Below are 55,074 nucleotides of genomic sequence, written 5' to 3' on the forward strand. Positions count from 1 at the left end.
CCGGCCGTGCGGATCGCCGGGGTGATCCTCAACCGGGTGGGCTCCGACCGGCACGAGGCGGTGTTGCGCCAGGCCTGTGAACATGCCGGCGTGACGGTGCTCGGTGCCATTCCGCGAGCCGATGAACTATCCGTCCCGTCAAGGCATCTCGGTCTCATCACCGCCGTCGAGCACGGCCGGCAGGCGCGCGACGCGGTGGCTGCGATGACCGCCCTGGTGGGCCGCCACGTCGACCTGTCGACCATCGTCGCCGCCTCGGCTGCCCACGTGACCGCCGAGCCGTGGAGTCCGGTGGCTGAATCGGTGACCAATGTCACGGTGGCGCTGGCCGCGGGTAAGGCGTTCAGCTTCAGCTATGCCGAGCACGCCGAGCTTTTGCGCGGGGCGGGCGCACACGTCGCCGAGTTCGACCCGCTGTCCGAACCCCTGCCCGCCGGCGCCGACGCGCTGGTGCTGCCCGGCGGGTTCCCCGAACAGTTCACCACCGAACTGTCGGCCAACGATCTTGTCCGCCAGCAGATCAGGGACCTGGCCACCCGCGGTGCCCCCGTGCACGCCGAGTGCGCCGGCCTGACCTATCTGGTCGATGATCTCGACGGGGCACCGATGTGCGGTGTGCTGGCCGGTTCGGCACGGTTCACCGAGCGCCTCACGCTGGGCTACCGCGACGCGGTCGCGGTAGCCGATTCCTGCATGCATGCGGCAGGCGATCGCGTCACCGGTCATGAATTCCACCGGACCGCAGTGGAATTCGGCGACGATCTGCCACCGGCCTGGGCCTTTGCCGGCCCCGGGCAGGCGGCTCGGCGGGACGGCGCGGTGCAGCGCGGCGTGCACGCGGGGTACCTGCATACCCACCCCGCGGCACACCCCGAGGCCATCACCCGCTTCGTGACCACAGCAGCAACCTCTAAGCTCGGCGGGTGATCCGCACGCGAGGAGGAATGTGACTTCAGAGAATGCCTACCTCGTCGGCCTGCGCCTGTCGGGCAAGAAGGTCGTCGTTGTCGGCGGCGGAACCGTCGCGCAACGTCGGCTGCCCCTGCTGATCGCCCACGGCGCCGACGTACACGTGATCGCGCGGGCGGCCAGCCCCGCGGTGGAGGCGCTGTCGCACGACGAACCGGGGATCACCCTGCAGCTGCGCGACTTCCGCGCCGGGGATCTCGACGGTGCCTGGTATGTGCTCGCGGCCACCGACGACTCCGAGGTCAACGCCGCCATCGCCGCCGAAGCCGATGAGCGGCGCATCTTCTGCGTTCGCGCCGATGTCGCCCGCGACGGATCCGCGGTGACCCCGGCGACATTCGACTCCGACGGCCTCTCGGTGGGCGTCCTCGCCGGCGGCGAGCACCGCCGTTCGGCAGCCATCCGCACCGCCATCCACGAAGCCCTGCAGCGTGGCCTACTCGCCGCGGACTCCGGTGGGGAGCCGGGGGAGGCGCCCACGGGGGTGGCCCTCGTCGGCGGCGGTCCGGGTGATCCAGAGCTGATCACCGTGCGGGGACGGCGCCTGCTGGCCCGCGCAGACGTCGTGGTCGCCGACCGGTTGGCCCCCCAGGAGTTGCTGGCCGAACTCGGGCCCCATGTCGAGGTGATCGACGCGGCCAAGATCCCCTACGGGCGGGCGATGGCGCAGGAGGCGATCAACCAGGTTCTGGTGGACCGGGCCCGTGCCGGAAAGTTCGTCGTCCGTCTCAAGGGAGGCGATCCGTTCGTCTTCGCCCGCGGCTACGAAGAGGTCCTCGCGTGCACCGAGGCCGGCATCCCGGTCACCGTGGTTCCGGGTGTGACAAGTGCCATATCGGTACCCGCATTGGCCGGGGTTCCGGTCACCCACCGAGGCATGACCCACGAGTTCGTGGTCGTAAGCGGTCATGTTGCGCCCGGCCACCCCGAATCGTTAGTGAATTGGGATGCGCTGGCGGCGATGACCGGCACGATCGTGCTGCTGATGGCCGTCGAACGCATCGAGCTGTTCACCAAGGCGCTCTTGGATGGCGGCCGACCTGCGGATACGCCGGTCCTGGTGGTGCAGCACGGCACCACTGTCGCCCAGCGCACCCTGCGGGCCACGCTCGGCGACGCGCCCGAGAGGATTCGTGCGGACGGCATTCGACCTCCGGCGATCATCGTGATCGGACCTGTGGCTGCCTTCGGCGGTTAAAGGATTCTTAAGATTCCGGTAAGGTGACCCGTTATGACGGCTCTCAACGACGCCGAGCGCGAGGGTCTTGCGGCCCGGCTCCCGTCCTGGTTCCCGTCCTGGGGCTTCCTTTCCGCGGTCATCGCGATCGGCGGCATGCAGCTGCTGGCCACGATGGACAGCACGGTCGCGATCGTCGCGCTGCCCAAGATCCAGGACGAGCTCGGCCTGTCCGACGCTGGACGTAGCTGGGTCATCACGGCCTATGTGCTGACCTTCGGCGGGCTGATGCTGCTCGGTGGACGGCTCGGCGACACCATCGGCCGCAAGCGCACCTTCATCGTCGGTGTCGCGTTGTTCACCATCGCCTCGATCCTGTGCGGTATCGCCTGGAACGAAGCGACGCTGGTGATCGCGCGACTGCTGCAGGGTGTCGGCGCGGCGATCGCCTCGCCCACGGGGCTCGCGCTCATCGCCACCACGTTCCCGAAGGGGCCGGCCCGCAACGCGGCCACCGCCGTGTTCGGCGCCATGACCGCGATCGGTTCTGTGATGGGTCTGGTCGTCGGCGGTGCCCTGACCGAGGTGTCGTGGCGGTGGGCCTTCCTGGTCAACGTCCCGATCGGGCTGATGATGCTCTATCTGGCCCGCACCGCACTGCGCGAGACCAACCGTGAGCGGATGAAGCTCGACGCCGCCGGCGCCCTGCTGGCGACCCTGGCCTGCACGGCCGCGGTGTTCGCCTTCACCCAGGGACCCGAGAGTGGCTGGTTGGCGCCGATCACCCTGGCCTCCGGGGGAGCCGCGGCGGTCTTCGGTATCGCGTTTCTGATCGCCGAACGCAGCGCCGAGAACCCGGTGGTGCCGTTCGACCTGTTCCACGAGCGCAACCGGGTCGCCACGTTCGCGGCCGTCTTCCTGGCCGGCGGTGTGCTGTTCACCCTCACCGTGCTGATCGGCCTGTACGTGCAGGACATCCTGGGCTACAGCGCCCTGCGCGCCGGTATCGGCTTCATCCCGTTCGTGATCGGTATGGGAATCGGCCTCGGGGCGTCCTCGCAGATCGTGCGGTTCTTCCAGCCGCGCATCGTGGTCATCGCCGGCGGCATCCTGGTGCTCGGCGCCATGCTCTACGGGTCGACGTTGCATGCCGGCATCCCGTACTTTCCGAACCTGGTGCTGCCCATCACCATCGGCGGTATCGGCATCGGGATGATCGTGGTGCCGCTGACTCTGTCGGCCATCGCCGGTGTCGGCTTCGATCAGATCGGCCCGGCCTCGGCCATCGCGCTGATGCTGCAGAGCCTGGGCGGCCCGCTGGTGCTGGCCATCATCCAGGCCGTCATCACCTCGCGCACCCTTTATCTGGGTGGGATCACCGGACCGGTCAAGAACATGGACGGCCCGCAACTGGCCGCACTGGACGCGGGTTACACGTACGGGCTGCTGTGGGTGGCCGCGGTCGCGGTTCTGGTCGGCATTGCGGCGTTGTTCATCGGCTACACCTCCGAACAGGTGGCCCAAGCCCAAGAGGTGAAGGACGCCATCGATTCCGGAGAGCTCGAGCTCGACTGACGGCTTGCCAGGTCGATGCCGATGAACCGCCGGGAGATCTCCGAGGCCGTCGGCCCGCTGGGCTGGCGTCTGGTGCTGGGAGCCATCTACACCGAGGTGCTGGTGCCGTCGATGGCCGACGCGGCGGCCGCGGCCACTCGCGCGGTGCACGCGGCCGGCGCGGATGCGCCGCGACACCTTTCCATCGACATCCGATCCGATCGGGCAATGCTGCGCCTGCGCACGCGTGATGCAGGTGCGGTGACCGAGCGGGACCTGGAACTGGCTCGCGCGGTGTCCCAGACCCTCGCCGTACACGGTTTCGAGCTGACCGCCGGAACCGGAGCGATCCAGGCGGTCGAGGTCGCCATCGACGCCCTCGACATCGGTGCGGTTCGCCCGTTCTGGAAGGCGGTCACGGGCTATATCGATGAACCCTCGGCCGAGCCAGGCTCCTCGGATCTGAACGCCGGGCTCGTCGATCCCTTCGGCCGCGGCCCGGCGATCTGGTTTCAGCAGATGGATGCGCCTCGGCCGCAGAGAAATCGGATCCACCTCGACATCGACGTCACGCACGAGGCGGCGCAGGCTCGCGTCGCCGCGGCCCTGGCGGCCGGCGGCCGCTTGCTCAGCGACCGCCGCGCACCGGCCTTCTGGGTACTGGCCGACGCGGAGGGCAATGAGGTCTGCATCTGTACCTGGCAGGGCCGTGACTGACGACACGCCTTAAGGTTGTCGCCTGTGATCACCCGCATGTCCGAGCTGTTCCTGCGAACCCTGCGTGACGACCCCGCTGATGCCGAAGTCCCCAGCCACAAGCTGCTGATCCGGGCCGGCTATGTCCGTCCGGTCGGCCCCGGCATCTACAGCTGGCTGCCGCTGGGCCTGCGGGTCCTTCGCCGGATCGAGAACATCGTGCGGGAAGAGATGAACGCGATCGGCGGCCAGGAGATCCTGCTGCCCGCACTGCTGCCGCGTGGCCCGTACGAGACCACCAACAGGTGGACCGAATACGGCGACACCCTGTTCCGGCTGCAGGACCGGCGGGGCAACGACTATCTGCTCGGGCCGACGCACGAGGAGATCTTCACGCTGACCGTCAAGGGGGAGTACTCCTCCTACAAGGACTTCCCGGCGATCCTGTACCAGGTCCAGACCAAATACCGCGACGAGGCGCGACCGCGCGCAGGCATCCTGCGGGGCCGCGAGTTCGTTATGAAGGACTCGTACTCGTTCGACGTGGACGACGACGGCCTCAAGAACGCCTACCACGCCCACCGCGAGGCGTACCAGAAGATCTTCGGACGCCTGGGCGTGCGCTACGTGATCGTGTCGGCGGTCTCGGGTGCGATGGGCGGCAGCGCCTCGGAGGAGTTCCTGGCCGAGAGCGAGGTCGGCGAGGACACCTTTGTGCGCTGCCTGGACTCCGGGTACGCCGCCAACGTCGAAGCGGTGATCACCCGGGCGCCGGAGCCACTGCCCATCGACGGGCAGCCCGCGGCGCAGGTGCACGACACCCCGGACACCCCGACCATCGCGACGCTGGTCGACTGGGCCAATTCGGCTGACCTGGCCCAGTTCTCGGGTCGCGAGGTCACCGCCGCCGACACCCTGAAGAACGTCCTGCTCAAGACCCGCGAGCCCGGCGGCGATTGGGAGCTGCTGGCGGTCGGCGTGCCCGGCGACCGTGAGGTCGACGAGAAGCGCTTGGGCGCTGCGCTGGAACCGGCCGAGTTTGCTTTGCTCGACGACGCCGACTTCGCCAGGAACCCGTTCCTGGTCAAGGGTTACGTCGGACCGAAGGCGTTGTTGGACAACGAGGTTCGCTACCTTGTCGATCCGCGCGTGGTGGACGGCACGGCGTGGATCACCGGCGCCGATGCGCCCAACAAGCACGTGGTCGGCCTGGTCGCCGGTCGTGACTTCACTCCCGACGGCACGATCGAGGCCGCCGAGGTCCGCGACGGCGACCCGTCACCCGATGGCGCCGGCGTGCTGAGTTCGGCGCGCGGCATCGAGATCGGTCACATCTTCCAGCTGGGCCGCAAGTACGCCGATGCCTTCACCGCCGACGTGCTCGGCGAGGACGGCAAGCCGGTGCGCCTCACGATGGGTTCGTACGGCATCGGCGTGTCCCGCATGGTCGCGGTGATCGCCGAGCAGCAGCACGACGATCTGGGCCTGCGCTGGCCGAGCGCCGTCGCACCATTTGATGTGCACGTGGTCGTGGCGAACAAGGACGACGTCGCCCGGACCGGAGCGACCGAGCTCGTCGCCGCCCTGGACCGGCTCGGCCACGAGGTGTTGTTCGACGATCGCAAGGCCTCACCCGGCGTGAAGTTCAAAGATGCCGAACTGCTGGGCATGCCGTGGATCGTGGTCGTCGGCCGCGGTTTCTCCGATGGTGTGGTGGAGCTGCGTAACCGGTTCACCGGCGAGAACCGCGAGATCGCCGTGGATGATGCGGCAGCCGAGATCTCGGCGGTACTCACCGCCGGCTGAGCGTGACGGCTCGGAGGTAATGACGATGCCGGTGCGCTGACAGCCGGTCAGCGCACCGGAACGCTCGGGCTCACGCCAACTCGGGCACCCGCAGGTGGGCGAGGGCCAACTCGAACTCGCATTCGTTCAGTTCCTCGGCGCCGACTTCGCGGATCGACGAAGTCTTCAGCGCGCTGGCCTGCTCCTTGCTGCGTTCCATCGCTTCGCGGCTGTCGAACGACGCCGACGACACGCCCCGCCCGGATGCGCGGTCGACCATCAGGCTGGCGCTGCAGAACCCGTCGAGGTCCTCCATCGCGGGCAGCACGGAGGCCTTGTAGTGCTCGATGCCTCCGTCGATCTGGCCCGGCTCCAGCTTGGCCCATGTCGCCCGGACACACGCGCCCTCGTGGGTGCGATGGTCGCGGTGCAGGACGGCGATCTCCCACTCTTCGACGGTTGCGGTGCCCCCGAATGCTTCCACCGCCCCTTCCCTCAGCGGTGCTGCCCGCTCGGCGCTCGCGTGCATCGCATCTTCGGTCTCCCACGCGCTGGTGGCAATGCACCGGCCGGATTCGCGATCGACCAACAACGAGATTCCGACGCAGCCGTCCATCGCCTGCAGCGCGGGCATGACCTCGTCGCGAACATGCGCGATACCGGCATCGATCGACTCGGGTTGCGCCTGGACAGTGGTAGAGCGTGCGTACACGATCCACCCCCTTTGTTCGGGGCGGCGCCCCGGTGGCGCCACCGGTCCGACCTCTACCTTTCGCTCGGCGAGCGGACGTTGCAATGGGCACCGCGGGATCAATTACCGGGTGCAATCAAAGGGGATCCGGAGATCGCCTGCGAGGGTTATTCGCCCCCGCCGGGGAAGGCGACCGTCACCGGCCAGGCGTTCACGATCGCGCGCCACCTGGCGGCGGTGACGGCCGTCTGCGACAGCGCTGCCAGCGCGAAAGTGCGGTCCTCGGTGCTGGCGGCCTGTTCGAGCAGCGCCCGCCAGGCCACCGAGGAGTCCTCCTCCATGCGTATCGCGAGGTTGGCGGCATCGGTCGGATCGTTCACCGGTGCGGGCAACTGATAGCCGGCCGCGGGCAGCGGCGGGGTGACCGAGCGGGCTTCGAGCATGACCATGGCCGATTCGCGACGTGCCCGGTGTTCGGCCATCGCCGTGGCCACCAGGGCGTTGTCCTCGGCCGTCGAATGGGCCGATACCAGCCCGTAGCCGTAGATGGCCCCGTGCTCGACGGCGACGGCATCGAAGAGGGCGGCATCGGCGGCGGTGGTCGGACGGCTGGGCGAAGTGGTCGATCGTGGTCCGGGTGAGGTCACTGTGCACCTCCCAGCGCGACGGTGTAGGCGGCCGTACACGAGGCGGCGATGGATCCGAGTAGGCCGGCGCGGTAACCGGAGAGCGCGCGAGCCAGGCCCGCGGCGCTGTCCGCGGACTCCTTGAGCGCGTTGAGGACGTCGTCGACCCCGGGTGCGGACGTATCGCCCCCGGTACTCGGGCTGGCCTTGGCCGTGCTGCCGGTGGTGCCGGCAGCGGTGCTCGTGGGGGCGGCGCCCGTCATCCTGATCAACTCGTCGGACAACGCCTTGGCATGCGCGGTGCGGTCATTCGCCACGGCGTTCAGGGCCCGGGTCACCGCTGCCTGCGGAGACTGGGCGGCTGCCACATCGGCAGCCAGCGCACTGTCGGCACGCGCGCGGTCCCACTGCTCGGTCAGGTCGTCCACTTCGGGCTGAGGCGTCGTCGTACCGCAGGCGGCGGCGGTGGCGCCCAGCAGGGCAAGGGCCGCGGCCGAGAGCAGTACGCGCCGCCGGCTGATGTCTGCATGGGCGCTCGGCACGTGAACATCCTGCCATTGCTCGGGAACCGGCCTGACGCGGCGCCGAGCGGTCGGCCGGCGCCGGTGCGACCACATTCGCCACGCACCAGATTTCGATTGGCGGTTGCTGCGGCGCGCCTGGCGTATCGTGAATAGGCGATTCCAGGGCCGATCCAGGTGGCTGGCCCTGGGATTTGTGTCGGAGACAATTCAAGATGAGGAGCTCGCCGTGGCACCGGATCCAAAGTTGCGGTCTGCGGATTTGCCGTCGCAGACGCAGGTGATCGAGCTACTAGGTGGCGAGTTCGCGCGCGCCGGTTACGAAATCGACGATGTCGTGGTCGACGCATCGGCTCGTCCAGCCCGCATCACCGTGATCGCCGACGGCGACGATGGCCTCGATCTCGATTCCCTGGCTGCGCTGTCGCGGACGGCCGCGGAGCTGCTCGACCAGCTCGCGCAGGGCGACACGCCGTATGTGCTCGACGTCACCTCGCCGGGTGTGGACCGGCCGCTGACGCAGGCAAAGCATTTCCGGCGCGCCCGTGGGCGCAAGGCTGAGTTGACTCTGGCCGACGGCACGGTATTCACCGGCAGGCTCGGGGAAACCGACGGCACAGTGCTGAAAGTCGTGGTGCCAGAAGGGCGGGATCTGACCGTCCGCGAGCTCGCTCTTACTGATATCGCCAAAGCTGTTGTGCAAGTGGAGTTTTCACCTCCAAACCGACGTGAACTGGAACTGTCGGGAGAAACCGGAAAGGGGGCCGGGGAATGAACATCGACATGGCGGCGCTGCATGCCATCGAAGCGGACAAGGGCATCACCGTCGACGTGGTCGTCGAGACCATCAAATCGGCATTGCTCACCGCGTATCGACACACCGAAGGGCATGAGCCCGACGCGCGCATCGACATCGATCGCAAGACCGGTGTGGTCAAGGTGATGGCCCGTCAGACCGATGCCGACGGCAACGTCCTGCATGAATGGGATGACACGCCAGAGGGATTCGGCAGGATCGCGGCGACCACCGCCCGGCAGGTGATCTTGCAGCGGTTGCGCGATGCGGAGAACGAGAAGACCTACGGGGAGTTCGCGGCGCACGAGGGCGACATCGTCGCCGGGGTGATCCAGCGCGATGCCCGGGCCAATGCCCGCGGACTGGTCGTCGTACGGATGGGCAGCGAGACCAAGGGGTCCGAAGGGGTGATCCCCAGCGCCGAGCAGGTGCCGGGGGAGCGCTACGAACATGGCGACCGGCTGCGTTGCTACGTCGTCGGCGTCACCCGGGGGGCGCGTGAGCCGTTGATCACGCTGTCCCGCACTCATCCGAACCTGGTTCGCAAGCTGTTCTCCCTGGAAGTGCCCGAGATCGCCGACGGGTCCGTGGAGATCGTCGCGGTGGCCCGCGAGGCCGGGCACCGGTCCAAGATCGCGGTGGCCTCGCGGGTGCCCGGGCTGAACGCCAAGGGGGCGTGCATCGGCCCGATGGGCCAGCGGGTGCGCAATGTGATGAGCGAATTGTCTGGCGAGAAGATCGACATCATCGACTACGACGAGGACCCCGCGCGTTTCGTCGCCAACGCCCTGTCGCCTGCCAAGGTGGTGTCCGTGTCGGTGATCGACGAGGCCGCGAGGGCGGCGCGGGTGATCGTCCCGGACTTCCAGCTTTCCCTGGCGATCGGCAAGGAAGGGCAAAACGCCAGGTTGGCGGCCCGCCTCACCGGTTGGCGGATCGATATCCGCAGCGATGCGGCGCCGCAGCCAGACCATGACGTCCGGCCGGGGGCGGTACACGATTGACAGTAGTGACCGGCGTTTCGGACCACAGCCCTCGGGGCGGTAGACTCAGCCGTGATCCAGCGCGAGACTCCGGCTCTGACGCATCGAAGCACCTCCGACACCTCTGTCGGACCAGTGCGGACCTGCATCGGATGCCGGAAGCGAGAGTTGGCCGCCGAGTTGCTCCGAGTGGTCGCGGTAACCGACGGGAATGGGACGCGTTCCGTAACCGTTGATACCGCGGCAAGCCTGCCAGGACGTGGTGCGTGGCTGCATCCCGACCAGCAGTGCCTGCAGGTAGCAGTGAAGCGGCGAGCCTTCGTCCGAGCGTTGCGACTCACCGGTTCACCGGATACATCCGCGGTGATCGAGTACGTCGAGGAGATCTCGACGGGTTCGACGCCCCGGCAACAGAACAGGTAGCGAAGAACATGAGCACACCGTGAAGTCCCGATGACCATGCGTCATAGCTAAACCCGAGGCGCGGCGCCTACCACCGCTGTTGCCTCCAGACGAGGAGATGTAGTGGCAGCAGGTAAGGCCCGTGTACACGAGTTGGCAAAGGAACTCGGTGTCACCAGTAAGGACCTCTTAGCCAAGCTCAAGGAGCAAGGCGAGTTCGTCAAGTCGGCGTCCTCCACCGTGGAGGCGCCGGTCGCGCGTCGGCTGCGCGAATCGTTCGGCGCAAAGGCCGGCGGTAAGAAGCCCGAAGACAAGCCCCGTCCGCAGGGCGGAGCCGCGCCCGCGGCACCCAAGCCCGGTGCTCCCAGCCCGGCGACGGCGGCCAAGCCGGCTCCGGCCAAGCCCGCCGCGCCCGCGGCTCCGGCGGTCGAACCCCAGGCTCCGGCCGCTGAGGCCGCGCCGGTCACCCCGGCCCGGCCCGCAGCACCCAAGCCCGCCGCTCCGCAGCCCCCGGCTGCACCGAGTGCACCTGCCGCCGCGGCGCCCAGCGCCCCGGCAGCACCGGCTCCGGGTGCTACGCCCGGTCCGCGGCCCACTCCCGGAGCCACACCCGGCCCGCGTCCGGGCCCGGCTTCAGGCGCCCCGAAGCCTGCCCCGCGCGCTCCGCGCGTCGGCAACAACCCGTTCTCCTCGCAGCAGCCTGTCGAGCGGCCCATCCCGCGTCCGCAGCCGCGGCCCGGTGCCCCGCGTCCCGGCGGCGGCCCGCGTCCGTCGCCCGGCAACATGCCGCCGCGACCGGCAGGCGCCGGTGCTCCGGGTCGTGGTGGCCCACGCCCCGGCCCGCGTCCCGGCGGTGGCCCCCGTCCCGGCGGTGCCGGTCAGGGTGCTCGTCCCGGTGGTGCCGGCGGCGGCGGTAACTACCGCGGCGGTGGCGCCGGCGGCGGTGCCGGCGCAGGCGGAGCGGCTGCCGGTGGTTTCCGCGGTCGCCCCGGTGGTGGTGGCGGCGGTGGCCGTCCCGGCCAGCGCGGTGGCGCGGCCGGTGCGTTCGGTCGTCCCGGCGGTGCCCCCAAGCGTGGCCGTAAGTCGAAGCGGGCGAAACGCGCCGAATACGAGAACATGCAGGCGCCGGTCGTCGGTGGCGTGCGGTTGCCCAAGGGCAACGGCGAGACCATCCGGCTGGCCCGCGGCGCATCGCTGAGCGACTTCGCCGAGAAGATCGACGCCAACCCGGCCGCACTGGTCCAGGCGCTGTTCAACCTCGGTGAGATGGTCACGGCGACCCAGTCGGTCGGCGACGACACCCTGGAGCTGCTCGGCAGCGAGATGAACTTCAAGGTGCAGGTCGTCTCGCCCGAGGACGAGGACCGCGAACTCCTGCAGTCCTTCGATCTCACCTACGGCGAGGACGAGGGTGACGAGGAGGACCTCGAGTTCCGCCCGCCCGTGGTCACCGTCATGGGTCACGTCGACCACGGCAAGACCCGACTGCTGGACACGATCCGCAACGCCACTGTCCGCGAGGGCGAGGCCGGCGGCATCACCCAGCACATCGGCGCCTACCAGGTCGAGGTCGATCTGGACGGCAACGTCCGGCCGATCACCTTCATCGACACCCCGGGTCACGAGGCGTTCACCGCCATGCGTGCCCGTGGTGCCAAGGCGACCGACATCGCGATCCTCGTGGTCGCGGCCGACGACGGCGTCATGCCGCAGACGGTGGAGGCCATCAACCACGCGCAGGCCGCTGATGTGCCGATCGTGGTGGCGGTCAACAAGATCGACAAGGAAGGCGCCGACCCGGCCAAGATCCGGGCTCAGCTCACCGAGTACAACCTGGTGGCCGAGGAGTACGGCGGCGAGACCATGTTCGTCGACATCTCCGCCAAGCAGGGCACCAACATCGAGGCGCTGCTGGAGGCGGTCGTCCTGACCGCCGACGCATCCCTGGACCTGCGGGCCAACCCGGACATGGAGGCCCAGGGTGTGGCGATCGAGGCGCACCTGGACCGCGGTCGCGGTCCGGTGGCCACGGTGCTCATCCAGCGCGGCACCCTGCGTGTCGGCGACTCGGTGGTGGCCGGCGATGCCTATGGCCGCGTCCGCCGCATGGTCGACGAGCACGGCGACGACGTCGAAGAGGCGCTGCCCTCGCGTCCGGTCCAGGTCATCGGCTTCACGTCGGTGCCGGGTGCCGGTGACAACTTCCTGGTTGTCGACGAGGACCGCATCGCCCGCCAGATCGCCGACCGGCGCAGTGCGCGCAAGCGCAATGCCCTGGCCGCACGCAGCCGTAAGCGGATCAGCCTGGAAGACCTGGATTCGGCACTGAAGGAAACCAGCCAGCTGAACCTGATCCTCAAGGGCGACAACGCCGGTACGGTCGAAGCCCTCGAGGAAGCCTTGATGGGCATCGAGATCGACGACGAAGTGGAGCTGCGGGTCATCGACCGCGGTGTCGGTGGCGTCACCGAGACCAACGTCAACCTGGCATCGGCCTCGGACGCGATCATCATCGGGTTCAACGTCCGTGCCGAAGGCAAGGCGACCGAGCTGGCCAACCGCGAGGGTGTGGAGATCCGGTACTACTCGGTGATCTACCAGGCGATCGACGAGATCGAGAAGGCCCTCAAGGGCATGCTCAAGCCGGTGTACGAGGAGAAGGAGCTCGGCCGCGCCGAGATCCGGGCGATCTTCCGGTCGTCCAAGGTCGGCAACATCGCCGGCTGCCTGGTCACCTCGGGCATCATGCGCCGCAACGCCAAGGCCCGGCTGCTGCGTGACAACATGGTGGTCGCGCAGAACCTCACGGTGTCCTCGCTCAAGCGGGAGAAGGACGATGCCACCGAGGTCCGCGAAGGTTACGAGTGCGGTCTGACGCTGACCTACAACGACATCAAGGAAGGCGACGTCGTCGAGACGTACGAACTCGTCGAGAAGGTGCGTACATAACCGATGGCTGATCCCGCACGGGCCAAGCGGCTCGCCAAACGGATCTCCACCATCGTCGCCTCGGCGATCGAGTACGAGATCAAGGATCCGCGGCTGAACGGCGTGACGATCACCGATGCCAAGATGACCGGTGATCTGCACGACGCCACGCTGTACTACACCGTCATCGGGACCAGTCTCGATGAGGAACCGGATTATGCCGGTGTGGCGGCGGCGCTGGAGAGTGCCAAGGGTGTGTTGCGGACCAAGGTGGGCGCCGGGACCGGGGTGCGATTCACCCCGACCCTGGCGTTCGTCCGCGACACCGTGCCCGATTCGGCGCACCGGATGGAGGAGCTGCTGGCCCGGGCGCGGGCTGCCGACGAGGATTTGGCGAGAGTTCGAGAGGGCGCCAAGCACGCCGGTGATGAAGACCCGTACCGTGTGAGCGGGGCGGAGGACATGGACGGGCTTGCCGACGGGGCAGACACAGAGGATGCCGGTGACCGCGATCGAACGGATGACTGATACTGCTCATTCGGAGGCTCCCAACGGGGGCCTTTCCGGTCTGCGTGTCGACGCGCGTGCGGCAGCCGACCTCCTGTCGGATGCGGCGAGCGTCAGTGTCGTGTGCCACGTCTATCCCGATGCCGACACCATCGGCGCCGGGCTGGCGCTCGCGCAGGTACTCGATGACGCGGGTAAGCAGGTCGAGGTAGCCTTCGCGGCTCCCGATCAGCTGCCCGAGTCCCTGCAGACCCTGCCGGGCGGGCATCTGATGGTCGCTCCTGATCTCATCCGGAATGACGCGGATCTGGTTGTCACAGTGGATATTCCGAGTGTCAACCGACTCGGCGCACTGCGTGAACTGGCCGAGAACGGTCGCGAGGTGTTGGTCATCGACCACCACGCGTCCAATCAGCTGTTCGGCACCGCCAACTACGTCGATCCGACGGCGGACTCCACCACGATGCTGGTGGCCGAACTCCTCGATGCCTGGGACAAGCCCATCGACAAACGGGTGGCGCACTGCCTGTACGCCGGACTGACCACCGACACCGGTTCGTTCCGCTGGGCCACTGCCCGGGCGCACCGGTTGGCGGCCCGGCTGGTCGAACTCGGAGTGGACAACGCCTCGATCAGCCGCGCACTGCTCGACACCCACCCGTTTGCGTGGCTGCCGATGCTGTCGCGCGTGCTGGCCTCGGCGCGGCTGCTGCCGGAGGCTGTCGGTGGCCGCGGGCTCGTGTATGCCGTTGTGTCGCATGACGAATGGTCCAGCGCCCGGCCCGAGGAAGTCGAGAGCATCGTCGACATCGTGCGCACCACCCAGCAGGCGGAGGTCGCCGCCGTGTTCAAAGAGATCGAGCCGAAACACTGGTCGGTTTCGATGCGGGCGAAGTCGCTCAATCTGGCCACAGTTGCCAGTTCGTTCGGGGGCGGCGGCCATCCCCATGCGGCCGGCTATTCCGCGGCAGGCCCCGCTGACGATGTTGTTCAGGCGCTTGCCCGGGCGCTTGCCTGACTCCGTCAGGGGGCATGTTGCCTGACTCCGTCTGGTCACATGGTTGAGCCGGAAGGTGACATTCCGGTCGCGCCGGCCACCACCCGTCGCATCGCCGGTCTGGCGCTTCCGGCGCTGGGTGTCCTGGCGGCCGAGCCCATCTATCTGCTGTTCGACATTGCGATCGTCGGCCGTCTCGGTGCGCTCAGCCTCGCCGGGCTGGCCATCGGCGGCCTGGTCCTCGGCCTGGTCAATTCCCAGGGGACGTTCTTGTCCTACGGCACCACGTCGCGCTCGGCCCGGCTGTTCGGAGCAGGTGACCGAAGGTCGGCCGTAGGCGAAGGCGTGCAGGCCACCTGGCTGGCGCTCGGGCTGGGGCTGCTCATCATCGCGGTGGTGCAAGCTGCGGCGGTGCCGCTACTCACGGCGATCGCCGGACATTCCGACATCGCGGACGCCGCGTTGCCATGGCTGCGGATCGCCATCCTGGCCGCCCCGGCAATCCTGGTATCGCTGGCCGGAAACGGCTGGATGCGCGGGGTGCAGGACACTGCCCGCCCGCTGCACTACGTGGTGTTCGGGTTTGCGGTGTCGGCGGTGTTGTGCCCGCTGCTGGTCTACGGCTGGCTGGGCCTGCCCCGCCTGGGGCTGCCCGGTTCCGCGGTGGCGAACCTGGTGGGCCAGTGGGTGGCGGCGCTGCTCTTTCTACGTGCCTTGGTGATCGAGAAGGTAGCGCTGCGGGTCCAACCCACGGTGCTGCGGGCCCAGTTGACCATGGGCCGCGACCTGCTGATGCGATCGATGGCGTTCCAAGCCTGCTTCCTGTCCGCCGGGGCGGTGGCAGCGCGATTCGGTGCCGCCTCCGTTGCGGCGCATCAGGTGGTCCTGCAGGTGTGGAGTTTCCTTGCACTGGTACTGGATTCGCTCGCGATTGCCGCGCAATCGCTCGTGGGTGCGGCGCTGGGTGCCGGTCAGCTCGCGCATGCCAAGAGCGTGGCCTGGCGGGTGACACTGTTCTCCGCCCTGGCCGGGGTGGTGCTGGCCGTGGTGTTCGCCGTCGGATCGTCGGTGCTGCCGTCGGTGTTCACCGACGATGAAACGGTGTTGGCTGCCATCGGGGTCCCGTGGTGGTTCATGGTGGCCCAATTGCCCGTGGCCGGTGTTGTTTTCGCGCTTGACGGCGTGCTCCTGGGTGCGGGCGACGCGAAGTTCATGCGGAACGCCACGCTGACCAGTGCGCTGGTCGGCTTCCTGCCGCTGATCTGGTTGTCGTTGATCTACGGCTGGGGGCTGTTCGGCATCTGGTCTGGCCTGAGCACGTTCATGGTGCTGCGTCTGATCTTCGTCGGCTGGCGCGCGTTCTCCGGTCGCTGGCTGGTGCCGGGGACCGCCTGAGCCGGCTACGGGCCGGGCCACCTGCCCGACGGAGAGGGCTCGAACACCTGCCCGTGCCTGTTGACAAACCGCGCCGGCGTCAGCGGGCGGACTGCGTCCAGTTCATCGAGAGCCGCGATGGCACGCGGCGCGCCGCTGAAGTCCGAGGCCGGTTCGAATTTGAGGGCGGCAGCGTTGATCGTGATCTGCTCGCCCTGGTCGGCCATGAGGGATGCGACGCGCAGCAGTGGGTTTTCACGGGGCCCATTGCTGAGCATCCGTTCGACGGTGTCTCGCACGGTGCCGATCTCTTCTGCCCAGCTGCGCATGGGTTTTCCGGTGGCATGCTCGTGAAACTCGTACGCGTCGCCGACGGTCTCGACCGACCAGCCGGGCCATAGCCCGTCGAACGCATCGATCTGCCGGTCGTCGTCGCAGATCGCCCACCATCGCGCGGTCTTCGTGGTGAAGTCCATGTGAATCCCCGTGGCCGGGCCCTCGTTGCAGCGCTCGAAGTCCCAGAGCACGGGTTCACCAGCACCGCTGCGCGCCAGCGCTTCTACGGCCACTGAGCGGATCAGGTCCGGACCGAGCTGGGCGATGAAGTCGAGGGAGCCTTCGCCGCGCCAGGCGATCACTTGCCCGGAGTCAAGGCGAACGGATAAGGCGTCACAGGTGCCACCCTCAGCCCAAGGTACGAACCACGTCAGATCTTCCACGGTCCGCTGTGGGTAGCTGTTCTCGGTGAAGATCGTTGCAGGGTCGACGCCGGCCAACCACAAGGTCCCGCGGACGCCTTCAGGGGACCACACGGCCGACCAACCCGGCCAGGTCTTCTCGATCAGATGATTGACGATCCGTGGCAGGTACAAATACGAGCTCTCCTCGGCCCATACAACGTGCCGCTGGATCAGATCGATGAGCAGCGACCCTTCGATCCACGTCGCGCCATGCCACTGCGCGGGCGTGTCGACACCCATCGGCGTCATGCTTCGAACACGTGCCAGCGTGGCCTCGAAACCGTCGAGCGCGATGTCCAGCCCGACGGTTTGTGCGGCCCAGTGGTCGTAGTACAGCTCTGGCCCGGATTCGGCGAGGACGATCACTCCGAGTCGTGACCCCATCAGTTGTTGTCCGAAGCGTGTCGACGCCGGAGCTCGGGGAGCGTCGCCGTCAGGTAGGCCTCGGCGTACACGGTGTTGCCCGGCTCGGCCAGGGGCCCAAGGTCGGTCGGCCAGCACAGATAGATGCCGAGTGCTCCGAGGGTGGTCACCCGGGCCACATGGAATGAGCCGCCGGTGGCTTCGACGGTCTTGGTCCACGAATGCTCGACCGTCGCGGAGAACACAGCCATCGGTGTCCAGGGGTCCTGGAACATCCCGGCTGGAATGAAGCTCTCGGCGCCCAACCGCAGGCGGTCCATCACGGTCCCGTTCGGAAGTGTCTGCGGCGTGGTGAGCGGGCCCATGTCCGACTCTGGGGAGGCATTGAACGCTTGCAGACATGCACGTCGAGTGCCAGACCGGTGATGAGCGCCTCGAACGTCGCATCGGATGAGGCCGGTGGGAGAAAGCGCCACTGGCCGGAGTCAGCGCACAGTCGGGTTATTTGTGTGCCGTCATCATCGACCACGTCCGCCACAACGATGTCGGTACCCTCTGCCGAGTGCACCTCGGTGATCCGCGCAGTCGGGCCGCCTGCGAACCCGGGGACGACCTCGATCTCGCCGCTGTCGTGCACATTGACGACGATCTCGGCGCCTGAAGGGTCTCGCCAGACAGCGTTGAACCATCCGCCCGGCATCGGGTACCCACGCAGTTCGCCCCAGTGCTGGTGAACAAAGGCGGTGGCGACGTCCGAGCCGTGCAGCGGCAGTCCGATGCAGTCGAAGAGTCCGTGGCTCATGTGGGTGAGTGTGCCAGCAGGTACCTACGGCGAGCCATTCATTTGTGGGACGCTGACTAGAGAGCCGGATGCGTACCGCTGACCACCCACACCGCGTCGCGTCCCTTGCCTTGCGCCGCGACACACACGTCGCTGAATCCCGCGTCGCGGCACAACATCCCGAACGACTCGGCCTGCTGCCGTGTCCAGCCGTGGCTGGCCAGTCCGGTGGCGTCGTCAGCCGATTGACGCTCGATCGCGATCAGCCGCCCGCCGGGAATCAGCACCCGGTGTGCCTCGGCAACCGCCATGGCGACATCCTGCCAGTGGTGCACAGTGGCCAGTGCCCACACCACCGTCGCTGAGCCGTCGGGCACCGGAAGGTGTTCTGCGGTGCCCTCACTCCAGGTGATGGGCATGCGCCTCGGCGTGACCAGGCGCCCGATGCGGAGCAGGGTCGACGCGGGGTCGACGCCGGTGACCCGAGCGCCGCGGCGGGCGGCCACCCGGGCGGCGGTACCGGGTCCGCAACCCACGTCCACGACATGGTCCGCCGAGGAGATGTGCGCGGTATCGGCGGCCAGCCTGGCCTTCGCCCGGCCCACCAGGAGGAAGGCCAATCCGCACAGCACCCCGGTGACTCCCGAGAAACCGGGGTGGTCGGCATGGTGATTGATCGCACGCGCGGCGTTCATGGGGTAGACCTTGCCGGTTCAAGGTGGGTTGAAGTCAAATGGCGGCATGGACGTGATCCCGATCGGCGAGGCGGCCGCGCGGTTGCAGATGAGCCCGTCGGCGTTGCGGTACTACGACGAACGCGGGCTGGTGTCGCCGCGGCTGCGGCGGGCCGGCAAGCGGATGTACGGACCCGAAGAGCTTCGTCGGCTCGCGTTGCTCAAGATCGTCAACCGATTGGGTCTTCCGCTCGACACCGCGGCCGCGGTGCTGGACGCACCGAGTGAACAGTGGCGTGAGACGGTGCGCGAGCAGATCGCCGCGCTGGATCGGGTGATCGCGCAAGCCAAAGGGGCGCAACAGTTTCTGACGCACGCATTGCGTTGCCCCGCCGAACACCCCGCCCGCGACTGCGCCACGATGATCGGCGCCCTGGACCGGCTCGTCGACGGGATGAGCGTCGAGGAGCTTGCTGCCGACCAAACCGGGACGGGCTGGCTCGCCGACTGATCCTCATCGGTCGGCTGACCGCACCGGTACGTGACACGTGGGCTTTCGCGGCCGAATTGGCGCATTGTCCGCCCAACTCGTGGCCCCATACTGAGAAGGACTTAGGCAGACAGGGGGCGTCGGGATGCCGCTGACGGTATCGCAGGTCCTGGGTTCTCGACCCGAAGCACTGGTCAACGCCGCTGGAGAGGTCAAGGCGGCCGGCTCCGAAATAGACCTTCAGCTTGCCGGCGAGCGGTCTCAAATGGATGCTCTGGCGTCGAAGTGGACCGGTACGGCATCCGACGGCGCGCGAGTCAACGCCGACGAGATGTTCGGCGATCAGCAGCTCTACCGCACGAAGCTGCAGAAGCTGTCCGACAAGATGGCTGCGTCCGGCGAGACGCTCACCGGCATACGCAAGGAACTCTCCGACCTCGTCAACAGTGGTGAGGCTCAGTACTTCAACATCGCCGACAACGGATCGGTGACCGCTGGCTGGCGTCTGCTGTGGTGGGCGGCGCTGTCGCCGCGCAATGCGCTCGAGGTCAAGATCAGGCAACTCAAGCTGCAGACGAAAATTCAGACGGCGCTCGACAAGTTCGACGCGGCGGACAAGGCCACGGCCGCCGCACTGCGCAAGATCGGCAGGGGCTGACGCAGATATGAATCAGCCGCTGGCGGTGAGCATCGAGGCGATGCGTCTCAGTGCCAACGGGTTGAACCAGGCCTCGGTGGAGTTTCACCGGGATCGGGCGGGTCCGGCGGTGTCGGGGGCGTCCGGTTCGTTGTCGGCACTCGAGACCGCGGACGCCTGCCGGGACGTGGGCAGTTCACTGGCGCGGCAGGCACAGTCGTTGGGCAACGATGTGTCCGAGTACGCCGACAAACTGCTCCTGGCTGCCGAGCGCTATGAGCGCGGCGATATCGAGGCGGCCGAGAGCATTGACTTCGCCGGGCCGGACGAATCGCCTACCGAGGATCCCAATGCGACACCGGAGCAAAAGCTCTCACAATACGAGCGGGCGCTGCGTGACGCGGGCGTGCTCGACGGCCCGGCGGAGGGGCGTTACCGGGAATGGTTGCTGAATGCGGCTCGCCAGGATGTGTCACCGGAGACGATCGTCGACATCGCGCGGACCCACGACATCGACCCCGAGGATTTCGACGTCTTCAACGGCATGGAGGAGGTCAAGGACGCCGACGGCAAATCGTTCTTCCTCATCCCGTCGGGTACCAGTCCTGAGAAGGTGAAGAAGGCCGCATTGATGACCTACATCCTCAATGCGGGAACGGATTACGGCAAGGCCGAACTCGGCCCTGACGGCAAGGCGGGCACGTCTGACGATGTCCAGAACGACTTCGAGGAGGTGCCGTACTCCGCGGCCGAGGTCCAGAGAATCATCGATCGGCAGAACGCCAACTCCTGGAGCTATACGGCGGCCGCCGGGCTTCCCTACACAGGCGCGGCTGTGGCGACCACGCCGAACGGCATGCTGATGGCGTTGGGCGGCAAGCCAACCGATTGGGCGGCATTCCAGGGCGGTTCCACCTACGGCGACATCTTCACCGTGAACATCAACGATGTGAAGAACCCGGCTGAACAGCTTCGCGCAATCATCGACTCCGGAAACATGTGGTACGGCCGCGAGGGCGGTGTGCCGGTTCAAGGCGGCCTGGACCTGGATCGGCTACTCCATCACGAAGAGCGGCATTCGCAGCAGTGGGCTGAAAAGGGGCCGGTGAGAATGGGAATCGATTACGGCACGGGCGGGATCATCCAGGGGAAGGGCGGCGTCCACCCTCTGGAAGAGGACGCCGGCCTTTCGGACGGGGGCTACCACTGATGCGCCGCCGTATCGCGGTAGTTGTGGCAATCCTTGCGCTGTCGGCGTCGTCGGGCTGTGAGACCAGGGCACCGTTCGCGCCGACACTGACTCCGTCATGGGGCGCGCGTGTCACTGACGGAAAGTTGCAGATCTGGACCGGTGCGCCGTGCATCGCTGTCAAGCGAATCTCGTTGAGCTACAACCTCGGGGAACCTGAGCTGGTGCTCACAGCCAGCAGTCCGGCCGGAGCGGACGTTGAGCATTTGACCCTGGGCGGGCCGTACCCCGCCGGGTTGCAGGTCACGCGGCCGTGGCCGCAGGGCGTGGATTGGCGTACCGCAGAGCAACTGACCTTGCGGCTCGACGCGTTTCCCCCGGGTGCGAAATCAGTGGTGTTCGGGTCGGGTACCGAGGTCTCCGAAATCGTGGACGGATCGCCGAACCATCCTGAGGACACCTACTGGTTCACCGGTGTGGGTTGGCTCAACGAAACTGACGTCGCCGCGCAGGACGGCAAGACGTTCACCTCCGTGTGCACTCCCCAAAGGTAGGTCGTGTCAAGTAACACCGGACGCCGGCCGGCCCGGGAAAGTAGGCGGCGTCAGCGCACCTGCGCGCGTCCCCGCTCAATCACGGCGCTGCGGCTGGCCGCGATGTCGTCACCGGTTGCCGTCGCCATCCACTCGCGCGCCGAGGCCGCTTCGATCCACAGTCCCTGATTCGTCTGGGACTCGTCGATGCGGTGATACGAGGCGAGCAGGGCTCGGACGGCGGCCTGATTGTTGGCGACGATCGAGGCGGCCACCCGCCGGGCGGCGGGCAGCAGCTCGTCATGGGGGACCACTTCGGTGACCAGCCCGGCCCGCAGGGCCTCGGCAGCCGAGAGGTAATCGCCGGTCAGGCTCATCCGCCGGGCCAGGCCCACTCCGACCTTCTGCGGCAGCCGCACGCTCAGGCCCCAGGTCGGCAGCAACCCCACCCGGGCGTGGGTGTCGGCGAACTTGGCGCGCTCGGAGGCGATCAGGATGTCGCAGTACAGCGCCAGCTCCAGACCCCCGGTGACCGCTGCACCGTTGATGGCGCCGATCACCGGCTTGCTCATGGCCGGCCATTTGGGCGAGATATCGGGCAGTTCGGTGGTGTCGCCGAGTTCCTTCAGGTCCAGACCGGCGCAGAACACCGGATCGGCGCCGGTGAGGATCACGACGTCAACGTCGTCATCAGCCTGTGCGGTGCGCAGGGCACCGTAGAACTCCGTGCGGAGTTGCGTCGACAGCGCATTGCGCGACTGGGGCCGATTCAACGTGAGCGTGCGAACCCGGTCGGTGGTATCGACGAGGAGAACGGCGGTGCTGGTCATCCACTCACGCTAGCCACCAGGCTCCGCGCGCCTATCGTGGGTGTCATGTGCCGCAACATCACCGAGCTGCGCGGGCTGGAGCCCGCCGCAACTGACGAAGAGATCGAGGCCGCGGCGCGCCAGTACGTGCGCAAGGTCAGCGGTATCACCCGGCCCACCGGCGCCAACGTCGACGCGTTCGAGGAGGCTGTCGCCGAGGTCACCGCCACGACCATGCGACTGCTCGACGGGCTGGCCCCGCGCCGTCAGCCGCCCAAAACCGTTCCTCCGCTGCGTCGTCCAGAGGTCCGGGCCCGACTGGCTGCACAGTGACACAGCCCGCGCTCAAGGAGTGGAGCGCGGCCGTGCACGCCCTGCTCGATGGCCGTCAGACCGTGCTGTTGCGCAAGGGCGGCATCCACGAGAAGCGGTTCTCGGTGGCCGCGCCCGAGTTCCTGCTGTTTCCGACGGTTGCGCACAGCCATGCCGAACGGGTGCGGCCCCAACACGCAGACCTGCTCGCCGCTGCCGCGCAGGACAGCACCGACGACGCGGTGATCATTCGAGCTGGAGCGAAAGTTGTTGCTGCAGTGGAGGTCAACGAGCCCGAAGCGATCGAGGAGCTCGCACCGCTGCACATCTGGACCGCCGAATCGGTGCGGGCGGACCGGCTCGATTTCCGCCCCAAACACCGGCTGACCGTCCTGGTCGTCCAGGTGAGCCCGCTGCGTGCACCGATCCGGCTGGCCCGCACGCCCGAGTACGCCGGGTGCAAGAGCTGGGTCGACCTACCGGTGCAGGCGAGGTGGGGCCCACCGGTGCACGACGACACGATGTTGCGCGACGTCGCCGAGCGGGTGCGGACCTCAGTCGGCTGACGGCGGCACCGGTCCGGCGGGCAGCACCAGCCGGGACACCCCGCCCTGGCCGTGATGCACGGTATGAGTGGCACGCACCAGCTGGGAACCGGAGATCGGTGGCTCGGCGGTGCCGAGATTGCGGGCGAACCGCGGGTGCGAGCCACCGGCGATCATCACCCTGATCCGTGACCCTGCCCGGAATCGGTGTGCGACGGCATCCAGCTCGAGGCGCACCGGTCCGGTGTGACCGTTCATTCGGCGGAATCCGTCGGATACGTTGCGGGACCGGCCTTTTCCGTCCACCTCGCTGATCCGGACGAAGATGTCGTGATGCGGGTTGTCACAGCTGTGTGCCAACTCGACGACCGGGTTGCCCGCCACGTACAGATCGGCGGGAAGTGGGTCGCCGTCGAACGTCAGCACATCTCTGCGCCGGGCCAGCCGGGTGTCGTCGCGGTAACCGCCGGCCGCGGCCAGCATGCGGCCGCCGACGGTGGGGGTCGGGTCGGCGGGGTGGTAGGTGAATGTAGACGGTGGTGCGGATTCCGACGGCGGGGTATCGGCCAGCCGCCCCGCCGGCTGCAAGTACAGCTCGTGCTCGGGCATGACCGGTGGCCAGTCGGCCTGCTCCACCCAGCCGTGCCCGTTGACATGAATCCGTACCCTGCTGCGGTCGGTTTCGCCGTCGCCGGCCAGGTGGGCGCCCAGCCAGTCCAGTGATTCGCCGACCACGGTGGTGAGTCCCTTGGTCAGCAGCTGCGTGTGAGTCCACGGCCCGACCGTCAATGCCACCGGGACGCCGCGCCGGTGAAGCTGCTCGTACTGCTCCAGCGTCTGGTCCAGGAAGAGGTCCTGCCACCCACTGAGCAACAGGATGGGCACCTCGACCTGCTGCACCGCTTCGTCGAACCGCAGTCGGTCCCAGAACGGATCTTCGCGTTCTGGGTGCTCCAGCCAGGATTCGTACCATGGCGCGCCGGTGCCCAGCAGCCGTCGGCCGGCCGCACCCATCGGCAATCCGGCGGTCGCCTTGGCCAGCTCCGCCGGGCCTCGCAGCTGCCGGGTCAGCGCCTGCACCACGCCGGGTTCCTCCTGGCGGGCCACCATCGCGCTCCAGCCCAGAAAGTCGTTGAGGGAGAACGCGCCGGTGCCCCAGGCCGATGAGCTGAAATCGTGCGGGCCGACGGTGATGACGGCAGCTTTCATCTCCGGCGGCGGATCGACCAGCAGCGCCCACTGAGTGAAGCCGAGGTATGACAGCCCCACCGTGGCGAACGACCCGGTGAACCACGGCTGGTCCCGCAACCAGGCCACGGTGTCGGCACCGTCGGCCATTTCGTGGACCATCGGGGTGAACTGTCCGCCGGAGCCGAACGTGCCACGCACACTTTGCAACACCACGTGATAACCCCGCGCGGCATACACCTGCGCGAACACCGGTGAGAACGGGAAGCGGCGGCCGTACGGGCCGCGGACGAGCAACGTGCCCGCGGGACGGTCGGTGACGGGCGCGTAGTGGTCGGCAACCAGTTCCACGCCGTCGCGCATCGGCACCCGCAGCCCGTGCTGCACGGTGAAGTCGGTCTCGTGCGGCGGCAGCCCCAGAATCCTGCTGACGGCCTTACCGGTGTACCGGCGGAATGTGCTCACGCGACCAGGCTACGGATCGGTCCCCGCACTACTCGGAACTCCGGATGCCTCAGAACTTGTAGTACGGCGCCAGTTCGTGGGCCCGCTGCAGGTTGGTCTGCAGGCAGTCCGGCTGGCTCGGCGAGTGTATGGGGGAGTAGAACAGCGATTGCTGAATGACGCCGTAGCTGGTCTTGAACGCCACCATGCAGGTGACCCACCAGCGGTCGTTCCAGTCGGTCGGCTTCATGATCCAGTACTGCGCGGCCCGGTGGCCATCGATGTCCAGCTCGACCGCATCGGCCGGGATGGTCTTCTCGTAGGTGCGCCAGACGAACGCCTCGACCGCCATCTGGTAGTCGCCGGCGTCGTAGTGGCAGCGCAGGCTGTCCTCGGGCTCCGGCGGGGTGAAGGCCAGACCGATCCGCTGGACCACGTCGAACGGGATGTCATTGCACGGATCGAACGGTGACGGATCCGTGGTCTCCACGACCGGCCACTTGATGGTCGTGGACACGTTGGTCATCGGGAGATCCGTGACATCGAGCTGAAGCGGACCGGCGCCCGCACGCTCGGTCGGGCCCGACTGCCACACGATCACCGCCGATACCAACGCCGCAACCAGCCCTGTCGACGCCGACAGCAGTCGCAACTTGGCGGCCATCACACCCCCTCATAGTTTGGTGGCAAAACGTTCCCCGGCTTGCGGGGAGTGTAGCGGTCAGTCGCAACGGACTCGACCATAAACGAGAACCTGTTCTAGTTGTCAACGACGCGCAGCGCCGACGCCCGGTTAGGCTGGTCCGTTGTGGTGGTGCAACTGTGGTGATGGATCACGAGACGAGGGACCGGCAGCCGATCCTGTGGGCGATCAGCGATCTGCATACCGGGCACAACGGAAACAAGCCGGTCACCGAGTCGTTGTACCCGGCTTCGCCCGACGACTGGCTGATCGTCGCCGGTGACGTCGGGGAGCGCACCGACGAGATCCGATGGGCGCTGGACCTGCTGCGCAAGCGGTTCGCCAAAGTCATCTGGGTTCCCGGTAACCACGAACTGTGGACCACCAACAAGGACCCGATGCAGATCTTCGGCCGGTCGCGCTACGACTACCTGGTCGACATGTGCGACCAGATGGGTGTGATCACCCCCGAGCATCCGTTCCCGGTGTGGACCGAACAGGGTGGTCCGGCCACGATCGTGCCGATGTTCCTGCTCTACGACTACACCTTCCTGCCCGAGGGGGCCTCGACCAAGGCCGAGGGGCTGGCCATCGCCCGGGACCGTAACGTCGTCGGTACCGACGAGTTCCTGCTGTCCAGCGAGCCCTATGCGACCCGTGACGCGTGGTGCCGTGATCGAGTGGCGGCCACCCGCAAGCGGCTCGACGATCTGGACTGGATCGACCCGACGGTTCTGGTCAACCATTTCCCGCTGGTCCGCGAACCCTGCGACGCGATGTTTTATCCCGAGTTCTCGCTGTGGTGCGGCACGACGGCCACCAAGGACTGGCACACCCGCTACAACGCGATCTGCTCGGTGTATGGCCACCTGCACATTCCGCGTACCACCTGGTACGACGACGTGCGCTTCGAAGAGGTATCGGTCGGCTATCCGCGGGAGTGGCGTCGCCGCAAGCCTTTCCGCTGGCTGCGCCAGATCCTGCCCGACCCCAACTACGCACCGGGATATCTCAACGAGTTCGGCGGGCATTTCCAGATCACCGCCGAGATGCGTGCCCACGCTCAGCAGATGCAGGAGCGGATCAAGGCCAGGCGCGCATGAGCGACACGTTGCTGGGGCAGGTGCTGCCCGATATGCCGGACGATCTCGCTGCGGCCGAGTTGTACGACGACCCGCCGGGCCTGACGGCGCTGCCCGAGGAGGCGGCCCTGGTGGCCCGCGCGGTGGCCAAGCGGCGCAATGAGTTCACCACCGTGCGCTACTGCGCACGCCAGGCGTTGGGTGAGCTGGGCGTGGGCCCGGTGCCAATCCTCAAGGGGGACATGGGCGAGCCGTGCTGGCCTGATGGCATCGTCGGCAGCCTGACGCATTGTCAGGGCTTTCGGGGTGCCGTGGTGGGCCGTGTCGGTGGGGTGAGGTCGGTCGGCATCGATGCCGAGCCGCACGACGTGTTGCCTGACGGGGTTCTCGGCGCCATCTCGCTGCCGTTGGAACGCTCTGAACTCGGCGGACTGCCCGACGGTCTGCATTGGGACCGAATCCTGTTCTGCGCCAAGGAGGCCACCTACAAGGCCTGGTACCCGTTGACGCACCGCTGGCTCGGATTCGAGGATGCCCACATCACTTTCGGGGTGGACGGGTCCGGCACGGGAGGAACGTTCCGGTCCCAGATCCTCATCGACCCGGCCGCCGAACACGGCCCGCCGTTGACTGCACTGGAAGGTCGTTGGTCGGTGCGCGACGGTGTCACGTTGACGGCGATCGTGCTGTGAGCGGTCCAGAAGCCGGCTTGGTGATCGTCGACAAGCCTGCCGGGATGACCAGCCATGACGTGGTGGGGCGGTGCCGCCGGCTGTTCGGCACGCGCAAGGTCGGCCACGCCGGAACGCTCGACCCCATGGCGACCGGGGTGTTGGTGGTCGGGATCGAGCGCGCCACCAAGATCCTCGGCCTGCTGACTGCCACCGACAAGTCGTATTCGGCAACGATCCGGCTGGGGCAGACCACCACGACCGACGATGCCGAAGGTGAAGTGCTGCAATCGGTCTCAGCTGCGCATGTGACCGATGAGCAGATCGAGTCCGCTGTCGCGGCGCTGCGCGGGGACATCGAGCAGGTGCCCTCGGCGGTGAGCGCCATCAAGATTGGCGGACAGCGGGCCTACAAGCTGGCCCGCGAAGGGCAGACCGTCGAGCTGGCCGCCCGGCCCGTGCGCATCGGTCGGTTCGACATCCTTGCGGTCCGGCGGGTGGACGAATTCGTCGATGTGGACGTCGATGTGGACTGCTCGTCGGGCACCTACATCCGCGCCCTGGCCCGCGACGTGGGTGTGACGCTCGGTGTCGGAGGGCACCTGACGGCATTGCGCCGCACCAAGGTCGGCCGCTACGGCCTGGACGAGGCGCGCACCCTGGATGACCTCGCCGAGCAGGCTCGGCTGAGCTACTCACTCGACGAGGCCTGCCTGGTCGGCTTTCCGCGTCGCGACCTGAGCGCGGAGGAAACCGAGGACACCCGGCACGGGCGGGCGCTGACCCCGGCTGGCATCGACGGGATCTATGCCGCCACCGCACCCGACGGCCAGGTCATCGCTCTGCTGGAAGACGGCTCGTCACGCACCAAGAACGTCGTGGTGTTGCGCCCCGCCACGCTGTAGCGGGGAACGGCTCAAAGCTGGCCGTGGCGAGGCGGTTTCGTGCCTGACAGGGTGTAGTTGCCGATGTGTCGGATCTTCCAGCGGGTGGCGTCGTGCAGCGTGTGGGTACGGGCGTCACGCCAGTACCGCGACAGGTTGCCCGATGCCGAGGCACTGCGGGTCCCGCCGAACTCGAACAGTGCGCTGCCGGCTTCCACCGCCGCCCGGGCGGCAGCCACCTTGGCGATCGCCACCGCTATCGAGGCCTCCGCGGCACTGTCCTCGGTGAGATCGGCTCGGGCCGCATCGACTTGACGGGCCGCCTCGGCGAGCAGCGCCTGCGCGCCCCGCACCGTCACGGTCAGCTCACCGGCGACCTGCACCAAGGTCGGGTCTTCGACAGCGCTGGACACCGAAGCCTCGAAATGCGGACGGGCTCTGGCGGCCTGACGTACCGCTTCCTCCAGCGCAGCCGTCGCGATACCGACGTCGAGGGCGGCATGGAGTAGTTGCGCCCGTGCCCCGTACACCGTGGGGCGCCCGAAGATCGGGCTGAACTGGATGACGTGCGCGGCCGGCACTTCGACGGATTCGAGCGTGACGGTGCCCGAGGCCGTGGTCCGCTGACCCATGCCGTCCCAGTCGTCGACAACCTCGACCCCACGGGCGTCACGCGGCACGAACGCGACGGCCTTCGGGGTCGCGGCCGTCGGCACCTGCCCCGAACCGTCGGCCAGCGACGCCCGCACGATCAGCCAGTCCGCGAACAGCGCCCCGGTCGAGTAGTACTTCCGGCCGCTCAGGACGTAATCGGTGCCTGATGCACTGACCGTGGTGGTGTCCACGTCGACGGGATGCGGTCCGCGTTCCGACTGGGCATTGGCGAACAACGCCCCATCCAGCACCAGCCCGTAGAAGTACGCCTGCTGTGCCGGCGTGCCCTGCAGCCGCAGGGCCTCCAGAAACGTGAAATGCGAGTGCGGGATCTGGCCGATGGACGGATCTCCGTGCGCGATCAGTCGCAGCACCTCGGCGAGAACGCCGACGGGCACGTCGAGCCCGCCATGCTCGGTGGGCACCGTCAGAGCCAGCAGCCCCGAATCCTTCAGCGCCTGAACCTGCTCGTGCGGCAGGATCCGGTGCGCGTCGCGGGCGGCGGCGCCCTCGGCGAACGACCTCGACAGCTGAGTCGCTACCGACAGCGCCGCTTGAGCCGACGAGATGCGGGTGGCTCCGGCCAGATCCGTCATCGCGGCGCGCCGACGAACGGGATCGAGGCGGGCGCGCCGGATGGTGAGCCGCCGCCGAACAGCCCGCGTTCACGCAGGATCGGCACCACACCCTCGCCGAACCAGAACAGCTCCTCCAGGTGCGGATAGCCGGAGAAGATGAACTCGTCGATACCGATCTCGGCGTACTCGGCGATCCGGTCGGCCACCTCGGTGTGACTGCCCACCAGCGCGGTGCCGGCCCCGCCTCGCACCAATCCGACGCCTGACCACAGGTTCGGGGCGATCTCCAGGCTGCGGGCATCGCTCCAGGTGCCGTTGGCGCGGTTGGCCTCGTGCAGGGCCAGCATGCGCTTCTGGCCCTCGGACTGACTGCGCGCCAGTCCGGCCTGTGCTGCGGCCACGGTCTCGTCATCGAGCGCGGCGACGAGGCGGTCGGCCTGGGCCCAGGCCTCCTCGGAGGTATCCCGCGAGATGGTGTGCAGGCGGATGCCGAACCGCAGCTTGCGTCCCTGTTCCTCGCCGAGCGCCCGAATCCACTCGATCTTCTCCTTGACGGCCGCCGGCGGCTCACCCCAGGTCAGGTAGACGTCGGAGTGCCGGGCGGCCACCGGGCCGGCGGCCTGCGAGCTGCCGCCGAAGTACAGCGGCGGCACCGGGGTCGGCGGCAGCGCCAGCGAGGCCTCCTCGACGTCGACGTACTCACCCTTGTGGGTCACCGTCTCGCCGGCCCACAGCCGCCGCACCACGTCGAGGAATTCGTCGCAGCGCGCATACCGTGCGTCCTTGTCCAGGTGGTCGCCGAACGCCCGCTGTTCATGCGCTTCGCCTCCGACGACGACGTTGAGCAGGATCCGTCCCGGCGCATGCCGGGCGAACGTCGCCGCCATCTGAGCCGACAGCGTCGGGCTGACCAGACCCGGGCGGAACGCCACCAGGAATGCCAGCGAGGTGGTCTCGCGGGCCAGCAGCGCGGCGGTGATGAACGCGTCCTCGCACCAGGCCCCGGTCGGGATGAGCGCGCCGGTGAAACCGAACCGTTCGGCGGAACGGACGATCGAGGCCAGGTAGTCGATCGAGGCTTCACGGTCACCACCGGCAGCGCCCGCGGGCGTGCCGTGGCCGCCGCCGACGATCAGCCGGCTGTCGCCGTAGGTGGGAAGGAACCAGTGCAGAGAGACAGTCACGAACAGGTCATCTTGGTGACGGATCGGCGATCGCGCACGGGTAAAAATCGCGGTGATCTTCTCCCGCGTGTCGTCAGCTCGCGACGACCCAGATCGCTTCAGCGGCCGGATTGCCCAGCTCGACCTGGACGCTGGTGTCATCTCCGCCACCAGAATCCGACGGACTCCCGGGACCTTCGATGACAACCGAGATCACGCCGGCGAAATCGCGTCGCGCCAGCACCCGCACCCTGGAATCGAGGCTGATGCCGACGCTGTCGAAATAGCGCAGCATCTCCGGATCGGCGTCGGAGATGCGCGCCACAGTGCCGGCGTCGCCGTCCTGGCACGCCGACAGCTGCCGGGCCGGCGGGGTGGGCACCTGGCCGTCGGCGGCCGGGATCGGGTCGCCGTGTGGATCGCGGGTGGGGTGGCCCAGCTTGGCGTCGATCCGGTCGAGCATCCGGTCGCTCACGGCGTGCTCGAGGATCTCGGCCTCGTCGTGCACCTCGTCCCAGCCGTAGCCCAGCTCCTGCACCAGGAAGGTCTCCATCAGCCGGTGCCGACGGACCATCGCCAGCGCCGCGCGCCGGCCCGCGTCGGTCAGCGTCACTGCGCCGTACTTCTCGTGATGGACCAGGCCCTGGTCGGCGAGTTTCCGAATGGATTCCGAGGCCGTGGATGCCGACACGCCGATCCGCTCGGCCAGCAGTTTCGTGCTGACCTTTTCGCGAGACCACTCCTGGGCTGTCCAGATGACTTTCAGATAGTCCTGGGCAACCGTGGAGAGGTCTTGATGGTTACCGTCTGGACTCACAGTAGGAAAGTTTAGGCAATCATCACCTGATCGGGGGATCTAGAGCAGACCGCGTGGCGTTCGGGTCGTAGGCTGATCGCGTGCAGCGCTGGCGTGGGCAGGACGAGATCCCCACGGACTGGGGCAGGTGTGTAGTCACCATCGGGGTGTTCGACGGGGTTCACCGTGGACACGCGGAGTTGATCAGCCACGCGGTAAAAGCGGGCAGGTCACGTGGAGTGCCGGTGGTTCTCATGACCTTCGACCCACATCCGATGGAGGTGGTTTTTCCGGGTAGTCATCCGGCACAGCTGACGACGCTGACGCGGCGGGCTGAGCTGGTCGAGGAACTCGGCGTCGACGTATTTCTCGTCATGCCGTTCACCTCGGATTTCATGAAGCTCACCCCCGAGCGCTACATCCACGAGCTGTTGGTGGAGGACCTACACGTGCTGGAAGTGGTGGTCGGGGAGAACTTCACATTCGGCAAGAAGGCCGCCGGGAATGTCGAGATGCTGCGGAAGGCGGGGGAGCGGTTCGGCTTCGCGGTCGAGAGCATGTCGCTGGTGACCGAATCGCTCGATGCCGAGCACCGCGACGAGCGGGTCACGTTCTCGTCGACATACATCCGTTCCTGCGTCGACGCCGGCGACGTGGTGGCCGCCACCGAGGCGCTGGGCCGACCGCATCGGGTCGAGGGCGTGGTGGTGCGCGGCGACGGGCGTGGCCGGGTGCTGGGCTTCCCGACGGCCAACGTGGCGCCGCCGATGTTCTCCGCGATTCCGGCTGACGGCGTCTACGCCGCCTGGTTCACGGTGCTGGGCCACGGCCCGATGATGGGCACGGTGATCCCCGGCGAGCGGTATCAGGCCGCGGTATCGGTGGGCACCAACCCGACTTTCTCCGGACGTACCCGCACGGTAGAGGCGTTCGTGCTCGATACCAACGCCGACCTGTACGGGCAGCATGTCGCCGTCGATTTCATCTCCCGGATCCGGGGCATGGAAAAGTTCAACCGGGTGGAAGAACTGGTCGCAGAGATGAAGCGGGATGCTGACAAGGCGCGCGCGATTCTGGCTGCGCAGACCCAAGGCTGAATTCGCGGCTTGCCGCGGTGCTGCTAGACTTCTCGCCGATCCGGTGCATGCTGCAGTCCGCGGTGGCTGTGCCGAGAATATGTTCGCGGGACTGAAATGATGGAGTTACTTTCGTGGCGCTTACTGCCGACCAGAAAAAAGAAATCCTGAGCAGCTACGGTCTGCACGAGACCGACACCGGTTCGCCGGAGGCCCAGGTCGCCCTGCTGACCAAGCGGATCTCGGACCTGACCGAGCACCTCAAGCAGCACAAGCACGACCACCACTCGCGTCGCGGCCTGCTGCTGCTCGTCGGCCGTCGTCGCCGGCTGCTGAAGTACGTCGCCCAGGTTGACGTGGCGCGTTACCGCTCGCTGATCGAGCGCCTCGGGCTGCGTCGCTGACGCGGCGTCGGTGCCACAACTTTCCGCGGCTGCCCCTCTCGGGGCAGCCGCGCTACTTTTCCTCGGCGGATTGACCGCCTGCTCCTCAGCGGCGGCCGCGGACATGAAGGCGGGGGACTGCCTGAAGATGAGCGGCACGTACGAGCGCCCCGACGCCAGCCGGGCGGAGTGCGGCAGCGACGCGTCGAACTACAAGGTGATCTCCACGGTCACCGACAGCGACCAGTGCCCGGGCGACGTCGACACCTACTACTCCGTGCGCAGCGCATTCAGCGAGGAGACCCAGACACTCTGTCTGGACATCGACTGGATCACCGGCGGCTGCATGAGCATCGACCCGCAGAACGACAAGGACCCGTATCGGGTGGACTGCGCGGATTCGTCTGCGCCGCACCGGCAACGGGCCACCGAGGTCCTCCGCGGGGTGTCGGAAGTTGATCAGTGCACCAGCGGCGTGGGCTACGCATACCCGGAACGCCAGTTCACCGTATGCGTGGAGGACGTGTCCTAGCAGGCGCGGATGGCTGTTGGGCCGTTGCTGCCGTGTAACATGAGGGCGTTCAGTGGCTGGAATCTGCGCTGAACACCAGGTGCGGCACCCGCGATCCGCGGGCGTTGTTCCTGCGAGTCATATCGGGCCCGCCTGGTCGGGCGGTCTTCGGTAGTGGCTGCCGGAACCCCGTTGTCGGGGCCCATCCGGCCGCTTCGATCGACGGCCGTAGCCGTAACCAGGGCCCGTGGCGTATCGCCACCGTGACGCCGCGAAAACAGCTGAAAGAACGAAAGAGGCCAACGGACTCTATGTCTGTAGTTGAACTTGAAGACGGTGTGTTCGAATCCACCGCAACCCTCGACAACGGGAGCTTCGGCACCCGCACCATCCGTTTCGAGACCGGGCGGCTCGCGCAGCAGGCCGCCGGCTCCGTCGTCGCCTACCTCGACGACGAGACCATGCTGCTGAGCGCGACGACCGCCAGCAAGACGCCGAAGGACCACTTCGACTTCTTCCCCTTGACCATCGACGTCGAGGAGCGGATGTACGCCGCGGGCCGGATCCCCGGCTCGTTCTTCCGGCGTGAGGGCCGTCCCTCCACCGATGCGATCCTGACCTGTCGCCTGATCGACCGGCCGCTGCGCCCGTCGTTCGTCAGCGGTCTGCGGAACGAGATCCAGGTCGTGGTCACCGTCCTGAGCCTGGATCCCAAGGATCTGTACGACGTGCTGGCCATCAATGCCGCCTCGGCGTCGACGCAGATCTCCGGCCTGCCGTTCTCCGGGCCGGTCGGCGGCGTGCGCGTCGCCCTGATCGATGGCCAGTGGGTCGCCTTCCCGACCGTCGAGCAGCTGGAGAAGGCTGTCTTCGACATGGTCGTCGCGGGCCGCAAGGTGGGCGACGATGTCGCGATCATGATGGTCGAGGCCGAAGCCACCGAGAACGTGATCGAGTTGGTCGCCGGCGGCGCCCAGGCTCCCACCGAGGCCGTCGTCGCCGAGGGCCTTGAGGCGGCCAAGCCGTTCATCGCCACGCTGTGCGACGCTCAGGCAGCGCTGGCCGAGAAGGCCGCCAAGGAGATCGCCGATTACCCGCTGTTCCCGGACTACGCCGACGACGTCTACGACGCCGTGGCCGCGGTCGCCACCGACGCGCTGTCGGAGGCACTGACCATCGCGGGTAAGCACGAGCGCGACGACCGCACCAACGAGATCAAGGTCGAGGTGCTCGAGCGTCTGGGCGATACCTTCGCCGGTCGTGAGAAGGAAATCGGCGCGGCCTACCGCTCGCTGACCAAAAAGCTTGTGCGCCAGCGCATCCTGACCGACCACTTCCGTATCGACGGCCGCGGTGTGACCGACATCCGGGCGCTGTCGGCCGAGGTGGCCATCATCCCGCGGGCGCACGGCAGCGCGTTGTTCGAGCGCGGCGAGACCCAGATCATGGGTGTCACCACGCTGGACATGGTGAAGATGGCCCAGCAGATCGACTCGCTGGGGCCCGAGACCAGCAAGCGCTACATGCATCACTACAACTTCCCGCCGTTCTCGACCGGTGAGACCGGTCGCGTGGGTTCGCCCAAGCGCCGCGAGATCGGCCACGGTGCGCTGGCCGAGCGGGCCCTGGTTCCCGTGCTGCCCAGCGTCGAGGAGTTCCCGTACGCCATCCGTCAGGTGTCGGAGGCCCTGGGTTCAAACGGCTCGACCTCGATGGGTTCGGTGTGTGCCTCGACCCTGTCGCTGCTGAACGCCGGTGTGCCGCTCAAGGCGCCGGTGGCCGGCATTGCCATGGGCCTGGTCTCCGACCAGGTCGACGGTGAGACCCGCTACGTGACGCTGACCGACATCCTCGGCGCCGAGGATGCCTTCGGCGACATGGACTTCAAGTGCGCAGGCACCAAGGACTTCGTCACCGCCCTGCAGCTCGACACCAAGCTCGACGGCATTCCGTCCAAGGTGCTGGCCGGTGCGCTGGCGCAGGCCAAGGACGCGCGCCTGACGATCCTCGACGTGATGGCCGAGGCCATCGACACGCCCGACGAGATGAGCCCGTACGCACCGCGGATCACCACGATCAAGGTGCCGGTTGACAAGATCGGTGAGGTCATCGGGCCCAAGGGCAAGATGATCAACTCGATCACCGAGGAGACCGGCGCGTCGATCTCCATCGAGGACGACGGCACCGTGTTCGTCGGCGCCAGCAATGGCGAGGCGGCTCAGGCCGCGATCGACAAGATCAACGCCATCGCCAACCCGCAGCTGCCCAAGATCGGTGAGCGGTTCCTCGGAACCGTGGTCAAGACCACCGACTTCGGCGCGTTCGTGTCGCTGCTGCCGGGTCGTGACGGCCTGGTCCACATCTCCAAGCTGGGCCGGGGCAAGCGCATTGCCAAGGTCGAGGATGTGGTGAAGGTCGGCGACAAGCTGCGCGTCGAGATCGCCGATATCGACAACCGGGGCAAGATCTCGCTGGTGCTCGTCGACGAAGAGGGCGCGGAGAAGTCCGAGGCAGTTGCCGACGGTGCTCCGGCTCCGGCCGACGCCGCTGCCGCTGCTGCCGAGTCCTGATCACCTCAGCTCGAACCAAGGCGTCTGCACTGAACACCACACATGTCCGCCGGACAGATCTGCCCGGCGGACTCCGGGTGGTCACTGAGTACATCCCGTCGGTGCGTTCCGCATCCGTCGGAGTCTGGGTGGGTGTCGGCTCCCGCGACGAAGGACGAAGCGTCGCGGGTGCCGCCCACTTCCTGGAGCACCTGCTGTTCAAGGCCACCCCGACGCGCAGCGCGGTCGAGATAGCTCAGGCTGTCGATGCCGTCGGTGGTGAGCTGAACGCGTTCACCACGCGTGAGCACACCTGCTACTACGCCCACGTGCTCGATTCCGACCTGGAACTCGCGGTCGATCTGGTGGCCGACGTCGTGTTGCGGGGTCGGTGTGCCACCGAGGATGTCGAGGTGGAACGCGACGTCGTCCTCGAAGAGATCGCCATGCGCGACGATGATCCCGAGGACAGTCTCGGTGACGTCTTCCTGTCGGCGATGTTCGGTGATCACCCGGTCGGACGTCCGGTGATCGGCAGCGTCGAGTCGATCGAGACGATGACACGCGCGCAGTTGCATTCGTTCCACGTCCGTCGATACACGCCCGAACGGATGATCGTGGCGGTGGCGGGCAACATCGACCACGACGTCGTATTGTCGCTGGTGCGGGAGCATTTCGGTCCGCGGCTGGAAGCCGGGCGCACCGCGGTTGCACCGCGTAAGGGCGCTGGACGGGTCGGCGGCAAGCCGTCATTGCTCGTGGTCGACCGCGACGGAGAGCAGACCCACGTGTCGCTGGGCGTTCGCACGCCCGGCCGGCACTGGGAGCACCGCTGGGCGCTGTCGGTGCTCAACACCGCGCTCGGCGGTGGTCTGAGTTCCCGTCTGTTCCAACAGATCCGGGAATCCCGCGGCCTGGCCTACTCGGTGTACTCGACGGTGGACACCTTCGCCGACAGCGGGGCGCTCTCGGTGTATGCGGGATGTCAGCCGGAACGGTTCGACGAAGTGGTCCGGGTGACCACCGATGTTCTGGAAGGCGTTGCCCGAGACGGGATCACCGCCGACGAATGCCGCATCGCCAAGGGCTCGTTGCGTGGCGGGCTGGTGCTCGGGCTGGAGGATTCCGGATCGCGCATGCACCGGATCGGGCGCAGCGAGCTCAATTACGGTGAACACCGGACCATCGATCACACGTTGGCCCAGATCGATGCGGTTACTCTCGAAGAGGTCAACGCGGTGGCCCACCAGTTGCTGTCTCGCGAATACGGTGCCGCGGTACTCGGCCCACATCGGTCCAAAAAGACTCTGCCGCAACAACTTCAAGCTATCGCCGGCTGACCCGCTACGCTGGGTCCGATGACGGGACTCTCGCGACGCAATGTTCTGATCGGTTCGCTCGTGGCGGCGGCTGCCGTCGGTGTGGGTAACGCCGCACCGGCTTTCGCCGCCCCGGTCGATGACCAGATCGCGGAACTGGAACGTCGTGACAACCTCCTGATCGGCTTGTATGCGGCCAATCTGGCTTCCGGGCGGACGCTCACCCACCGGCCCGACGAGATGTTCGCGATCTGCTCGACCTTCAAAGGCTATGCCGCCGGGCGCGTGCTGCAGATGGTCGGCCGCCGCCAGATTTCGCTGGACAACCGGGTGTTCATCGACCCGGAGGCGATCGTGCCGAACTCTCCGGTCACGGAGACCCATGCCGGTGCCGAGATGACGCTGGCGGAGTTGTGTCAGGCGGCGCTGCAGCGCAGTGACAACACCGCGGGCAACCTGATGCTGAAAACGATTGACGGGCCTGCGGGTATCACCGCATTCGCCCGCAGCGTCGGAGACGAGCGCACCCGCTTGGATCGCTGGGAGGTCGAGTTGAACTCGGCGATACCGGGGGACCCGAGGGATACCTCCACCCCGGCTGCGCTGGCCGTCGGGTACCGGGCGATGTTGGCCGGTGACGCGCTGAACCCGCCGCAGCGCCGCCAGTTGGAGGACTGGATGCGGGCCAATCAGACATCGAGCATGCGCGCCGGACTCCCGGACGGCTGGACCACTGCCGACAAGACCGGCAGCGGGGATTACGGCAGCACCAACGATGTCGGGATCGCCTACGGGCCCGACGGGCAACGGTTGTTGTTGGCCGTGATGACGCGGTCACAGGCCGACGACCCGAAGGCCGACAACCTGCGCCCGCTCATCGGTGAGCTGACGGCTCTCGTGCTGCCGTCGTTACTCTGAGTGCTCGGCGGATCCGATTGCGGCCGAGCCGTTCTCGGCGCCCTGGATGGCGATCTGCCGGGCTCCCGCGGGGTTCTGCGACAACGGCACACGCACGGTAAGGATGCCGCGCTCATAGGCGGCCGTGATGTTCTCCTCATCGGCCTCCGCGGGCAGCGTCACGGTGCGCAGGAACGAGCCGTAGGAGAACTCCGACCGCGCCGTGGTGTCGGCTCGCTCCGAACGCTCGGCCTTCACCGTCAGCTGGCCGTCGGCCACGGTGATCTGAACATCGCTCGCGGGATCGATACCGGGGATCTCGGCCCGCAGTTCGTAGTGGTCTTCGGTGACCTCGTCCTCGATGCGCATGAGGTTGCGCTCGAAGATGGGGCGCAGGCTGGCGAACGGTGTGATCCCGGCGAAGAATTCCGAGAGCTCGGGCAGCAACGGGCGGGGCTGGTGCGCGACGGGCAGGTTGACCATGGGTGACTCCTCAGTCCTGGAATGTAGATCGGAGGAAAAGGCCTTGTGAGGCTTGCCCTTTCGATCCAAGCACCGGCGTGGAGCCACGGGTCGAATGTGCGGTGAACAGCGTGCATACGGGCGGCTGCCAGGCATCGCCGGTACCGGAATGCACGTCGCCCGGCCGGAGCGAACTCCAGCCGAGCGGCGGTGCGTGAGATCAGGCCAGGACAGTGGCCGGATCGGTGAACGGCATGTCGAGGTCGATGGCCACCTGCTCGGACAGCAGCGCGCCCTCATGCGTGGAGAGGCCCTTGGCGAGTGCCTGGTCGGCCTCGCAGGCGGCCTTCCAGCCCTTGTCGGCCAACTTCAGCACGTACGGCATGGTGGCGTTGGTCAGCGCGAACGTCGACGTGCGCGGCACCGAGCCGGGCATGTTGGCCACGCAGTAGAACACCGTGTCGTGAACGGCGAACGTCGGATCGTCGTGGGTGGTGGGACGCGAATCCTCGAAGCAGCCACCCTGGTCGATGGCGATGTCGACCAGTACCGCGCCCGGCTTCATGTGGGACACCGTCGAATTGGTGACCAACTTGGGGGCCTTGGCCCCGGGGATCAGCACCGCACCGATCACGAGGTCGGCCTTCTTGACGGCCTCCTCAAGTTCCAGGGACGACGAGTAACGGGTCTCGATGCTGCTACCCGACTCGTTGTCGATCTTGCGCAGCGTGTTGATGTTCAGATCGAACACCGTGACGTGGGCGCCCATGCCCTTGGCGATACGGGCGGCGTTGTAGCCGGCGACGCCACCGCCGATGACGACGACCTCGGCAGGCGCGACGCCGGGGACGCCTCCCATCAGCACGCCACGGCCGCCCTGTGTGCGCATCAGGTGGTAGGAGCCGACCTGTGCGGACAGGCGGCCGGCGACCTCGCTCATCGGGGCGAGCAGCGGCAGCGCCCCGTCGGCGGTTTGAACCGTCTCATATGCGATCGAGGTGGTACCCGAGGCCAGCAGTGCGTCGGTGCATTCCTTGGATGCCGCCAGGTGCAGATAGGTGAACAGCGTCTGGCCCTTGCGCATGCGCGAATACTCGGCCGCGATGGGTTCCTTGACCTTGAGGAGCAGTTCGGCCTCGGCCCAGACCTGGTCGGCCGTGGCCACGATCTCGGCACCGGCGGCCTTGAAGTCGTTGTCGGTGATGGCTGAGCCTTCGCCGGCGTCGGCCTGAATGATCACGTCGTGACCGCGTCGGGTCAGCTCCGCCACGCCCGCCGGGGTGATCGCCACTCGGTACTCGTTGTTCTTGATCTCGGTCGGGATGCCGACGAGCATGGTCGCTCCTTCAAGGTTGGGTGCTGACAATAATTGTGAAGAACCTTCGGTAAGTGAGCAATATCTCCGATGAAGATTCGTTAGAGTCGCTTGGTGTCTGAAGAATCGTCAAACATGCCGGGCCGCACGGCCCGTTCGCCGAAGGATGTTCGGGCTGAACTCGACGAGGTGGACCGCCGAATTCTGCTCGCGTTACATGCCGATGCCCGGATGTCGAACAGCGCGCTGGCCGACGCGGTCGGGGTCGCCGCGTCGACCTGTCACGGTCGGGTGCGCAGGCTCCAGGAGATCGGGGTGATCCGGGGCTTCTATACCGACATCGATCCGGCTGCGGTGGGGCTCAGCCTGCAGGCGATGATCTCGGTGAGTCTGCAGTCGAACGCGCGGGGCAAGATCCGAAACTTCATCGCCCATATCCGCCAACTGCCGCAGGTGATGGACGTGTACTTCCTGGCCGGGGGAGACGACTTCATCCTGCACGTGGCCGCGCGTGACACCGAGGATCTGCGGGCGTTCGTGGTGGAGCACCTCAATGCCGACGCCGACGTCGCGGGCACGCAGACCTCGCTGATCTTCGAGCACCTGCGCGGGGCGTCACCGCTCTGACATCACTGCGCCCGCAGTACCAATCCGTTGCCGTCGGTGCCTGAGAGCTTCAATTCGTCGGCGTCGATGGAGGTCTGGACCGTGCCCTTGAGCACTCGCAGCACGGCCTGCTCAACTTCGGCGACCTCCGGTGGGCAGGCCATTCTGGTGGTGGCCAACGGGCCGAAGTCGATGACGGCCGGTGACCCGGAAACGGTTGCGTGGCCGGTGATCCGGTTGCAGCCGGTCGAGCCGCTGACCGCGCCGTCATCCCCGATGGTCAACGTGGGCTTGGACTGCTCGAGCGCGACCGAGGTGGTGACCGCCTGGGCGGACACCAGACTGGTGACCTGCCAGGTCGTGCCGGTCAGCGGGCGATCCGGATCGGCCACTTTCTTGTCCCGCAACGTGACGGTCGCGGCGTCGGTGCGCAACGTGAGGGAATCGCCGGACAGCGCCCAGGTTGGCTTGGCGTCGAAGAACTTTGATACCCAGGCATCTGAATCGCCGACCGGCGGCGGGCAGGCCATCATCGTCATGGCCAGTTGGGTGGTGATCCGGCCCTCGGCCAGATCGGCGGTGCCCGAGCCGTGGTTACAGCCGGCGTATGTGCTGATCTGATTCCCGTCGAAACCGACCGTCAACGGCCCGCCGCCGGGGATCTGGTCACCTTCGACCCGCTCCGACACGAATGTGCGGCCGTCGAGCGTGGTGTCATCGGCGGCCGCGTTGTTGGAACAGCCCGCCATGGCAAGGACGGCGAGGGCGATGGGAAAGAGGCGCATACGCCTACGCTAGGTGAATTCGTCTCGATATCCGGGGGATCCCCCGACCAACCCAGGGCGGCTCGGCTCTCACAGCGTGGCAACCACGTCGAACTCGTACCCGTCCGCGACGGCGATGTGCACGTCTTGATGCATCAGCCCACCGCTGGCGTGGACGAAACCGCGTGGACCGTCGTAGCTCACCGAGCCGCGATGTAGCGCCATCTCGTCTACGTCGGTCGACGCGGCCGCGGTCGCCAGGGCGCCGAGTGTGGCGACACCCTCGTAACAGGATTCAGCGGCGTTGTTCAGCGGTGGCGCGCTCGGCCCGAATCTGTGCACATAGTCGGACATGAAGTCCTGTGCGCTCGCCGAGACCAGATTCTGAAAGTAGCTCGCAGCCACGTACAGGTTCTCGGTGGCATCCGCGCCGCTGGCCAGCAGCATGTTCTCCTCCATCAGCGGGCTGAACCGGAGGATGCGGTGATGCAGGCCCTGTTCGCTGAAGGCTCGGTTGAACGCCACGGCATCGCGGCCCACCAGCAGCATGATGATGCCCTCGGCGCCACTGTGCTCGATGCGCGGTAGGACACGGGAATAGTCGGTGGTGCCGTAGTTGACGTAGACCTCCTCCACGATCTGCAGATCGAGTTGGTGGCAGTACTCCCGAATCGCCGGCACGGTGCGCCGCGGCCACACGTAGTTCGCACCGACCACCGCCCACCGCTGGACGCCGATGTTCTCCTGCAGCCACCGCAGCGCGGGTGCGATCTGCAACGCGGGGGTTTCGCCTGAACAGATGACACCGGGGCGGGACTCGCCACCCTCGTAGAGGGACGTGTACACGTAGGGGATCCGGTGGGTCAGCACCGGTGCGAGTTGTTCACGGACCGTCGAGATGTGCCAGCCGGTCACCGCGTGGATCTGGTCGCGGGCCATCAATTGCGTGATCTCGTTCTGCAGTTCGGGGCCGGGGAGGCTGGCGTCGATCACCTCGATCTCGACTTCGCGGGCGAGGATGCCGCCGTTGTCGTTGAGCGTGGCGGCGGCGAGCTTCGCCACGGCCTCGCATGACGGGCCGTACATCCCGCCCGGGCCTCGCAGTGGAATGACAAGTCCGATGCGGTAATTCCGCGACATCGCCATGCCTCCTTGCGCCCATCGCATGGGCACAGCAGCGTAATATTCATCTGGAAGTATTGCGTTTGGAACGAAGTCCAGCAAGGGGGTCAAACTGTGCGGACCGATCGGGACGAGGTCTTCCCGTTGCTGGAAACGCTCGCCATCGACCGGGCCGCCGCGCTTGTGCGTGCCGCCGTGCGCAGCGGCCTTGCCGGTTCGGGACTCACGCTGGACCAATGGCGGGTGATCGACCATCTGGCATCGGTGCAGGAAGCCACCATGAGTTCGGTCTCCACCGTCACCCTCATACCCGGGCCGAGCCTCACTCGCACGGTGGACCGGCTCGTCGACGCCGCACTGGTCTACCGGACGCTGGATTCCTACGATCGGCGGCGCATGATGGTCCGCCTGAGTGAGCGTGGCGTCGACCGGCATCGTGAACTGGCTCCGGCGGTGTCGGCTGCACTCGAGCAGGCGTGTTCCCCGCTGACCGGGGCGGAATTGGGTGAATTGGGAACGCTTCTGGCGAAGCTTGCCGGCGACTGAGACCGGTCGAAGTCGGCGCGATCAGCTGTTGGTCCGCAGAGCCCTCGACGTCGAGACCGGTACGGCGGTCGTCGTGGTGCGGGTGATCAGCCACAGCGTGACCAACACGGCGCACCCCAGAACAGCCGCGATCACTGCTCCGGTGGCGGAGTCGGTCCACACCCCGGCGAGGCCCAGGCCGGCGGGAACGGCTGCGGTCAGAACGCCCTCGGCAACCGCCAGTGCTCCGGTGAACCGGGTGAGTTGGGCGCGTCCGAGTCCGAGGACCAGGAAAAACAGCAGCCACAGCGTTGCCCAGGCCAGCCAGATCACGACGAAGATCCGGCCGCCGGCACTCCAGGTGTGGGCCGCGTACCCGACAGCGGCCACTGCCACGAAGAGGGAGAACCAACCCAACCCTTCGGGTGGCCAGCCGGTGATGCCATTGATGCCGACCCACAGGTAGGTGAATCCGAACAGATAGAGACCGGCGGCGCCGGCGATAGTCGCCGCATCCCCGTCCGCGGTCACGAGCAGCACGGTCGGGATCACCACTTGCATGGCGCCGACGAAGAGGTTCAGTGGTGCGGCCGACCGGGGGGAGATGCGCCCGAGAAGCATGATGCCGTTCACGATCAGGACGGCGCCGACGTAGAACAGCCCGACGTTGCTCATCTGTGTCCGCTTTCTGTTGGATGCGCTTGCGGCGCCGGGCTTTTCAGGGCCCGGCGCCGCGTCCGACGGATTACTTGGGAAGGATGTCCTTGTCGAAGATGTCGAGCGGAACCTTCAGTGTCACAGCCGCGTTCGGGATGTCGACGATGCCGCCGACGTGCATCTCACACGGCGCCACGCTGATGATCGTGTAGGCCTGCTCGGGCGTGTAGCCGAACTTGCCCAGATACTCGATTGCCTGCTCGACCGCATCGACCGCGGCCATCGTGGCGTCGATGTACTTCTGCTCCTTGCCGCGGGCGGACAGTCCGGTGAACGACAGATACCGGGTACCCAGGTTCGGGTCGACCGGTGACGGTCGCAGCATCGGTGTGCGGACGCCGTACTTGGCCATGCCGTCTTTGATCAGGTTGAACCGGAACCATCCGACGCCGTCCATTTCGATGGCGTTCCAGGTGATTTCGCCGTCGCCCTCGGAGAAGTGGAAGTCGCCGGTGGAGAACAAGGCACCCTCGACGAACACCGGGAAGTACACCCGCGAACCGCGGGAGAGGTTCTTGATGTCGAGGTTGCCGCCATTCTCCCTTGGCGGGACCGTCCGGGCCGCGGTCGCGGCGACACGCTCCCACTCCTTGCCCTCCAGCGTGCGCAGCACCGCGGTCGACATGGCGTCCGCACGCGGCGCCGCGAGGCCCTCGGCGATGAGCGGATCCTCCCGCTCGTTCCAGATCGCGAGCAGTTCGTGTGAGGGGGCGACGCCGATGACTCCGGGATGGCTGATCGCGGGGATCTCCACGCCGGGGATCTGGCGGCTGGTGGCGAACAGGCCGTGCAAGTCCCAGACCGTCTTGAAGCCGTCAGGGAACCAACTGGCCAGCGGTCCGCCCATCCCGGGCAGGATGTTCGAGTAGCCGATGCCTGACAGCGGGAGCACGTCGAGCACATCGACCACCAGCAGATCGCCCGGTTGTGCGCCGTCGACATATACCGGACCGGTGATCGGGTGGGTGCGGGTGAGATCGAAGTCGCGGACGTCCTGGTCGTCATCGACGTCTTGCAACTGGTAATCGTCGTAGCCGCCGGCCTCGAGGATTACCTCGTCGCCCGGTCCGAGATGGTGCAGTGGCGGGATATCGGGGTGCCAGCGGTTGTGACCGAGCTCCTTCTGCTCTGCGAGCGGAACTCCCACCTCGCAGCTGAACCTCGGGACACCGAGGTCGCGGTTGGGGAAACGGGATACTCCCGACCGGGTGAAGTCCACATCTGCGGCGTCTGGACGGACGAGTGAAACGTCGCTTGACATCGGGTGACCTCCAAGAAAGTGGATAGGCGAGTGGTGCGGCTCACAATTTACTTCCAAAATGAACTATGTCAAGTGGAAGTAAAATGGTGATGTCATTTGGTCGCCGGGATGGCGCTGATGGACCCGCCACCGCGGGCGGCTCCCATGTCGGACCGGTCCGAACCTGTGGGCAACCCCGGGCAGTAGGCTCGCAACCATGCGAGTTGGCGTTCTCGGGGCTAAGGGCAAAGTCGGCGCGACCATGGTGCACGCGGTCGAATCTGCGGAGGATCTGACGTTCTCCACCGGCGTGGATGCGGGTGATCCACTGAGCTTGCTCACCGACACGAAGACCGACGTGGTCATCGACTTCACCCATCCCGATGTGGTGATGGACAATCTGAAGTTCCTCATCGACAACGGGATTCACGCCGTCGTCGGGACCACCGGATTCACCTGGGATCGCATTGAACAGGTGGAAGCCTGGCTCAAGGAAAAGCCGGAGGTCGCGGTGCTCATCGCGCCGAACTTCGCGATCGGTGCGGTGCTGTCCATGCACTTCGCCCAGCGGGCGGCGCGGTACTTCGAATCGGTCGAGATCATCGAACTGCACCATCCGCACAAGGCCGACGCACCGTCGGGCACGGCCGCGCGCACCGCGAAGCTCATCGCCGAGGCGCGAAAAGGCATGCCGCCCAACCCGGATGCCACCAGCACCGGTCTCGACGGCGCCCGAGGTGCCGACGTGGACGGCGTACCGGTGCACTCGGTGCGGTTGGCCGGGCTGGTCGCCCATCAGGAGGTGCTGTTCGGCACCCAGGGGGAGACGCTGACGATCCGCCACGACAGCCTGGACCGATCCTCGTTCGTGCCGGGGGTGCTGCTGGCTGTGCGCAAGGTCAGCGAGCGGCCGGGCTTGACCATCGGCATTGAACCGCTGCTCGATCTGTCGTGAGTGACGGCGCGCGGTCGCTGCGCATCCAACTGGTGATCGGCTTCATGTGCCTGGCGCTGATCGCCTACTTCTTGATGCTCGGACGCACCGCGTTCATCTTCATCACCTCGGGCGAGCCGGCCGCGATCGGACTGGGCCTGGCACTGCTGGCGTTCCCGCTGATCGGTGTCTGGGTGCTGGTCACCACGCTGCGTGCCGGGCTGGCGCACCAACGGTTGGCCCGTCTCGCGCGCGAGCAGGGCATGGAACTCGACGTCAGCGAGCTGCCGACGCGGCCGTCGGGGCGTATCGAGCGCGACGCGGCCGATGAACTCTTCACGACGGTCAAGGCCGAACTGGAAGCCGACCCGGACAATTGGGTTCGCTGGTACCGGCTGGCCCGCGCCTACGACTTCGCCGGCGACCGGGGCCGCGCGCGCGAGACCATGCGCACGGCGGTGCGGATGCAGGAACAGCAGCCGTCATGACCAAGACGCTGCTCGTGGTGCATCACACGCCGTCGCCGACGACGCGGGAGCTCCTCGAGGCAGTGCTGGCCGGGGCGCACGATCCGGACATCTCCGGCGTGACGGTCGAACTGAAGCCGGCGTTAGCTGCGACCGTCACGGACATGTTGGCCGCCGACGGCTATTTGTTCGGCACCACAGCCAATTTCGGCTACATGAGCGGTGCCCTCAAGCACTTCTTCGATACCGTGTACTACCCGAGCCTCGATCACGTGGCCGGGCGTCCGTACGGGCTGTGGGTGCACGGCAACAACGACACGGTCGGCGCGGCGAACGCGGTCGACAAGATCGTGACGGGGCTGGCGTTGGTCAAAGCGGCTGATGTGCTTGAAGTCACGGGTGCGCTCGACGCCGGTGTCCGGGAACGGGCCTACGAGCTGGGCGGCACCTTGGCCGCAACGCTGATGGAGTGAGGGAGGGACGTAATGCCAGGATTCGCTGATCTCGCGCTGGGGGCGGCACCCATCGCCGGTGGTGCGTTATTGGGTGTAGCGGCGGGCAATCTCAAGCCGCCGGATGTCCGCGGCATGATCAGCAAAGATCTCGACCTGCTGGCCCGGATTCCGGAAGATCAGGTCGACCGGCGGGCCCGGATGCAGGCGAGCATCGACCGGCGCATCGACGAACTCATCGAGGCCGGTGACCGCTCCCGCGAAATTCGTCGGGCCGCGATGTCCTATCGCGGCAACTGGCGCGACATCGTGGTTTTCATCTGCGCGCTGCTGTTCACCTTCATCTGGTGGAATGTCAGCCACAGCCGGACCAACTGGACACTGACATTCGTCGTGATGATCGTCGTTTCAGTGGCGGCAGGCATCTACGCGGGCCGCGGTGTGGCCCGCGGGATCAACACCTTCATGCACCGCAACGACGCCAAACCGCCGGCCTGAACCAAGCTCAGTAGTGATACGTGTCGGACGGGGCCGGCACGTGATCCGGGTCGTCGCTGTACTCGGGTTCGTGGATGCCGTACGCCCGCGCCAGATCGAGGATCTTGTTGGCCCGAGCGATGCGGGGCAGGTCTGACCCGTTGCGGATCTCGCCACCGTCCCGCTGGAATTCGGCGAAAAACTCCTTGGCCCAACTGATCTCATCCTGGGAGGGGGCCAGGCCCTCGTTGACGGTCGGGCACTGATCGGGCGTCAGGCAGATCTTTCCGGTCATGCCGAACTCGGCCGACACCGCGGTGGCCTCCGACAGTCGCAGCGCACTGGACCCGACGGTGGGGCCGTCAATGGCGCCGGGGAGTCCGGCGGCCTTGGCGGCGATGGTGAACCGCGACCGTGCATATGCCAGGGTTGCCGGGCTGTCGCCAAAACCGGTGTCGCGGCGGAAGTCGCCGATGCCGAACGCGAGCCGGAATGCTCCCTTGGCCGAGGCGATCTCGGTGATCCGCTCGAGTCCGCGGGCCGTCTCCACCAGGGCGACGATCGGCACATCGGGCAACCGCCGGGCCGTCTCGGTGACATGGTCCACCGATTCGACCATCGCCAGCATGACGCCGCCCACCGATGTGCCGGTCAACATGTCCAGGTCATCGGCCCACCACGGGGTGCCGAAGCCGTTGATCCGGACCCAGTCACTGTTGCCGTCGGCCAGCCACCGGGTCACCTTCTCGCGAGCGGCCACCTTGTCCTTGGGGGCGACCGCATCCTCGATGTCGAGTACCACGATGTCGGCGCGGGAGCGGGCCGCGGGGGCGAACCGCTCATACTGTGCGCCGTTTACCAGCAACCAGCTCCGGGCCAGTACCGGGTCGATCCGGAATCCGGGCTCGGTGGGATGGGACTCGTCGGAGAAGGGCTGGTCATACACGCGTCAATCGTCGCCTACTGCCTATGCCGGGGCGAACGCGGCCCCGAACACCCGCTCGGTGTTCTCCCAGTGCCGCTTTGCCGCCGCCTCGTCGTAGACCGCCGCATGATCAGGCACCGCGAACCCGTGCGCTGCGGGATAGAACTCGATGGTGTGGTCGACGGCGGCGCCGGACAGCGCGTCCTCCAACCTCTTGGCGTCGTCCTCGGTGAAGGAGGCATCGTTCTCGGCGGCGGCTATGTAGACCGTCGCCTGGATCTTGTCGGCCAGCAGGTGAGGACTGTCGGGATCGTCTTCGACCGCCAGCCTGCCGCCGTGGAAGGACAGCGCGGCCGCGACCCGCTTCGGCACCCGGGTGGCGACGATGAGGGACGCCCGCCCGCCCATGCAGTAGCCGGTGGTGCCGAACTTCTCGCCGGAGACATCGGGCCGGGCGGCGAGGTAGTCGAAGAACGCTTCGGCGTCGGCGGCAAAGATCTCCGGGGTGAGGGTGCCCATCAGCTCGAAGAGCTGCTTGCGCTGCTCCTGGTCGGCAAACACGGTGTTGAGGTCGAAGGGACCCCAGCCGGGGGTGCGGTAATACACGTCGGGCACCAGCACGACGTAACCGAATCCGGCCAGCTTGGCCGCCATATCTTCCATCGTGGGACGCAGGCCGCCGGCGTCGGGAAACATCACGACCCCGGGCCAGGGGCCATCCCCCTCCGGCGTGGCGACGGTGACGCGGCAGGTGCCATCGGCAGTGGTGATCGTGTCTGTGGTGGTCGGCATGGCTACCGTTCTACTCCTCGTGACGGCACGTAAGCTGAGTGTGTGCCGATCCAGACGCCCTACGAGGACCTCTTGCGGAAGGTGACCGAACAGGGGGTGCGGAAGTCCGATCGCACCGGTACCGGCACCCGCAGTCTGTTCGGGCACCAGATGCGTTACGACCTGGCCGCCGGCTTTCCGTTGATCACCACCAAGAAGGTGCACACCAAATCGGTGATCTACGAGTTGCTGTGGTTCCTGCGCGGCGATTCGAACGTGCGGTGGTTGCAGGACCACGGTGTCACGATCTGGGATGAATGGGCCAGTGACACGGGCGATCTCGGCCCGGTCTACGGGGTGCAGTGGCGGTCGTGGCCGACCCCGTCCGGTGAGCACATCGACCAGATCTCGAATGCGCTCGAACTGCTCAAGCATGACCCCGATTCGCGGCGCAACATCGTTTCGGCATGGAACGTCGGCGAGATCCCGCAGATGGCGCTGCCGCCGTGCCACGCCTTCTTCCAGTTCTATGTCGCCGATCAGAAGTTGTCCTGCCAGCTGTATCAGCGCAGCGCAGACCTCTTCCTGGGCGTCCCGTTCAACATTGCCAGTTACGCCCTGCTGACCCACATGATGGCCGCGCAGGCCGGGCTGGGTGTCGGTGAGTTCGTCTGGACCGGCGGCGATTGCCACATCTACGACAACCACGTCGACCAGGTGGCCCTGCAGCTGGGTCGCGAACCTAGGCCATATCCGGAACTCGTGCTGGCGCACCGTGATTCGATCTTCGATTACCAATATGAGGACATCGCCATCCTGAACTATGATCCGCACCCGGCGATCAAGGCGCCCGTCGCGGTATGACCGAAAAGCATGTGACAGGCGATCTTCGACGCCTGGCGCTGATCTGGGCGCAGTCGAGCACCGGCGTCATCGGCCGTGGCAACGACATCCCGTGGCACCTGCCGGAAGATCAGGCCCGGTTCAAGCAACTCACACTCGGGCAGACCGTGGTGATGGGTCGGTTGACCTGGGAGTCGCTACCGGCCAAGGTGCGTCCGTTGCCGGGGCGGCGCAACGTCGTCATCACCCGCAACCCCGGATATGTGGCCGACGGCGCCGAGGTGGTCACCGAGATCGGTGACGTCTTCCGAGGCTGGGTGATCGGTGGTGCGCAGATCTATGCACAAGCCCTGCGGTTCGCCGACCGCTGCGAGGTCACCGAGATCGACCTCGACCTGCCGCCGGCCGAGGGTGACGCGATGGCGCCGGAGCTCGACGATTCCTGGACGAAGACCACGGGCGACTGGCTGACCAGCAGTTCAGGACTGCGGTACCGGTACTGCAGCTACGCGCGCACGCTGTAGCCGGCCAGCCTGCGCACCTCGCTGTCGGGGTCTTCGGCCGCGAGCTCGGCGATCCGTTCCTCCAGGGCCGCCACCGCATCGCTGTCGAGGTCGCCGGGGCCCATGAGCCCGATCAGATCACCGAGGACGATGACCGCGTGACGGCGGATCACCGGCTCGGGATGCTCGAGCCCGGGCCGGGCACCCGGCAGGTCGGCAGCGTCGAGCGTGCAGAACCCTCGTCCCGGCTTCAGATCTTCTGCCACGATCGCCGCGACTGCCGGATCAGCAAGCCCGGCAGCCAGCAGCGTGTAATCCAGCGGCGGGTGCCCGCGCCCGTGATCACGGAACGAACGGTAAGGCGCGGCGACTGCGGCCGCCCTGCTCCCGGCCGGCACGTCGTGGCGTGCCAACACCTCCAGCCCGGCACCGAGGCGCCCCAGGGCAGTCGCGACCCAGTCGTGGGCATTGCCCTGCAGCGGTAGTGCCGCCCACAGTGCGTCCATCACCTCGGGCGTCGCGATGTTGAGGTCGGCCAGGAGTTTGCCGCCCGTCCAGGCGGTCTCGGGGTGGGCGAGAGCCGCAACTGCTACGGGCACCGCGGCCGCGCCGGCGTCGAGCAGGAGTTCGGTCGCGCGTTCGCGGCCGAGCGCGCCGACCGGCCCGGGAGCCAGGCCCGCTGCCGCAGCCAGGACTGCCACCCGCTGCTCAACCGGCATGGCCAGCACGTCTCGTTCGGCCTGCGTGGCCGCGACATACTCCGGGAAATGGCGCCGCAGTTCATCAGCGGTCAACGAACGAACCAGAAGGTCCGCGTCCTCGTCGTCGAGATAGACCACCGCGTCGTCGGGCAGGGTGCCGTCGGCGACGAGTGCGGTCCGCGTGCGCGCGGCGACATTCAGCATCGCCTGTGCGAACCGGTCCCATTCCTGCTCCCACTGCGCACGAGGCAGACCTGTGACCGCCGTGCTGAGGCGCTCACCCCACTGCGAATCGGTGTCGCCCCACTCATAGTCCTGGTGTTCCCAATCGGGCGGGCTGAACCGGCAATCCGGTTCCTCCACCGATTCCTCGGTGGCCAGGGCAAGGTTGGGCAGGTAGATCACCCCGGTGGTCTCGGCGTAGAACTCGCTGAACGCCACGGCATACGGCGTCTCCGACCCGGCCGCCTCGACCATCGCGCGGACCGCGTTCGCAGCGGCCAGGGTCAACTCGGTCTCGAACGCATCCCACTCGAACGCCACGCGGACCAGTATCGCCAATGCGCCTCCGCTACTTGTCGGTGCCGTAGGGAACGATGGCATCGTGGCTACCCTCACGAGCGCGCAGGCCCGCCGCATTGCTGTCGTCGCGCAGGGGTTTCACGAACCCAAGCCCCGCGGTGCGGTCACCCGTGCGCATCTGCGCAAGCTGGTCTCCCGGATCCAGGTGTTGCAGCTGGATTCGGTGTCGGTGGCCGTGCGAGCGCACTACGCTCCGGTGTTCAGTCGGCTGGGGCCGTATGACCGCGATGCCCTGGACCGGGCCGCGTGGTCGCACAGCGCTCGCTCACCCCGGCTGCTGGTGGAGTACTGGGCGCACGAGGCCGCGCTGATGGCGGTCGAGGACTGGCCGCTGCTGCGGTGGCGGATGCGTGAGTACACCCACGGCCGTTGGGGCACCGAGATCGTCCGGAAGAACCAGAAGCTGGCCGAGGACATCGTCACCGCGGTCGCCGAGCTCGGCCCGTCCACCGCCGGTCAGATCGAGGCCCACCTGGAATCCGAGCCGCGCGGCCGCAAAGGGCCATGGTGGGACCGCAGCGACACCAAGTGGGTGGCCGAGGCGCTGTGGTCGTCAGGGGTCTTGACGACGGCGACCCGCGTCGGGTTCGCCAGGCACTATGACCTCACAGAACGCGTACTGCCGGCCGAGGTGCTGGCCCGGCAGGTCGACGACGAGGAGGCGGTCCGCGAGCTCGCTCTGCGGGCCGCCACCGCGCTGGGCGTCGGCACCGAGGCCGATATCCGCGACTACTTCCGGATGGGGGCCAAACAGGTCAAGCCGGCGATCGCCAAGCTGGTGGCCGACGGTGAGCTGGAGCCCGTCGACATCGACGGAACCCCGGCGTATCTCCGTGCGGGCCAGATCGTGCCGCGCCGTGACCGCGGGACTGCGCTGCTGTGCCCGTTCGACCCGTTGATCTTCTTCCGGCCCCGGGTAGAGCGGTTGTTCAATTTTCACTACCGGATCGAGATCTACACCCCCGCGCCCAAGCGCCAATTCGGTTACTACGTATGGCCGTTCCTGCTCGATGGCGAGTTGGTGGCGCGGGTGGATCTCAAACGCACCGATGCCGCGCTGCAGGTGCCGGGGGCGTTCATAGAGAACGGCCAGGACCCCGCGCGGGTGGCGGAGGCCCTGGCCGTCGAGCTGAGGACGATGGCGTCGTGGCTGGGGGTGGACGAGGTCGAGGTGGGGGGCCGTGGCGACCTCGCCGAGCCGTTACGTCGCCGGTTCCTCAGCTAGCTCGGGGACCCCGCGCCCCCGGATCATGTTGGTGACGAAGATGATCCCGCCGATCACGAGCCAGACGATGCCGCCGATCTTGGCCAGCGCGTCGGCGTTGATCAACACGTAGCCGATGATCAGGAAGCCGACTGTCGGTACCACGAGGTGCAGCAGGTAGTTCTTGGACTTCTGGCGCACCAGGTAGTACCAGATGACCGAGGCGTGGAGCAGGCAGAAGCCGAACAGCGCACCGAAATTCACCAGCGACGAGATCAATCCGATCTGACCGACGAAGAACAGCACCAGCACCAGGCTCAGGGCGCTGACCACCAGGATGGCTGCGATCGGCACCTTGCGGGAGCTGATGGTGGACAGGAATGCCGGCAGCTGGCGGTCGCGGCTCATCGAGAACAGCAACCGGCTGGTGGCGGCCTGGGCGGCCATGGCGTTGGCGAAACCGACGGCCAGCACGTTGACCACGAAGAATGCGTTCATCCAGCCGGTGCTCGACGCGGCCTGCACCAGCAGGAAGAACGCGTTGCCCACCTCGTCGTCACTGAACGATTCGCGGCCTCCGGCCAGCAGGCTGGCCAGCCAGGTCTGGGTGATGAACAGGAACGCCACCACGAACAGGGCGACGATCATCGCTCGGCCGGCCGGGTTCTTCTTACCGGTCGATTCCTCGGCCAGTGTCGAGATGCCGTCGAAGCCCAGGAAGCTCAGCACCGCGATCGACAGTGCCGCCGCGATCAACGGTGCGGTGACCACCTCGGAGTTCCAGATCGGCAGCGCGCTCCACCCGACGTCGGGCAGTGACTGCCCGTTGATGGCGCGTACCGCGATGATCACGAACAGCACGACGAAAACCAGTTCCACGGCGAGGAATACGCGGTTGACGAGCTTGAGCGAACCCACGCCGAGCAGGTTGATGATCGTGTTCACCACCACGAAGACGATCGCCCACACCCAGCGCGGAGTGTCCGGGAAGAGTCCGACCATCGATTCGGCGGCGAAGACGTAGAGCAGGGTGGGGATCAACAGGTAGTCGAGCAGGATGGCCCAGCCGGCGAAGAAGCCCAGGCCGGGGTGGATCCCGCGGCCCACATAGGCGTACACCGATCCCGCCAACGGGAACGACTTGGCCATCTGGGAGTAGGCCAGCGCGGTGAACACCATCGCGATCAGCCCGATCAGGTAGACCAGCGGCACCATGCCCGACGCGCTGTTGTAGACCGTCCCGAAGATGGTCCACGGTGCGATGGGCACCATGAACACCAGGCCGTAGACGATGAGATCGGCCGTGGAGACGGAGCGGCTGAGTTCCTGCTTGTAGCCGAATGATTCGAGATCGCGTTGCCCTTCACCGGTGGTGAGATGGGCGGCGGCCGCTTCAGTTGCCATGGCGTTCCTGTCGAGTCGAAGGGGAGAAGGTCAGACCCGGGCGGCAGCGGCCAGATCGTGCTGATTCAGGAACTCGGCGATCACCGAGCGGAACTCCACGGGTTTCTCCAGGTGAGTGCAGTGGCTGGTGTCGGAGAACACGTGACTGCGGGCGTCGGGAATGAGGTCGGCATAGGGCTGCCAGGTCGCCGGGGTGGCCTCGTCGAACTCGCCGGCGACGACGAGTGTCGGGGCAGTGACCGATGGCAGCCGGTCGATGATGCTCCAGTCGCGCAGAGTCCCGATGACGTGAAACTCGTTGGGCCCGTTCATGGTGTGGTACACAGTCGGCTCGGCCTCCATCTGGGCCACGGTGTCGGCGAAGTCCTTGGGCATCGGCTCGACCCGGCAGACGTGGCGACGGTAGAACTCCTCCGTGGCGGCCAGGTATTCGGGATCGGTGACCGTGCCATCGGCCTCGTGGCGCTCGAGCGCGGACTGGGCGTCCGGGGGCAGTTGAGCGCGTAGGTCGGCCGCGCCCTCGACCCACAGCTGCATCGAGGCGGGGGAGTTGCAGATCGACAGCGAAGCCAGTCCATCCGGGACGCGGACCGCGATCTCGGCGCCGAGCATGCCGCCCCACGATTGTCCGAGCACGTGGTATCGGTCGATCCCGAGGGCCTCGCGGACAGTGTGGAACTCGTCGACGAAGAGCTGAGGGGTCCAGAAGTCGGCAGGGGCGTCGGGCAGGTGTGTGCTGTTACCGCAGCCCAACTGGTCGTAATGGATGACGGTGCGGCCGGTCTCGTCGGCGAGGGCGGCGATGTTGGCGACATAGTTGTGGGCCATGCCGGGTCCACCGTGCAAGACGAACAGGGGGAGGGTGCCGGGGCGGGCGGATTCCGGAGTGGTGACCTGGACCCAGGTCTCGTGGCCGCGGAAGGCCACTGTGCGGGTGGAACGAGACATGGCGCACAGCATGAACCAATAATGGTCTCGTAGCAAGACCATTAATCAGGATTTAATTTGTGACGTCGATATTGTGTGCCCATGGGGAATCCCGAGCCGCAGACGACAGAGCCCGCGGGCGCCACGCCCGGGCTGCTCGAGCGCGAACTCGAACCC

General features: G+C 67.1%; 61 protein-coding genes (2 of these 61 only partly in view). 37 read left to right on the forward strand and 24 right to left on the reverse strand.

What is annotated here, in order from left to right:
* The 5 genes in view from ACZYZ7_RS01665 to ACZYZ7_RS01685 are tightly spaced (at most 33 nt apart) and all read left to right on the forward strand, a layout consistent with a single transcriptional unit that may run on beyond the window.
* Window positions 1-927 carry the 3' portion of a cobyrinate a,c-diamide synthase gene (locus ACZYZ7_RS01665; protein WP_450068866.1) on the forward strand. The gene continues 435 nt to the left of window position 1, outside the view, so only the last 927 of its 1,362 coding nucleotides appear in the window; its start codon lies off the left edge, out of view; the stop codon is at window positions 925-927.
* A 19-nt stretch (window positions 928-946) separates the two neighbouring features.
* Complete coding sequence (gene cobA, locus ACZYZ7_RS01670) at window positions 947-2,167, forward strand: uroporphyrinogen-III C-methyltransferase (RefSeq protein ID WP_135453732.1); 1,221 nt, start codon at window positions 947-949, stop codon at window positions 2,165-2,167.
* A 33-nt stretch (window positions 2,168-2,200) separates the two neighbouring features.
* Entirely contained in the window at window positions 2,201-3,721 is a 1,521-nt protein-coding gene (locus ACZYZ7_RS01675) for an MFS transporter (protein WP_135453733.1), read from the forward strand.
* Window positions 3,722-3,742: 21 nt separating this feature from the next.
* Window positions 3,743-4,417 carry a VOC family protein gene (locus tag ACZYZ7_RS01680; protein WP_450068867.1) on the forward strand — a complete coding sequence of 225 codons (675 nt, stop codon included), beginning with the start codon at window positions 3,743-3,745 and terminating at the stop codon, window positions 4,415-4,417.
* A gap of 24 nt (window positions 4,418-4,441) precedes the next feature.
* Complete coding sequence (locus tag ACZYZ7_RS01685; RefSeq protein ID WP_463740071.1) at window positions 4,442-6,202, forward strand: proline--tRNA ligase; 1,761 nt, start codon at window positions 4,442-4,444, stop codon at window positions 6,200-6,202.
* A 70-nt stretch (window positions 6,203-6,272) separates the two neighbouring features.
* Here the strand turns inward: ACZYZ7_RS01685 and ACZYZ7_RS01690 are convergent, their stop codons facing one another.
* The 3 genes from ACZYZ7_RS01690 to ACZYZ7_RS01700 form a co-directional block, all read right to left on the reverse strand.
* Window positions 6,273-6,893 (reverse strand): antibiotic biosynthesis monooxygenase, encoded by a 621-nt coding sequence (locus tag ACZYZ7_RS01690; protein ID WP_135453736.1) that lies wholly within the window; start codon window positions 6,891-6,893, stop codon window positions 6,273-6,275.
* 146 nt (window positions 6,894-7,039) lie between these two features.
* Window positions 7,040-7,519 (reverse strand): ferritin-like domain-containing protein, encoded by a 480-nt coding sequence (locus tag ACZYZ7_RS01695; RefSeq protein WP_450068869.1) that lies wholly within the window; start codon window positions 7,517-7,519, stop codon window positions 7,040-7,042.
* Window positions 7,516-8,040: a hypothetical protein gene (locus ACZYZ7_RS01700; protein ID WP_450068870.1), complete on the reverse strand. Its 525-nt coding sequence runs from the start codon at window positions 8,038-8,040 to the stop codon at window positions 7,516-7,518. Before ACZYZ7_RS01700 ends, ACZYZ7_RS01695 begins: the two co-directional genes overlap by 4 nt.
* Before the next feature lie 208 nt (window positions 8,041-8,248).
* Here ACZYZ7_RS01700 and rimP point away from each other — a divergent pair, with 208 nt between their 5' ends.
* From rimP to ACZYZ7_RS01735, 7 genes are all read left to right on the forward strand, one after another.
* Window positions 8,249-8,794: a ribosome maturation factor RimP gene (rimP, locus tag ACZYZ7_RS01705; RefSeq protein ID WP_135459973.1), complete on the forward strand. Its 546-nt coding sequence runs from the start codon at window positions 8,249-8,251 to the stop codon at window positions 8,792-8,794.
* Window positions 8,791-9,819: a transcription termination factor NusA gene (gene nusA / locus ACZYZ7_RS01710; protein ID WP_090512613.1), complete on the forward strand. Its 1,029-nt coding sequence runs from the start codon at window positions 8,791-8,793 to the stop codon at window positions 9,817-9,819. Before rimP ends, nusA begins: the two co-directional genes overlap by 4 nt.
* Before the next feature lie 168 nt (window positions 9,820-9,987).
* Complete coding sequence (locus tag ACZYZ7_RS01715; protein WP_286175279.1) at window positions 9,988-10,221, forward strand: YlxR family protein; 234 nt, start codon at window positions 9,988-9,990, stop codon at window positions 10,219-10,221.
* A 102-nt stretch (window positions 10,222-10,323) separates the two neighbouring features.
* The gene (infB, locus tag ACZYZ7_RS01720; protein WP_135453741.1) at window positions 10,324-13,149 is read left to right on the forward strand and encodes a translation initiation factor IF-2; all 2,826 of its coding nucleotides are present in this window, start codon (window positions 10,324-10,326) and stop codon (window positions 13,147-13,149) included.
* Window positions 13,150-13,152: 3 nt separating this feature from the next.
* Window positions 13,153-13,656, forward strand: a complete 504-nt coding sequence (rbfA, locus tag ACZYZ7_RS01725; RefSeq protein ID WP_450068871.1) for a 30S ribosome-binding factor RbfA — start codon at window positions 13,153-13,155, stop codon at window positions 13,654-13,656.
* Entirely contained in the window at window positions 13,649-14,653 is a 1,005-nt protein-coding gene (locus ACZYZ7_RS01730) for a DHH family phosphoesterase (protein ID WP_450068872.1), read from the forward strand. The genes rbfA and ACZYZ7_RS01730 overlap by 8 nt, the downstream gene beginning before the upstream one ends.
* A gap of 39 nt (window positions 14,654-14,692) precedes the next feature.
* A complete protein-coding gene (locus ACZYZ7_RS01735) occupies window positions 14,693-16,027 on the forward strand; it encodes an MATE family efflux transporter (protein ID WP_450068873.1) in 1,335 nt (444 codons plus the stop codon).
* A 5-nt stretch (window positions 16,028-16,032) separates the two neighbouring features.
* Here ACZYZ7_RS01735 and ACZYZ7_RS01740 read toward each other — a convergent pair whose 3' ends face one another.
* The 4 genes from ACZYZ7_RS01740 to ACZYZ7_RS01755 are packed head-to-tail and all read right to left on the reverse strand — an operon-like array spanning window position 16,033 to window position 18,585.
* Window positions 16,033-17,130, reverse strand: coding sequence for a hypothetical protein (locus tag ACZYZ7_RS01740; protein WP_450068874.1), 1,098 nt, complete (start codon window positions 17,128-17,130; stop codon window positions 16,033-16,035).
* On the reverse strand, window positions 17,130-17,429 hold the full coding sequence (locus ACZYZ7_RS01745; protein ID WP_450068875.1) for a hypothetical protein: 300 nt from the start codon (window positions 17,427-17,429) through the stop codon (window positions 17,130-17,132). Before ACZYZ7_RS01745 ends, ACZYZ7_RS01740 begins: the two co-directional genes overlap by 1 nt.
* Complete coding sequence (locus ACZYZ7_RS01750) at window positions 17,429-17,911, reverse strand: hypothetical protein (protein ID WP_450068876.1); 483 nt, start codon at window positions 17,909-17,911, stop codon at window positions 17,429-17,431. Before ACZYZ7_RS01750 ends, ACZYZ7_RS01745 begins: the two co-directional genes overlap by 1 nt.
* 56 nt (window positions 17,912-17,967) lie before the next feature.
* On the reverse strand, window positions 17,968-18,585 hold the full coding sequence (locus ACZYZ7_RS01755) for a class I SAM-dependent methyltransferase (RefSeq protein ID WP_135453747.1): 618 nt from the start codon (window positions 18,583-18,585) through the stop codon (window positions 17,968-17,970).
* Between the two features lie 46 nt (window positions 18,586-18,631).
* Here ACZYZ7_RS01755 and ACZYZ7_RS01760 point away from each other — a divergent pair, with 46 nt between their 5' ends.
* From ACZYZ7_RS01760 to ACZYZ7_RS01775, 4 genes are all read left to right on the forward strand, one after another.
* Complete coding sequence (locus ACZYZ7_RS01760; protein ID WP_463740072.1) at window positions 18,632-19,075, forward strand: MerR family transcriptional regulator; 444 nt, start codon at window positions 18,632-18,634, stop codon at window positions 19,073-19,075.
* Window positions 19,076-19,199: 124 nt separating this feature from the next.
* A complete protein-coding gene (locus ACZYZ7_RS01765) occupies window positions 19,200-19,712 on the forward strand; it encodes a WXG100 family type VII secretion target (protein ID WP_463740073.1) in 513 nt (170 codons plus the stop codon).
* Between the two features lie 7 nt (window positions 19,713-19,719).
* Window positions 19,720-20,901, forward strand: coding sequence for a type VII secretion target (locus tag ACZYZ7_RS01770; RefSeq protein ID WP_463740074.1), 1,182 nt, complete (start codon window positions 19,720-19,722; stop codon window positions 20,899-20,901).
* A gap of 23 nt (window positions 20,902-20,924) precedes the next feature.
* Window positions 20,925-21,434 (forward strand): hypothetical protein, encoded by a 510-nt coding sequence (locus tag ACZYZ7_RS01775; protein WP_463740075.1) that lies wholly within the window; start codon window positions 20,925-20,927, stop codon window positions 21,432-21,434.
* 50 nt (window positions 21,435-21,484) lie between these two features.
* Here the strand turns inward: ACZYZ7_RS01775 and ACZYZ7_RS01780 are convergent, their stop codons facing one another.
* Window positions 21,485-22,243: an enoyl-CoA hydratase gene (locus tag ACZYZ7_RS01780; protein WP_450068880.1), complete on the reverse strand. Its 759-nt coding sequence runs from the start codon at window positions 22,241-22,243 to the stop codon at window positions 21,485-21,487.
* A 45-nt stretch (window positions 22,244-22,288) separates the two neighbouring features.
* Between ACZYZ7_RS01780 and ACZYZ7_RS01785 the strand changes: the two genes are divergently transcribed.
* Both ACZYZ7_RS01785 and ACZYZ7_RS01790 read left to right on the forward strand, forming a co-directional pair.
* Window positions 22,289-22,555 (forward strand): DUF2277 domain-containing protein, encoded by a 267-nt coding sequence (locus ACZYZ7_RS01785; RefSeq protein WP_463740076.1) that lies wholly within the window; start codon window positions 22,289-22,291, stop codon window positions 22,553-22,555.
* Window positions 22,552-23,100: a DUF1802 family protein gene (locus tag ACZYZ7_RS01790; RefSeq protein ID WP_463740077.1), complete on the forward strand. Its 549-nt coding sequence runs from the start codon at window positions 22,552-22,554 to the stop codon at window positions 23,098-23,100. The genes ACZYZ7_RS01785 and ACZYZ7_RS01790 overlap by 4 nt, the downstream gene beginning before the upstream one ends.
* Here ACZYZ7_RS01790 and ACZYZ7_RS01795 read toward each other — a convergent pair.
* On the reverse strand, window positions 23,089-24,732 hold the full coding sequence (locus tag ACZYZ7_RS01795) for a CocE/NonD family hydrolase (RefSeq protein WP_463740078.1): 1,644 nt from the start codon (window positions 24,730-24,732) through the stop codon (window positions 23,089-23,091). The two genes, ACZYZ7_RS01790 and ACZYZ7_RS01795, sit on opposite strands and share 12 nt — an antisense overlap.
* 49 nt (window positions 24,733-24,781) lie before the next feature.
* On the reverse strand, window positions 24,782-25,375 hold the full coding sequence (locus ACZYZ7_RS01800) for a DUF3558 domain-containing protein (RefSeq protein ID WP_450068883.1): 594 nt from the start codon (window positions 25,373-25,375) through the stop codon (window positions 24,782-24,784).
* A gap of 164 nt (window positions 25,376-25,539) precedes the next feature.
* Between ACZYZ7_RS01800 and ACZYZ7_RS01805 the strand changes: the two genes are divergently transcribed.
* Genes ACZYZ7_RS01805 through truB form a run of 3 tightly spaced genes read left to right on the forward strand, consistent with a single transcriptional unit; the run spans window position 25,540 to window position 28,051 of the window.
* On the forward strand, window positions 25,540-26,496 hold the full coding sequence (locus tag ACZYZ7_RS01805) for a metallophosphoesterase family protein (protein WP_167857812.1): 957 nt from the start codon (window positions 25,540-25,542) through the stop codon (window positions 26,494-26,496).
* Window positions 26,493-27,167: a 4'-phosphopantetheinyl transferase PptT gene (gene pptT, locus ACZYZ7_RS01810; protein WP_463740079.1), complete on the forward strand. Its 675-nt coding sequence runs from the start codon at window positions 26,493-26,495 to the stop codon at window positions 27,165-27,167. The genes ACZYZ7_RS01805 and pptT overlap by 4 nt, the downstream gene beginning before the upstream one ends.
* Window positions 27,164-28,051 (forward strand): tRNA pseudouridine(55) synthase TruB, encoded by an 888-nt coding sequence (gene truB / locus ACZYZ7_RS01815; protein WP_463740080.1) that lies wholly within the window; start codon window positions 27,164-27,166, stop codon window positions 28,049-28,051. Before pptT ends, truB begins: the two co-directional genes overlap by 4 nt.
* 11 nt (window positions 28,052-28,062) lie before the next feature.
* Here the strand turns inward: truB and ACZYZ7_RS01820 are convergent, their stop codons facing one another.
* From ACZYZ7_RS01820 to mntR, 3 genes are all read right to left on the reverse strand, one after another.
* Entirely contained in the window at window positions 28,063-29,280 is a 1,218-nt protein-coding gene (locus ACZYZ7_RS01820; protein WP_463740081.1) for an SfnB family sulfur acquisition oxidoreductase, read from the reverse strand.
* Complete coding sequence (locus ACZYZ7_RS01825; protein WP_167857813.1) at window positions 29,277-30,446, reverse strand: LLM class flavin-dependent oxidoreductase; 1,170 nt, start codon at window positions 30,444-30,446, stop codon at window positions 29,277-29,279. Before ACZYZ7_RS01825 ends, ACZYZ7_RS01820 begins: the two co-directional genes overlap by 4 nt.
* Before the next feature lie 73 nt (window positions 30,447-30,519).
* Window positions 30,520-31,242 carry a manganese-binding transcriptional regulator MntR gene (gene mntR / locus ACZYZ7_RS01830; protein WP_135453760.1) on the reverse strand — a complete coding sequence of 241 codons (723 nt, stop codon included), beginning with the start codon at window positions 31,240-31,242 and terminating at the stop codon, window positions 30,520-30,522.
* 80 nt (window positions 31,243-31,322) lie between these two features.
* Here mntR and ACZYZ7_RS01835 point away from each other — a divergent pair, with 80 nt between their 5' ends.
* From ACZYZ7_RS01835 to bla, 6 genes are all read left to right on the forward strand, one after another.
* The gene (locus tag ACZYZ7_RS01835) at window positions 31,323-32,318 is read left to right on the forward strand and encodes a bifunctional riboflavin kinase/FAD synthetase (protein WP_135453761.1); all 996 of its coding nucleotides are present in this window, start codon (window positions 31,323-31,325) and stop codon (window positions 32,316-32,318) included.
* Window positions 32,319-32,431: 113 nt separating this feature from the next.
* Complete coding sequence (rpsO, locus tag ACZYZ7_RS01840; protein WP_135453762.1) at window positions 32,432-32,701, forward strand: 30S ribosomal protein S15; 270 nt, start codon at window positions 32,432-32,434, stop codon at window positions 32,699-32,701.
* A 10-nt stretch (window positions 32,702-32,711) separates the two neighbouring features.
* The gene (lppU, locus tag ACZYZ7_RS01845) at window positions 32,712-33,212 is read left to right on the forward strand and encodes an LppU family putative lipoprotein (protein ID WP_450068888.1); all 501 of its coding nucleotides are present in this window, start codon (window positions 32,712-32,714) and stop codon (window positions 33,210-33,212) included.
* Window positions 33,213-33,502: 290 nt separating this feature from the next.
* The gene (locus ACZYZ7_RS01850; protein ID WP_463740082.1) at window positions 33,503-35,761 is read left to right on the forward strand and encodes a polyribonucleotide nucleotidyltransferase; all 2,259 of its coding nucleotides are present in this window, start codon (window positions 33,503-33,505) and stop codon (window positions 35,759-35,761) included.
* Window positions 35,762-35,790: 29 nt separating this feature from the next.
* Window positions 35,791-37,080 (forward strand): M16 family metallopeptidase, encoded by a 1,290-nt coding sequence (locus ACZYZ7_RS01855; protein ID WP_463740536.1) that lies wholly within the window; start codon window positions 35,791-35,793, stop codon window positions 37,078-37,080.
* A gap of 18 nt (window positions 37,081-37,098) precedes the next feature.
* On the forward strand, window positions 37,099-37,977 hold the full coding sequence (gene bla, locus ACZYZ7_RS01860; RefSeq protein ID WP_463740083.1) for a class A beta-lactamase: 879 nt from the start codon (window positions 37,099-37,101) through the stop codon (window positions 37,975-37,977).
* Here the strand turns inward: bla and ACZYZ7_RS01865 are convergent.
* Together ACZYZ7_RS01865 and ald are read right to left on the reverse strand one after the other, a co-directional pair.
* A complete protein-coding gene (locus ACZYZ7_RS01865) occupies window positions 37,969-38,439 on the reverse strand; it encodes an Hsp20/alpha crystallin family protein (protein ID WP_463740084.1) in 471 nt (156 codons plus the stop codon). The genes bla and ACZYZ7_RS01865 overlap by 9 nt on opposite strands.
* A 199-nt stretch (window positions 38,440-38,638) precedes the next feature.
* A complete protein-coding gene (ald, locus tag ACZYZ7_RS01870; RefSeq protein ID WP_135453767.1) occupies window positions 38,639-39,754 on the reverse strand; it encodes an alanine dehydrogenase in 1,116 nt (371 codons plus the stop codon).
* A 93-nt stretch (window positions 39,755-39,847) separates the two neighbouring features.
* On the opposite strand from ald, the gene aldR reads away from it, so the two are divergent.
* Entirely contained in the window at window positions 39,848-40,360 is a 513-nt protein-coding gene (gene aldR, locus ACZYZ7_RS01875; protein WP_450068892.1) for an HTH-type transcriptional regulator AldR, read from the forward strand.
* Window positions 40,361-40,362: 2 nt separating this feature from the next.
* Here aldR and ACZYZ7_RS01880 read toward each other — a convergent pair whose 3' ends face one another.
* Both ACZYZ7_RS01880 and ACZYZ7_RS01885 read right to left on the reverse strand, forming a co-directional pair.
* The gene (locus ACZYZ7_RS01880) at window positions 40,363-41,124 is read right to left on the reverse strand and encodes an META domain-containing protein (RefSeq protein ID WP_450068893.1); all 762 of its coding nucleotides are present in this window, start codon (window positions 41,122-41,124) and stop codon (window positions 40,363-40,365) included.
* Between the two features lie 69 nt (window positions 41,125-41,193).
* Window positions 41,194-42,243: a substrate-binding domain-containing protein gene (locus ACZYZ7_RS01885; RefSeq protein WP_450068894.1), complete on the reverse strand. Its 1,050-nt coding sequence runs from the start codon at window positions 42,241-42,243 to the stop codon at window positions 41,194-41,196.
* Window positions 42,244-42,339: 96 nt separating this feature from the next.
* Here ACZYZ7_RS01885 and ACZYZ7_RS01890 point away from each other — a divergent pair, with 96 nt between their 5' ends.
* Window positions 42,340-42,771 carry a MarR family winged helix-turn-helix transcriptional regulator gene (locus ACZYZ7_RS01890; protein WP_450068895.1) on the forward strand — a complete coding sequence of 144 codons (432 nt, stop codon included), beginning with the start codon at window positions 42,340-42,342 and terminating at the stop codon, window positions 42,769-42,771.
* Between the two features lie 21 nt (window positions 42,772-42,792).
* On the opposite strand, the gene ACZYZ7_RS01895 is transcribed toward ACZYZ7_RS01890, so the two are convergent.
* Entirely contained in the window at window positions 42,793-43,425 is a 633-nt protein-coding gene (locus ACZYZ7_RS01895) for an AmiS/UreI family transporter (protein ID WP_450068896.1), read from the reverse strand.
* A gap of 70 nt (window positions 43,426-43,495) precedes the next feature.
* Window positions 43,496-44,728: an acetamidase/formamidase family protein gene (locus ACZYZ7_RS01900; RefSeq protein WP_450068897.1), complete on the reverse strand. Its 1,233-nt coding sequence runs from the start codon at window positions 44,726-44,728 to the stop codon at window positions 43,496-43,498.
* A gap of 196 nt (window positions 44,729-44,924) precedes the next feature.
* On the opposite strand from ACZYZ7_RS01900, the gene dapB reads away from it, so the two are divergent.
* From dapB to ACZYZ7_RS01920, 4 genes are read left to right on the forward strand one after another with little or no spacing between them, the layout of a single operon-like run.
* The gene (dapB, locus tag ACZYZ7_RS01905) at window positions 44,925-45,662 is read left to right on the forward strand and encodes a 4-hydroxy-tetrahydrodipicolinate reductase (RefSeq protein ID WP_463740085.1); all 738 of its coding nucleotides are present in this window, start codon (window positions 44,925-44,927) and stop codon (window positions 45,660-45,662) included.
* Window positions 45,659-46,129, forward strand: a complete 471-nt coding sequence (locus ACZYZ7_RS01910) for a hypothetical protein (RefSeq protein ID WP_135453774.1) — start codon at window positions 45,659-45,661, stop codon at window positions 46,127-46,129. The genes dapB and ACZYZ7_RS01910 overlap by 4 nt, the downstream gene beginning before the upstream one ends.
* Entirely contained in the window at window positions 46,126-46,581 is a 456-nt protein-coding gene (locus tag ACZYZ7_RS01915; protein WP_450068899.1) for a flavodoxin family protein, read from the forward strand. Before ACZYZ7_RS01910 ends, ACZYZ7_RS01915 begins: the two co-directional genes overlap by 4 nt.
* Window positions 46,582-46,593: 12 nt before the next feature.
* A complete protein-coding gene (locus ACZYZ7_RS01920) occupies window positions 46,594-47,058 on the forward strand; it encodes a hypothetical protein (protein WP_135453776.1) in 465 nt (154 codons plus the stop codon).
* 7 nt (window positions 47,059-47,065) lie between these two features.
* On the opposite strand, the gene ACZYZ7_RS01925 is transcribed toward ACZYZ7_RS01920, so the two are convergent.
* Complete coding sequence (locus ACZYZ7_RS01925) at window positions 47,066-47,983, reverse strand: HpcH/HpaI aldolase/citrate lyase family protein (RefSeq protein WP_135453777.1); 918 nt, start codon at window positions 47,981-47,983, stop codon at window positions 47,066-47,068.
* A gap of 21 nt (window positions 47,984-48,004) precedes the next feature.
* The gene (locus ACZYZ7_RS01930) at window positions 48,005-48,754 is read right to left on the reverse strand and encodes a dienelactone hydrolase family protein (RefSeq protein ID WP_450068900.1); all 750 of its coding nucleotides are present in this window, start codon (window positions 48,752-48,754) and stop codon (window positions 48,005-48,007) included.
* 42 nt (window positions 48,755-48,796) lie between these two features.
* Between ACZYZ7_RS01930 and ACZYZ7_RS01935 the strand changes: the two genes are divergently transcribed.
* Window positions 48,797-49,597: a thymidylate synthase gene (locus tag ACZYZ7_RS01935; RefSeq protein ID WP_463740086.1), complete on the forward strand. Its 801-nt coding sequence runs from the start codon at window positions 48,797-48,799 to the stop codon at window positions 49,595-49,597.
* Entirely contained in the window at window positions 49,594-50,100 is a 507-nt protein-coding gene (locus ACZYZ7_RS01940; RefSeq protein ID WP_450068902.1) for a dihydrofolate reductase, read from the forward strand. Before ACZYZ7_RS01935 ends, ACZYZ7_RS01940 begins: the two co-directional genes overlap by 4 nt.
* Here ACZYZ7_RS01940 and ACZYZ7_RS01945 read toward each other — a convergent pair.
* Complete coding sequence (locus ACZYZ7_RS01945; protein WP_463740087.1) at window positions 50,082-51,323, reverse strand: hypothetical protein; 1,242 nt, start codon at window positions 51,321-51,323, stop codon at window positions 50,082-50,084. The two genes, ACZYZ7_RS01940 and ACZYZ7_RS01945, sit on opposite strands and share 19 nt — an antisense overlap.
* A gap of 61 nt (window positions 51,324-51,384) precedes the next feature.
* Between ACZYZ7_RS01945 and ACZYZ7_RS01950 the strand changes: the two genes are divergently transcribed.
* Entirely contained in the window at window positions 51,385-52,587 is a 1,203-nt protein-coding gene (locus ACZYZ7_RS01950) for a winged helix-turn-helix domain-containing protein (protein WP_463740088.1), read from the forward strand.
* On the opposite strand, the gene ACZYZ7_RS01955 is transcribed toward ACZYZ7_RS01950, so the two are convergent.
* A complete protein-coding gene (locus tag ACZYZ7_RS01955) occupies window positions 52,564-53,970 on the reverse strand; it encodes an APC family permease (protein WP_450068905.1) in 1,407 nt (468 codons plus the stop codon). The two genes, ACZYZ7_RS01950 and ACZYZ7_RS01955, sit on opposite strands and share 24 nt — an antisense overlap.
* Window positions 53,971-54,000: 30 nt before the next feature.
* A complete protein-coding gene (locus ACZYZ7_RS01960; RefSeq protein WP_463740089.1) occupies window positions 54,001-54,918 on the reverse strand; it encodes a proline iminopeptidase-family hydrolase in 918 nt (305 codons plus the stop codon).
* 81 nt (window positions 54,919-54,999) lie between these two features.
* On the opposite strand from ACZYZ7_RS01960, the gene ACZYZ7_RS01965 reads away from it, so the two are divergent.
* On the forward strand, window positions 55,000-55,074 hold the 5' portion of the coding sequence (locus ACZYZ7_RS01965) for a FadR/GntR family transcriptional regulator (protein WP_450068907.1). The gene runs 714 nt beyond the window's last position; 75 of the gene's 789 nt are visible here — the first part of the coding sequence; the start codon lies at window positions 55,000-55,002; its stop codon lies beyond the right edge, outside the window.

Source organism: Mycobacterium sp. IDUB_17, assembly GCF_055419465.1.

Coding starts and splice junctions, on each gene's coding strand:
- ACZYZ7_RS01675 (WP_135453733.1), top strand. CDS start 2,201: ATGACGGCTCTCAACGACGCCGAGCGCGAGGGTCTTGCGGCCCGGCTC.
- ACZYZ7_RS01680 (WP_450068867.1), top strand. CDS start 3,743: ATGAACCGCCGGGAGATCTCCGAGGCCGTCGGCCCGCTGGGCTGGCGT.
- nusA (WP_090512613.1), top strand. CDS start 8,791: ATGAACATCGACATGGCGGCGCTGCATGCCATCGAAGCGGACAAGGGC.
- rbfA (WP_450068871.1), top strand. CDS start 13,153: ATGGCTGATCCCGCACGGGCCAAGCGGCTCGCCAAACGGATCTCCACC.
- ACZYZ7_RS01730 (WP_450068872.1), top strand. CDS start 13,649: ATGACTGATACTGCTCATTCGGAGGCTCCCAACGGGGGCCTTTCCGGT.
- ACZYZ7_RS01735 (WP_450068873.1), top strand. CDS start 14,693: ATGGTTGAGCCGGAAGGTGACATTCCGGTCGCGCCGGCCACCACCCGT.
- ACZYZ7_RS01740 (WP_450068874.1), bottom strand. CDS start 17,130: ATGGGGTCACGACTCGGAGTGATCGTCCTCGCCGAATCCGGGCCAGAG.
- ACZYZ7_RS01745 (WP_450068875.1), bottom strand. CDS start 17,429: ATGGACCGCCTGCGGTTGGGCGCCGAGAGCTTCATTCCAGCCGGGATG.
- ACZYZ7_RS01750 (WP_450068876.1), bottom strand. CDS start 17,911: ATGAGCCACGGACTCTTCGACTGCATCGGACTGCCGCTGCACGGCTCG.
- ACZYZ7_RS01755 (WP_135453747.1), bottom strand. CDS start 18,585: ATGAACGCCGCGCGTGCGATCAATCACCATGCCGACCACCCCGGTTTC.
- ACZYZ7_RS01760 (WP_463740072.1), top strand. CDS start 18,632: ATGGACGTGATCCCGATCGGCGAGGCGGCCGCGCGGTTGCAGATGAGC.
- ACZYZ7_RS01765 (WP_463740073.1), top strand. CDS start 19,200: ATGCCGCTGACGGTATCGCAGGTCCTGGGTTCTCGACCCGAAGCACTG.
- ACZYZ7_RS01770 (WP_463740074.1), top strand. CDS start 19,720: ATGAATCAGCCGCTGGCGGTGAGCATCGAGGCGATGCGTCTCAGTGCC.
- ACZYZ7_RS01780 (WP_450068880.1), bottom strand. CDS start 22,243: ATGACCAGCACCGCCGTTCTCCTCGTCGATACCACCGACCGGGTTCGC.
- ACZYZ7_RS01785 (WP_463740076.1), top strand. CDS start 22,289: ATGTGCCGCAACATCACCGAGCTGCGCGGGCTGGAGCCCGCCGCAACT.
- ACZYZ7_RS01800 (WP_450068883.1), bottom strand. CDS start 25,375: ATGGCCGCCAAGTTGCGACTGCTGTCGGCGTCGACAGGGCTGGTTGCG.
- ACZYZ7_RS01805 (WP_167857812.1), top strand. CDS start 25,540: ATGGATCACGAGACGAGGGACCGGCAGCCGATCCTGTGGGCGATCAGC.
- pptT (WP_463740079.1), top strand. CDS start 26,493: ATGAGCGACACGTTGCTGGGGCAGGTGCTGCCCGATATGCCGGACGAT.
- ACZYZ7_RS01820 (WP_463740081.1), bottom strand. CDS start 29,280: ATGACGGATCTGGCCGGAGCCACCCGCATCTCGTCGGCTCAAGCGGCG.
- ACZYZ7_RS01850 (WP_463740082.1), top strand. CDS start 33,503: ATGTCTGTAGTTGAACTTGAAGACGGTGTGTTCGAATCCACCGCAACC.
- bla (WP_463740083.1), top strand. CDS start 37,099: ATGACGGGACTCTCGCGACGCAATGTTCTGATCGGTTCGCTCGTGGCG.
- ACZYZ7_RS01865 (WP_463740084.1), bottom strand. CDS start 38,439: ATGGTCAACCTGCCCGTCGCGCACCAGCCCCGCCCGTTGCTGCCCGAG.
- ald (WP_135453767.1), bottom strand. CDS start 39,754: ATGCTCGTCGGCATCCCGACCGAGATCAAGAACAACGAGTACCGAGTG.
- ACZYZ7_RS01880 (WP_450068893.1), bottom strand. CDS start 41,124: ATGCGCCTCTTTCCCATCGCCCTCGCCGTCCTTGCCATGGCGGGCTGT.
- ACZYZ7_RS01885 (WP_450068894.1), bottom strand. CDS start 42,243: ATGTCGCGGAATTACCGCATCGGACTTGTCATTCCACTGCGAGGCCCG.
- ACZYZ7_RS01895 (WP_450068896.1), bottom strand. CDS start 43,425: ATGAGCAACGTCGGGCTGTTCTACGTCGGCGCCGTCCTGATCGTGAAC.
- ACZYZ7_RS01900 (WP_450068897.1), bottom strand. CDS start 44,728: ATGTCAAGCGACGTTTCACTCGTCCGTCCAGACGCCGCAGATGTGGAC.
- dapB (WP_463740085.1), top strand. CDS start 44,925: ATGCGAGTTGGCGTTCTCGGGGCTAAGGGCAAAGTCGGCGCGACCATG.
- ACZYZ7_RS01915 (WP_450068899.1), top strand. CDS start 46,126: ATGACCAAGACGCTGCTCGTGGTGCATCACACGCCGTCGCCGACGACG.
- ACZYZ7_RS01920 (WP_135453776.1), top strand. CDS start 46,594: ATGCCAGGATTCGCTGATCTCGCGCTGGGGGCGGCACCCATCGCCGGT.
- ACZYZ7_RS01930 (WP_450068900.1), bottom strand. CDS start 48,754: ATGCCGACCACCACAGACACGATCACCACTGCCGATGGCACCTGCCGC.
- ACZYZ7_RS01940 (WP_450068902.1), top strand. CDS start 49,594: ATGACCGAAAAGCATGTGACAGGCGATCTTCGACGCCTGGCGCTGATC.
- ACZYZ7_RS01955 (WP_450068905.1), bottom strand. CDS start 53,970: ATGGCAACTGAAGCGGCCGCCGCCCATCTCACCACCGGTGAAGGGCAA.
- ACZYZ7_RS01960 (WP_463740089.1), bottom strand. CDS start 54,918: ATGTCTCGTTCCACCCGCACAGTGGCCTTCCGCGGCCACGAGACCTGG.